We start from the raw sequence: 54,224 nt of genomic DNA, 5'->3' as shown, positions 1-54,224 counted from the left end.
CGGCGACACCAAGGACAACGGCTACTACCAGAGCTTCGTCGACGAGGCCAGGGCGTTCGCCGAGGCGAACGGCTGGTCCGTCGTCATCCTGGACAAGATCAACCCTTCGGACAGCATCACCCAGGCCAAGAACCTGTGCCGCCAGTCCGTCGACCTCATCGCCATCGGCGCCAGCGAGCTCAAGGACGCACTCAGCGCGGCGCCGGAGCCGGTGTGCAAGGGCGTCCACTGGTACATCAACGGCGGGGTCGGCGTCGAGCAGACCGAGTACTTCGCCCAGTCACAGCAGAACGTCAAGGAGATCCTCTTCGCCGGCGGCATGGCGGCGGGCCTGCTGCTCAAGGAGAGCGGCTCCACGAAGGCGGGCTATATCAGCGGCCCCGAGATCGACTTCTCCAAGCAGGCGGCCGCGGGCTTCCTCGCCGGTCTGCGGGCCATCGTCCCCGAGGCCACGCTGGTCGAGACCTACACCGGCGACCTCAACGACTCCGGCAAGGCACGCGAAGCAGCCCAGGCGCAGGTCGCCCTCGGCGTCAAGGTCATCTACCCCTATCTCGGTGGCGCGACCGACGCGGTCGCCACCCTCGCTCGTGACACCCAGGTCCACACGCTCACCCCGGGTACCAACCGGTGCACCGATGACGCCGGCTTCGACATCTCCGTGGTGTTCAGCCCGGGGGCGTACCTCGCGGCCGCCTTCAAGGAGTTCCAGAAGGACGCCCTCACGATGGGTCAGGCCCGAATGTGGCGAATCGGAGTGGACGACGTCCCGACCATCGCGATGTGCGGCGAGCACACGCGCCTGCAGCCTCAGGTGGACCAGTTCATGACCGATATCGCGGCGGGCAAGGTCAACGTCCAGGCGCTGGCCGGCGCCCCCGTGAGGTAGCGCCGCCATGCGTCCGGAACTCCTCGGGGCGTCCCCGGTGCATGGGGAGGCCGCACCGGCGGTCGAACTGCAGGGGATCACCAAACGCTACGGCACGACGATCGCCTGCGACGACGTCCATCTGTCGGTCGCCTCCGGCGAGATCCATGGGCTGCTCGGTCAGAACGGCGCGGGCAAGAGCACGCTGGTGAAGATCCTGCTCGGGCTGGTCAGCCGAGACGCAGGGCAGATCTTGCTGCACGGTCGGCCCACCGAGATCCCCGACCCGTTCGCGGCCGCGGAGCTCGGGCTGGCGATGGTCCATCAGCACTTCAGCCTGGTGAACGAATTGACGGTGTGGGAGAACGTCACACTCGGCGACACCGGCAGGCCCGATGCCGATGCGACGTGCGAACTCGTCCGCTCCATCGGTGAGCGTTACGGTCTGGTCGTCGACCCGCTCGCCAGGGTCGAGGATCTCTCGACCGGTCAGCGTCAACGCGTCGAGATCATCAAGTGCCTGCGGCGTGACCCCGGCATCCTCATCCTCGACGAACCGACCTCCGTTCTCACGCTGAGCGACTCGCGGGAGTTGTTCTCGGTTCTGCGCAGGGTCGCCCAGGACGAGCAGCGCACCGTCATCCTGATCAGTCACAAGCTCGACGAGATCCTCAACGCCACCGACCGGGTCACGATCATGCGGTCCGGCCGGGTGGTCGCGCAGCGGCGTACTTCCGAGGTCGACGAACGCGAGCTCGCCCGCGAGATGGTGGGCCGTGAGCTGTCCAAGTGGGTGGCCGCATCGGCTCTCGGTAATCTGGACGCTCTCGTCGACCCCGCCCTGTCGAAGGACCCGGCGATGTTCACCGCGGTCCGGCCGGTCGAGGACCGGCCGGCGGTCCGCATGCGGATCGACTCCGCGGTCGCGAGCAGGGACGGCCGGCCGCTGCTGCAGGGGCTGACGCTGGAACTGCGCGCGGGAGAGATCCTCGGGCTCGCCGGAATCGAGGGCAACGGCCAGCACGCGATAGGCGACCTGCTCTCAAGCCTTCTCCCGCTCGACTCCGGCGAGGTCAGGGTCGACGGAGTCCCCGTCCCGGCCGGACGGCCCGGCGCGATGCACCACGCGGGAATCGGGGTGATCCCCGAGGACCGCCATCAGTCCGGGTGCGTGCTGGACATGTCCGTGGCCGAGAACCTCGTCCTGTCCGCTGTGCCGTCGGTCAGCCGCCGCGGGTTCGTCAGCAGGAGGCGGATGCGCGAGCGGGCGGAGGAGCTCATCGAGCGCTTCGAGATCGCCACCCCCTCTCCCGATACGCCGATGCGCGACCTCTCCGGCGGCAACCAGCAGAAGGTCGTCCTGGCCAGGGAGCTGTCCCAGCAGCCGAAGATCCTCGTCGCCGCCTACCCGACCCGCGGGCTGGACGTCGGCGCGATCGAATACATGACCGAACAACTGCACGAGGCGTCCCGGGCGGGCATCGGGGTGCTGCTGATCTCCACCGAGCTGGAGGAGATCCTCACCCTCTCGCATCGGATAGCGGTCATCCACCGCGGCGCCGTGGTCGGGGAGATGCCACGCATGGACGTCGACATCGAACGCCTCGGCATGCTCATGGGAGGGCAGCAAGCGTGAGCGACACCACCGTCCTGGCGGAGGAACGGATCGCCGCCCCCCGAGGTCGCGCCTCCTCCCGCATCCGCTCATGGCTCAGCGGTTATCCGACCCTGCTCACGTACCTCATCTCGATCTCCGTCGCGCTGGGCATCTCCGCCCTGCTGGTGATGATGACCGGGACCTCACCCTGGACCGCGGTCGTCGCCCTCTACGAGGGCAGCCTCAGCACCCCCGCCTCCGTCGGCCTCGCCCTGGACAAGGCCGCACCGCTGCTGATCGTCGCGGCCGGCACGGTGATCGCCGCACGCGCCGGGCTGTTCAACATCGGCCAGGAGGGACAGCTCACCGTCGGCGCCACCGTCGCATGCGCCGTAGCGATCTTCGTGCCCGGTCCGGGGCCGCTGGTGCTGGTGCTGTCCCTGCTCGGGGGAGCGCTGGCCGGCGCGGCATGGGCGGGCATCGCGGCGGTGCTGTTCTACAAGACCGGAGTCCCCATCGTCATCGGCACCCTGCTGCTGGTGTTCATCGCCGTTCAGGTGTTGTTCTTCGCCGTCACCCAGCCCTGGCTGCTGCAGGAAGCCGGTCCCGAGGGCGATGTGATGCCCCCGCAGTCCGAACTGCTGCGCACAGAGGTCTGGCTGCCCCATATCGGGGAGTATCCCGGGCTGAACTTCACCAGCGGTGTGCTCATCGCGCTGGCCCTCGCCGTGATCGTCGCCGTGCTGCTGCGGCACAGCGTGTGGGGCTTCAAGATGACGATGCTCGGGATGAACAAGCTGGCCGCCCGCCGGGCGGGCATCAACGCGGCCGTCCTGGGGGGTACGGCGCTGCTGTGGTCCGGCGCCTTCGCCGGGCTCGGCGGGGCGGTGATGCTCGTCGGCGGCAACCACCGGCTGCAGCCGGGCATCTCCGAGAACAGCGGCTGGGACGGCCTGCTCGTCGCGCTCGTCGCCAAGGAGAATCCCGTCTTCGCCATACCGGTGGCGCTCTTCTTCGGCGTCCTCCGCGCCGGCGGCGGCTTCCTCGCCTCCACCGGCGTACCGCGCTACCTCGTCGATGTGGTGACGGCCGTCCTCGTCCTGGCGGTCGCCTTCCCCCCGGCGTTCCGGATCCTGCGCCGGACCTGGCAGGCCAGGGCAGCCGCGCGTGCGCTGGCCCAGAGCGGGAAAGGGGCGGCGGCATGATCGAGGCGCTCACGCTCGTCCTGGCCAGCTCCGTCCGGCTGGCGCTCCCGCTGGCGTTCGCCGCCTGCGGCGAGTACATCGCCGAGCGCTCCGGGACGATCAACATCTCGATCGAGGCGATGATGCTCGGCGGCGCGTTCTCGGCCGTCTTCGGCGCCTCGATCACCGGTTCTGCGGCCACCGGGCTGATCTGCGGTGTGCTCGCCGGGCTCCTGGTCGGCTTCGTGCACGCCAACTTCAGCCACCGCCTCACGGTCAACACCTACGTCGTCGGTCTGACGCTGAACCTTCTCGTGCTCGGCCTGACCAGCTTCCTGCTCGACCTCGTCGTCCTGAGGCCTTCCCAGGTGGCGGTGTTCGCCGTTCCCCTGCTGTCCGACCTCCCGGTGATCGGCCCGGCGCTGTTCGCCCAGCGGTGGCCCGCCTACCTGCTGTGGCCGCTGCTCCCGGCCATCTGGTACGCGATGTACCGCACGCGGTGGGGCCTGCAGATGCGCGCCTCCGGGGAGAACCCCTCCGCGGTCGACGCCAGCGGGATCGACGTCAACCGGCGGCGTCGGGAGGGACTGCTGCTCTGCGGTCTGCTCTCCGGGCTCGGTGGCGCCTACCTCGCGGTCGGTGAAGTCGGGATGTTCAACCAGAACATGACCTCGGGCCGCGGCTACGTCGTCATCGCCGCGGTCATCTTCGGCGCGTGGACGCTGCGCGGCGCGATGGCGGGTTGCCTGGTCTTCGGAGCGGCCGACGCGATGCGGCTCGCGCTGCCCGCGCTCGGTGTGCAGCTCAACCCGCAGTTGCTGGTCGCCTCGCCGTACATCCTCGCGCTGCTCGCGATGGTCCTGTTCGCCAGGAGCAACCGCAGCCCGTCCGCACTCGGCAAGCCGTTCGCCCGCGGTCTGCCCTGATCACTCTTCTGGAGGAACATCATGAAGGCCGTCGTCCAGAAGGCACTCGGCGGGGTCGAGGTCCTGGAGCACTCCGACATCGCCGATCCCGTCCCCGAAGCGGGGGAGGTCCTCGTCCAGGTCGACGCGGTGGCCCTGAACAGGCTCGACGTCCTGCAACGCCAGGGCGCCACCGCCATGGCGGGGTTCGCGCTGCCGCACATCCCGGGCATGGACGTCGCCGGGGTCGTCGTCGATGTCGGACCGGGCGTCGATCGGGCCCGGATCGGGCAGCGGATCGTGGTCAACCCGGCGATCCCGTGCGGACACTGCCGGTTCTGCCGCCGCGGGGACGACGGCCTGTGCGAGGCCAAGGCCGTCGTCGGCGGCAACAGGCCGGGCGGGTACGGCGCGCTGTGCGCGGTGCCCGCCACGCACGCCCATCCCGTTCCCGGCCACGTCGACCTCGCCGAGGCCGCCGCCATGCCGACCGTCTACTCGCTGGCCTGGTACGCGCTGTTCACGACCGGCGGACTCACCGTCGGCGAGACCTTGCTCGTGCATGCCGCCGCCAGCGGCGTGACCACCGCGGCGATCCAGCTCGCCACCCGGGCCGGCGCTCGGGTGATCGTCACCGGCCGCTCGGAGGACGAACTGGAGCACGGCCTGCGCTTCGGGGCACACGCCACGATCGACACCGGAGACCAGGACCTCGTCGCGGCCGTGCGGGACCTGACCGGCGGCGTGGGCGCCGACATGGTGCTCGACCATCTCGGCCCGGCGCTGTTCGACGAGTCGATCCAGGCCCTGCGACCGCGGGGCCGGCTGGTGTTCTGCGGGACCACCACCGGCAACAGCACCGAACTGCGGCTGGCCCCGGCCTACCGGCGCGGGATCCGGCTGCTGGGTTCGGAGAGCTACGGGTCGGCCGACTTCGCGGCCATGCTGCGCTTCTGCTGGTCGGCCGGCCTGCGCTCGATCGTCGACCGGCAGATGTCGATCACCGATGCACCCCGTGCCCATCAGCTCATGGAGGACGGCGCGCTGCGCGGCAAGCTGATCCTCCGCCACTGATTCCCAGGCTCGAGCCGACTCCTCAGAAAGGATCCGAGATGACCACCCGAAACTCCGTCCTCACCCACATCGCCCTGCCCGTCCGCGACCTGGACGCGCAACTGGAGTTCTACGCCAAGTACACGAGCATGAAGGTCATCCACCAGCGGGTGGACGAGCAGACGAAGCTGCGCACCGCCTGGATCGCCAACGAGCGCGACCTCACCGAGGAGGCCGCCCGGTTCGTCATCGTGCTCATCGAGGGATCCCTTCCCCGGCAGATCGTCGGCGAGGAGATGGAGGAGCAGTACACCTTCCTCACCTCCATCAGCCACCTCGGAATCTCCGTCGACTCCCGCGACGACGTCGACCGCATCGCCGACATGGCACGTGAGGACGGCATCCTGCTGCTCGGCCCGCTGTACCGCAACGAGGTCGTCGGCTACATCTGCTTCGTCCGCGACCCCGATGGCAACAACATCGAGTTCTCGGTCGAGCAGGTCCTGGGGTGACCCACGCGGCGGAGCCGTGCGCGGTCCGGGTCGTCCGAGGCTTTCTCGACGCCCTCAACACCGGCGATCCCGACCGGATCGCGGCGTGGGTGACCGAGGACTTCCACAACGAGAAGGCCGCGGTGCTCGGGACCGAGCTACACGGACGGGAGGCCTACCGCGCTCGGCTCCCCGAGTTCCTGGCACGTTTCGCCGGGCTGCACTACGAGATCGAAGATCTGCTGGCGCAGGAGGACCGGGCCGCCGTCGCCTACCGGATGCGGTGCACCTACCGGACCCCGCGGGGCGGGAACGTCCCCGTATCGATCCGCGGGATGTTCCGCTTCGTCGTGCGGGACGGTCTCGTCGCGCACCGCGTCGACTACTGGGACGGGGAGGACTTCCGGCGCCAGCTGCGTGAGGCCCGATGACCTGGGCGGACCTGATCGTGTGCGGCTCCGCCGTGGTCACGATGAACGCCGAGCGGGAGATCTTCCTCGACGGCGGCGTCGCCGTACGGAAAGACCTGATCATCGCCGTCGGCCCGGCACGTGACCTGCGGGCACGGTGGCCGCACGCGCCGGTGCTCGAACGCCCCGACTCCATCGTCACGCCCGGCCTGATCAACGTCCATCAGCACCTGACCGGGGACCCGCTGTTGCGAAGCCGCATCCCCGACCGGCTTCCCCCCGGCGCGTCGATCCGGGACTGGTCCCTGCCGCTGCATGCCGCGCACACCCCCGAGCACGACGAGGTCGCGGCCACCGTGGGGGCTCTGGACTGCCTGCGCAACGGGGTCACCACCGTGATCGAGGCCGGCACCGTAGCCCACCCCGCCCGCGCGGCGGCGGGCATGCACGCCGCGGGTATCCGCGGATCCGTCGGTACCTGGGGCTGGGACGTGCCGGGCGTCCCGTTCACCGCGGACGTCCCAGAGGTTCTGGCCCGCCAGCGTGACGTGCTGGAGCGTTTCCCCGCAGGGGGACGGGTGGAGGGGTGGGTGACCCTCGTGGGCCATGACCTCGCTTCCGATGCCCTGCTCACGGCCGCGGCCGACCTCGCCCGCGACAGCGGCGCGCGTATGACCATGCATCTATCGCCCAGCGCGGCCGATCCCGCCGCCTATCTGCGTCGCGTCGGCCGCCGCCCGGCCGTCCATCTCGACCGGCTCGGCGTGCTGGGCCCACATCTGCTGCTGGGCCACGCCGTCTGGCTCGACGACGAGGAACTCGACGTCCTCGCCGGATCCGGTACGTCGGTCGCCTACTGTCCGTGGGCGTACCTGCGCCTGGGCCAGGGGGTGACCGGCGCGGGCAGGCATGCCGAGATGAGCGCGCGGGGCATACCGGTCGGCCTGGGCGGGGACTCCGCCAACGCCGGCGATCACTGCGACATGCTGAAGGCGGCCGCCCTCGCCGCCGGCCTGGTCCGGGACACCCGGACCGATCCGCAGGCCTTCGGCGCGCACGACGCGTTCGAGTGGGCGACCGTCACGGGCGCGATCGCGGCGGGCATGGGCGGTCGTGTCGGTTCGCTGGAGCCGGGCAAGCTCGCCGACCTCGTCGTGCACGACGCCGGCGGGTCCGGGTGGCCGCCGGCGGTCGATCCGGTGCTCGCCCTGGTGTGGGGCGGCGACGGGCGCACCGTCCGCGATGTCGTCGTCGGCGGTGAGCTGGTGCTCAGCGGGGGCCGCTCGACCCGCGTCGACGAGCCGGAATTGCGGAAGCGGGCCCGGCGTATCGCCGCCGACACGCTCGCCGCTGCGGGAATCACGGTCCCCTCCCGCTGGCCGCTGCGACGCTGACCCGGCACCGCTCGGCGGCGTCGTCGCCGTCGCGTGGGTCGGTTCGGCCGCCGCCGTTACCTTGAGGAATTCGACGCGCATTCGTGCATCACCGCCGCGCTGACCTCGTGCGCTCTCTGCGGCGGGACGGCCCCTCATGAGATCGCGGTCGACCGCACCGAGCCTGTCACGGACCGGACCGGGCGCCGATGTGGTTCGGGGGCAGTGCGTGCCCCGGATCTTTGGGCTGCGGGCACATGGAGGCCGCGGACGGCCCGGACATACCGTTCGGACATCGGCACCAGAGCTGATTGAGCAGGACAGGAGGCACCCCTTGCTCGCAGACCAGGCGGCAGAGCACGCCCTGCATGAACGGGTCGTACGGCGACAGAGCGAATGGGCGCGCGAGTCCCGCGGACTCGTGGACCCTCCGCTGCCGAGCGACATGCTGCAACCGTGGGAGGTCTGGGACAGAGACCTCTTCGACCTCGAGATGATCCGCGTCTTCGGACGGTCGTGGGTCTGGCTCGGCGACACCGAGGACCTGGAGAAGCCCGGTGACTACATCACCGGCCGCATCGGCGCTCAGCCGGTCGTCGCGATCCGGCAGGAGGACGGCTCGGTCAAGGGCTTCCTCAACAACTGCCGGCACCGCGCGGCCGGACTGGCCTTCCAGCCGGCCGGGCACTGCAACGCCTTGGCGTGCCCGTACCACGCGTGGACCTACGGGATCGACGGCAGGCTGCTGAGCATCCCCGACATGGATCGCATGTACGGCCCGGACTTCCCGAAGGAGGAGTACGGCCTGGTCCCGATCCGGATCAAGGTCGCTTTCGGGAAGTTGGTCTTCGGCTGCCTGTCACGCAAGGCTCCGTCCTTCGACGAGTGGATCGCGCCGCTGCTTCCCCGCTACGAGCAGTACAAGATCGGCGCCTACCGGCGGTACCACCGGGAGCTCGACGACACCCATCCGATCAACTGGAAGGCTTTCGTCGAGAACTCCAACGACGACTACCACGTCCGGTTCGTGCACCGGCGGCTGAACAAGGTGCGCAAGCAGATGGACACGGTCGTGCGCTTCGAGGGCCGGACGACCAGCGGGTACAAGCCCCATTCCGACGGCTTCGACATGTCGGCCGGCCGTACGGACCTGAGCGAGCAGGACCTGCGCGGCAGCTACGCGGAGTTCATCTACCCGAACCTCACGCCGCTGCCGTACGCCTCCCAGCTGATCATGGTCAGGGTCGACCCGCTCGCGCCGGACCGCTCGCGGCTGTTCTCCCGGGTCTACGGGCTCACCGACGACATCGAGCTGCAGAACCGGGAGCTGGACAACCTCGCGCAGACCAACAAGGAGGACACCGACATGGTGACCCAGCTGATGGAGAACCTGCGCTCGCCCTTCTACCGAGTGGGCCCGCCCAGCGCCTGGGAGGGACGGGCGCATCACATGATGCGGATGATCCGGCGGGACGTCGCGACCCCGCTGGACCCCGACGAGTTCGACGGCCCCGTGGACAAGGACTGAACGAGGAACGACCCGCTCAGCGAGAACCTCACCGAGGCGCGCTGGACGCACATCGCACCGCCCGGCTGTGACCTGGTCTCCGGTGCGAGATCGAGGGCCTGATCGTGGACGTTCGCGCGCCGGACCTCCCGCACGCGCCGATCCTCCCGGGCGCGCGAACCCCCTCCGGAGAAAGGAAACCCAGCCTTGCCGACCACCTCCGCCATCGGCGCGGGCAGGCTCCGCCGCGTGCGCCGCCTGTACGGCGCCGACGGCCGCAGCGTCTTCGTCGCGATCAGGGCCTGACGGCGATGAAACAGGTCCAGCAGCTCGACCGGGTGATCGTCCGGTTCGCGGGCGACTCCGGGGACGGAATGCAGCTCACCGGCGGCCGGTTCGCCTCCGAGACCGCACGCTTCGGCAACGACCTGGCGACGTTCCCCGACTTCCCGGCGGAGATCCGCGCCCCCGCCGGGACCCTCCCCGGCGTCTCCAGCTTCCAGCTCCACTTCGCCGACCACGACATCCTCACTCCGGGCGACGCGCCCGACGTGCTGGTGGCGATGAACCCGGCCGCGCTCAGGGCCAATCTCGCCGACCTGGCCCGCGGCGGCCGGATCATCGTCGACACGTTCGAATTCACCCCGCGGAATCTGGCCAAGGCCGGATACGCGGCGAATCCGCTGGGGGACGGGTCGCTGGACGGCTACGCCGTGCACGCGATCGATCTGACCTCGTTGACGGTGGAGGCGGTGCGGCCCTATGGGCTGTCCCGGAAGGACGCCGCCCGAGCGAAGAACATGTTCGCGCTGGGCCTGCTGTCCTGGCTCTTCGGCCGGCCGGTCGCCGCCACGGTCGAGTTCCTGGAGCGAAGGTTCGCGGACCGGCCCGGCGTGCGGGACGCCAACATCACGGCGTTCCGGACGGGCTGGAACTTCGGGGAGACGACCGAGGACTTCGCGGTCTCCTACCAGGTCAGGCCGGCACCACTGCCCGCAGGCCGTTATCGCAACATTTCCGGGAATCTCGCCCTGGCTTACGGCCTGATCGCCGCGTCACGCCAGAGCGGGCTGCCGCTCTTCCTCGGCGCCTACCCGATCACCCCGGCCTCCGACATCCTGCACGAGCTGTCCAGGCACAAGAGCTTCGGCGTGCGCACCTTCCAGGCCGAGGACGAGATCGCCGGGGTCGGTGCGGCCCTCGGAGCGTCGTACGGCGGAGCCCTCGGGGTCACCGTGACCTCGGGGCCGGGCGTGGCGCTGAAATCCGAGACGATCGGCCTGGGCGTGGCCGTGGAGCTGCCGCTCGTCGTCGTGGACGTGCAGCGGGCCGGGCCCTCGACCGGCATGCCGACCAAGACCGAGCAGGCCGACCTGCTGATGGCCCTGTTCGGCCGGAACGGCGAGTCGCCGGTCCCTGTGGTCGCCGCGAAATCGCCCGGCGACTGCTTCGATGCGGCGCTGGAGGCGGCCAGGATCGCGTTGAAGTACCGCACGCCGGTGATGCTGCTGTCGGACGGCTACCTGGCCAACGGCTCCGAGCCCTGGCGCATCCCCCGAATCGACGACCTGCCGGATATCTCCGTCGAGTTCGCGGCGCCGCAGGACGATGACTTCCTGCCGTTCTCCCGCGACCCCGGCACCCTGGCCCGGCCCTGGGCGATCCCCGGAACCCCCGGCCTCGAGCACCGGATCGGCGGCATCGAGAAGGCCGACGGAACCGGGGTCATCTCCTACGACCCCGACAACCACCACCGGATGGTACGGCTCCGCCAGGCCAAGATCGACGGCATCGACGTGCCCGACCTCGGCGTGGACGACCCGACCGGCGACGCCCGGGTGCTCGTGCTGGGCTGGGGCTCGACCTACGGCCCGATCGCGGCGGCCGTCCGGCGGGTCAGGAAAGCCGGGGGGAGGGTCGCGCAGGCTCACCTGCGGCACCTCAACCCCTTTCCCGCCAACACCGGCGAGGTGCTGCGGGCCTACGACCGGGTGCTGGTCCCCGAGCTCAACCTCGGCCAGCTCGCACTGCTGCTCAGAGGCCGGTACCTGGTGGACACGATCTCCTACGGCCGCGTGCGCGGCCTGCCGTTCAAGGCCGAGGAACTGGCCGGGGTCATCGAGGAGGTGTTCGCGTCGTGACCCTCACGGCGAAGGACTTCAAATCCGACCAGGAGGTGCGGTGGTGCCCCGGCTGCGGGGACTACGCGATCCTCGCCGCGGTGCAGGGCTTCCTGCCCGAGCTGGGCGTCCCCCGGGAGCGCATCGTGTTCGTCTCGGGCATCGGGTGCTCCTCGCGGTTCCCGTACTACCTGAACACCTACGGCTTCCACTCCATCCACGGCCGGGCCCCGGCGATCGCCACCGGGCTGGCCGCCTCCAGGCCTGACCTCTCCGTGTGGGTGATCACCGGTGACGGTGACGCGCTGTCGATCGGCGGCAACCACCTGATCCACGCGCTGCGCCGCAACGTCAACCTCAACATCCTGCTGTTCAACAACCGGATCTACGGGCTGACCAAGGGCCAGTACTCACCGACCTCAGAAATCGGGAAAATCACGAAATCGACGCCGATGGGGTCGCTCGACCGGCCCCTCAACCCGATCTCCCTCGCCCTCGGCGCCGAGGCCACCTTCGCCGCCCGCACGATCGACTCCGACCGCAGGCATCTGCAGAGCGTGCTGCGCCAGGCCGCCGCGCATCGCGGCACCTCGCTGGTGGAGATCTACCAGAACTGCCCCATCTTCAACGACGGCGCCTTCGACGCGCTCAAGCCGAACGGCCTGTTCCGGCACATCGAGCCCACCGACGACCTCGCCGAGGCGTTCGCGCTGTCCCGCATGAGCGACCCCACCCCGATCGGCGTCTTCCGCGACGTCGATCGGCCTTCCTACGACGAGCTCATGGCCGAGCAGCTCGGCCGGGCCGTACAGACCCACGGCGAGGGTGACCTCATCGCCCTGCTCACCGGTCCCGACACCTGGACCATCAACGAGGGGAACGCAAGGAGTGACTGACTGGAGACTCGCCGTCGACATCGGCGGCACCTTCACCGACATCGTCCTGCTGGACGCCGATTCTGGCCGGGTGGTCGTGGAGAAGACCCTGACCACGCCCTCGGCCCCGCTCGGCGGCGTGCGCGACGGCGTGACCTCGGCGCTCGCCAAGGCCGGAATCGAGCCGCGCGACATCACCCGGCCCATCGTCCACGCGACCACACTGATCACCAACGCGCTCATCGAGGGCAAGACCGGCCGCGCGGCGCTCGTCACCACCACGGGCTTCGGCGACACGCTGGAGATCCGCACCGAGCACCGCTACGACATGTACGACCTGCAGATCGAGTTCCCCGCCCCGCCCATCCCGCGCGAGCTGGTCTTCGAGATCGACGAGCGCACGACCGCCACCGGGGAGGTACGACTCGCGCCGGGCGAGGCCGAACTCGACGAGCTGGCGCGGCGGATGAGCGGCGTCGAGGCCGTCGCGGTCTGTCTGCTCAACTCCTACGCCAATGCCGACAACGAGCGGCTGGTGGCCGAGGGCCTGGCCAAACGGCTCGGCGTACCGGTCTGCGCCTCCTATGAGGTGAGCCCGCAGATCCGCGAGTACCCCCGGATGATCACCACGGCCTGCAACGCGGCGACCATGCCCGTGATCGGCCCCTACCTGGAGGAACTGGAGCGCTGGCTGCGCGACAGCGGGTTCGGCGCCTCGGTGCTGATGATGCTCTCCAACGGCGGCGTGATCTCCGCGGCCGACGCGCGCAAAGTGCCGATCCGGCTGGTGGAGTCGGGCCCGGCGGCGGGCGCGCTGGCCGGGGTCTGGTATGCCCGGCGACTCGGCGAGGACCGGCTGTTCTGCTTCGACCTGGGCGGCACCACGGCCAAATCCTGCCTGATCGAGGACTACCGGCCCGAGCTGACCAACGAATTCGAGGTCGCCCGCGTCTACCGGTTCAAGAAGGGCTCGGGCTATCCCTGCTCGGTGCCGTCGGTGGACCTGGTGGAGATCGGTGCGGGCGGCGGCAGCCTGGCCCGCATCGACGACCTCGGCCTGCTCAAGGTCGGCCCCGACTCGGCCGGCGCGGACCCGGGCCCGGTCAGCTACGCCCGGGGCGGCACGATCCCCGCCACCACCGACGCCGATCTGGTCATGGGACTGCTCGACCCGGCCTACTTCCTCGGCGGCGAGATGCCACTCGACCTGGAGCAGGCGCGCCGGGCGTTCCAGCCGCTCGCCGACGGCCTGGAGACCGGCGTCGACGAGGCCACGGTGGGCGTCTACGAGGTCATCAACCAGAACATGGCCGCCGCGGCGCGCATGCACGCCGTCGAGCGCGGCATCGACCTGCGCGGCGTCTCGCTGATCGCGTTCGGCGGCGCCGGTCCGGTGCACGCCTGCGGCGTCGCCGCCCTGCTGGAGGCTCCCCGGGTGATCTTCCCGGTGAACGCGAGCGTGCTGTCGGCGTTCGGCACGCTCGTCAGCCCGGTCCGCATCGACCTGGCCCGCAGCATGGTCCGGGTGCTGAACTCCGCCGTGGAAAAAGACCGTGACGCACTGCTCGACGAGATGCGCGAGGAGGGCCGCCGCGTCCTCGCCGCCGCGGGGGCCGACGTCGAGAACGTGCAGTTCCGCTACGGACTCGACGCCCGCTACGCCGGCCAGGGCAACGAGATCACGGTCTGGGTCGGCGAGGGCGACGCGTGGCCGGTGACACCGGAGGAGACCGCCGAGCACTTCCACCAGGCCTACGAGCGGGTGTACGGGCTGCGCATCCCGGACGTGGCGGTGGAGGTCGTGACCTGGCGCGTCGCCGCCTGGTCGGACGCGCCGCCGTTCGAGGTGTCCGCGCTGCCGCCCGGCGCGGGCACGGCGACGCCGTACGGCACCCGCAGGGCCCGCTTCCGCCGCGGCGAACGATCCCGTGAGGTCCCCGTCTACCGCCGGACCTCTCTCGGGGCCGGCCACCGTTTCAGCGGCCCCGCGCTCATCGAGGAGCGCGAGACCACCTCCGTCGTGCCCGACGGCTGGACCTGCGAGGTGTCCGCCGACGGCTCCATCATCGCCACCCGGGAGGTCTGAATGGCCAGGACCTTTGACGCGATCGAGCTCGAAGTGCTCTGGGGCTCGCTCATCTCGACCGTGAACGAGCAGGCCAGAGCACTGCAGCGGGCGGCGTTCAGCCCGATCGTGCGTGAGGCCGGCGACCTGGCCAACGCGCTGTTCGACCGGCGCGGCCGGATGGTCGCCCAGGCCGTGACCGGCACACCCGGCCACATCAACTCCCTGGCCATCGCCACGCGCAACATTCTCGACAGGCACCCGGTGGACTCGCTCGAACCAGGCGACGTGCTGATCACCAACGACCCGTACAAGACCGCCGGGCAGTTGCTCGACGTGACCGTGCTGGTCCCGGTCTTCCGCCACGGCCGTGTAATCGCGTTCTTCGGCTCGACGATCCACCACACCGACGTCGGCGGCTACGGCATCGGCGCGGGCGCCAGGGACGTCTTCGAGGAGGGCCTCTGGATCCCGATCACCAAACTGATGGCGAAGGGCGAGCGCAACACCCCGGTGTGGGACTTCATCCTGGCCAACGTGCGCCAGCCCACGCATATGGCGGGCGACCTGCACGCGCAGATGGCCTCGGGGGAGGTCGGCGCCCAGCGGCTGCACGCGCTACTCGACGGCTACGACCTCGACGACATCGAGGACCTCGCCGACGTCGTCATCGAGCGCTCCGAGGACGCCACCCGGCGGGCCATCAGAGCCCTGCCCGGCGGCCGTTACGAGGCGACCTCTGTGCTCGACCTGGCCGACGGCTCGGAGATCACGATCCAGGTCGCGGTGACGATCGACACCGACCTCGGCGAGATCCTCGTGGATTACGCCGGCTCGTCGGGCGCCAGTCCGTACGGCATCAACGTGGTGAAGAACTACACCCACGCCTACACCACGTTCACGCTGCGCAGCCTGCTCAACCCGGAGATCCCCAACAACGCGGGCTCGCTCGCCCCGATCCGCGTGGAGGCGCCGGAGGGCAGCATCGTGAACGCCGTGCCGCCCAGTCCGTGTACGGCACGGCACGTCGTCGGCATGTTCCTGCCGATGCCGCTGCTTCAGGCCATGTCGAAGGTGCTGCCCGACGCGGTGATGGCGGAGGGCTCGGCGGCGGTGTGGACGATGCAGGTCAGCGGGCAGCACGACGACGGCCGGCCGTTCATCACCGCGATGTTCACGTACGCCGGCGGCGTCGGGGCGCGTGCGGCCAAGCCGGGCCTGTCGGCGACCTCCTACCCCACGGGGGTCGCCGCGGTGCCCATCGAAGTCGTCGAAGGGTCGGCCCCGATCCGGTTCCTCCGCAAGGAACTGCGCCGCGACTCCGGCGGCCGGGGCCGGCACTCGGGCGGGCTGGGCCAGACCATCGAGTTCACCGTCGACACCAAGGCACCCTGGACGCTCAACGCGGTGACCAGCCGCCTGGCCCGCGGCCCGCTCGGCGTCTTCGGCGGCGGGCCCGGCGCCACCGGACGGTTCCTGGTCAACGGCGAGCCGATCCGCACGCAGGCCCGCATCACGCTGCAGCCGGGCGACGTGGTCCGCCTCGAGCTGCCGGGCGGCGGCGGATACGGCGTGGCCGAGGAGGGCGCGGCGGTATGACCGAACGGAGCGAGGCCATCGGAAAGCACGGCACCTCGGTCACGCGGCCGACGAAGGACGACGTGTGACCGCCACGTTCGCCGCCCGCTGGCGGGAGGCGGTCGCGGCCCGTCCGGAGCACCCCTTCCTGATTTGGGAGGGCCCGGACGGGTCCGTGACCCGGTGGACGTACGCGGAGTTCGACGCCCTGGTCGACCGGGTGGCGGGCGGGCTCCGGGCCCGCGGGGTGTCGTACGGCTCCCGCCTGAGCCTCGCGCTGCGCAACTCCCCGGCGTTCGTCGCGATCTGGCTGGCCTGCGCCAAGCTCGGCGCGGCCATGGTTCCCTCCGATCCGTCCTCGACGGCGCCCGAACTCGCCGCCCACATGCGGCGCACGGCCGCCGTCCTGGGCGTCTGCGCGCCGGAGCGCGCGGGGGCCTTCCGGGAGGCGGCCTCCCCGGGCGGGGTCCCGGTCGTGGAGGTGTCCGAGGCGGACGTGACGCTCGACACGCTCTCCGCTGATCCGCCGATATGGCGGGAGCCGCCGTCCCCGCGGGCGCCGCTCGGCCTGATGTTCACCTCGGGCACGACCTCGGCCCCCAAGTGCGTGGTCGTCACACAGGCCAACTACGCCTTCGCCGGAGACGTCATGGCCGCCGCCTCCGCCCTCCGGCCGGATGACCGCCAGCTCGTCGTGCTGCCGATGTTCCACGCCAACGCGCAGTACTACTCGTTCGCGCCGGCCATCGCGGTGGGCGCGAGCGTGGCACTGATGCACACCTTCTCGGCCAGTGGTTTCCTGGCCCAGGCGGCGCGGCACAAGGCGACCCATGCCAGCCTGTTCGCGGCACCGATCCGGATGATCCTGGCCAGGGGCGGCAGCCCTCTCGAGGGACTCGGACTGGTCAACTGCTGGTACGCCCAGAACCTCACCGACGACCAGTACGACCAGATCTCCGCCCTGCTCGGCTGTCGTCCGCGCCAGCTGTACGGCATGACCGAGACGATCCCCGCCGTGCTCACCAACCGGGCCGTCGCCCCCGTGCCGCACGCCATGGGCCGGCCCACGCTCGGCTGCGCCGTCACCGTCGTCTCTGAGACGACCGGCCTCCCCGTGACGCCCGGAGAGGTCGGTGAGATCCTCGTCGGAGGTGAACCCGGAACGACGCTGTTCGCCGGTTACCTGGACGATCCCGAGACGACGGCCGCCTGCTTCCGCGACGGATGGTTCGTCACCGGCGATCGCGGCGGAGTCGACGCCGACGGCAACGTGTACTTCGCCGGGCGCGGCGGCGACGTACTGAAGGTCGCCGGGGAGAACGTCTCGGTCGTCGAGATCGAGGCCGTGCTCGCCGGGCATCCCGGCGTGTTCGAGGCGGCGGTCGTGGGGGAGCCCGACCCGATCAGGGATGAGGTGCCGGTCGCGTATGTGGTGCCCCGGGGCGGCGCCCGTCTCGATGATCTCGATGGCTGGTGCGCCGAGCGGCTCGCCAAGTCCAAGCGGCCGGTGCGGTTCGAGGTGGTGGACGCGCTACCCCGGACCTCCGTCGGCAAGGTACGGAAATTCCTGTTGAAGAGGTGAATCAGTGGTGACCCCACCGACCAGCGCCATCGCGGACGTGCTTCAGCTACGTGGGTTGACGGGGTGGCTGAGCCCACCCCTGGTTCCCATCCGCCGGGCTCCCGGCGTGCAGGGCAGCGCCCGCACCGTGCGGCTGGCCTCGGGGCCCGGCCCGGCCGGCCTCAAGCCGTTGCACCGGCTGCTCGACGAGGACCTGCACGGACGCGTGATCGTGATCGCCGGGGCGGAGGCGGCGGCGGGAGCGGTGTGGGGGGAGATCCTCACGCTGTCGGCGCTACGCGCAGGCGCGGCGGGCGCCGTGATCGAGGGCGGGGTCCGCGACGTGGAGGCCGCGCGCAGGCTCGGGTTGCCGCTGTGGGCGCTGAACGAGGCCACGGCGGGCCCCGGGCCCCTGGTGCACGTGGCATCCGTGGGCACGCCGGTGGAGATCGCGGGTGTGCCCGTCGCCGATGGCGACACGATCGTCATGGACCAGGGCGGCGTGGTCGTGGCGACCGATCCGGAGATCCTGGCCGACGCGGCCGCATACGCCAAGGCGGAGGAGAAGGTCGTGGCCGCGCTGCGAGAGGGCGCCACACTGGCCGAGGCGTACCGGCATAAGGCGGATTTCGTAGCGGAACTGCGGAGATAACGCCCGCTCTCTCAAATCACGCCAAGTCCGACGACACCCTCCGGGGCCGCGGCACCGGACCGGTGCGGCTCCACCGGCCCGGTGCCGCTTCCCGGCCAAAGCTCCGGAGGTCCTACTTCGCCTCTTGTCACGACCACCTCGCTCGCGTATATTCGCGTACGAATAAACGTGAGCGAGGTGGTCGGGATGGCGAAGCGGCGCAAGGTCGCGAACCTGTTGGCACTGGCAGTCCTGTCCGCGGTCACGACCCGTCCCATGCATCCCTATGAGATGGCCGCCACCCTGCGCGGCTGGAACAAAGAACGGGACATGGAGATCAAGTGGGGATCGCTCTACACCGTCGTGAGAAACCTCGCCAAGCATGAGCTGATCGAAGAGGTCGAAAGCACGCGCCACGGACGCCGTCCGGAGCGGACCGTCTACCGGATCACCGAGGCGGGCCGGCAGGAGTTGGTCGACTGGACGCGGGAACTGCTCAGCGTCCCCCACACCGAGTTCCCACGGTTCCGCGCCGGACTCTCGGTGATGGCGGCGCTGGACCCGGACGAGGTGATCGGACTCCTCGAGAACCGGCTCGCGGCCCTCGACGAAGAGATCGCCACGCTGGGGGAGCGGCACGCACGGGAGATCGCCGAGATCCCTCGCCTGTTCCTCATCGAGACGGAATACGACCTGGCCATCCTGCGGGCGGAGGCCACGTGGGTCCGCGCCCTGCTCGGAGAACTGACCGAGGGGACCTTCCCCGGCCTGCGCGAATGGCGGGCCTTCCACGAGACGGGAGAGATCCCGGACAACCTGCGAGAACTCGCCGAAAAGGACATCACCGACGTATAGCCCTGGTGGCGGTGTTGCAGCACCGCCACCAGGGACCTTCGAACCGGAACTACGGATGGCCCGAAGATGACGAACACGAGGATAACGCTCTCCTTCCGTTCCGGTTCACACACATCAACCGATCAGGAGGAGACATGAGACACGTCGCAATCATCGGAGGCGGCATCGCCGGCCCGGCGACCGCGCTGGCGCTACGCAAGGCGGGCATCGACGCCACCGTCTACGAGGCGTACCCGACACCCGCCGACGGCATCGGCGGCACCCTCGCCCTCGCGCCCAACGGCATGGCGGCACTGGAGATCATCGGTACGGCCGACGCGGTGAAGTCGGTCGCACAGCCCAGTTCGCGGATGGTGATGACGGTCGCAAGCCGCAAACGCATGGAACTGCCCGTCCTGTCCGACACCGGCCCCCTCTTCGTGGTGCGCCGCGCCGACCTCTACCGCACACTCCACGACGAGGCCGTACGGCAGGGCATCACGATCGAGTACGGCAAGCGTCTCGTCGGCGTCGAGCACACCACCGCGGTCTTCGACGACGGAAGCCGGGCGGGGTTCGACGTCCTCGTCGGCGCCGACGGCATCCATTCCACCGTTCGCCGGCTGATCGACCCGAACGCACCCGGCCCGAAATGGACCGGCATGCTCGGCCTGGAAGGGCTATCGCCTCACGCGGTGCCGGAAGACCCGCAGACGATGGTCTTCGCCTACGGCAGGCGCGGCTACTACCTCTACTGGCCGGCGGCGGGCGGCGGCACCACCTGGGGCGCGAACCTGCCCTACCACCGGCCCCTGACCCTTCTCCAGGCCCGTGAGATCTCGACCGAGGAGTGGATGCGCAAACTGGGCGACACCTACGGCGACGACGTACCCGGCGCCGACCTGATCCGGCACACGCCGCCGGAGTCACTGCAGGTGATGGGCGCCCTCTACATCATGCCGAGCGTCCCGCACTGGCACAGGGATCGGATGGTGCTGGTCGGCGACGCCGCGCACGCGCCGTCCAACAGCTCAGGACAGGGCGCGTCGCTCTCGATCGAGAGCGCCATCCAGCTGGCCCGCTGCCTGCGAGACATCGAGGACGTGCAGCAGGCCTTCGCGACGTACGAGCGGCTCCGCCGGGCCCGGGTGGAGAAGATCGCGGCACGCGCATCCAAGATCAACCACAGCAAGACACCGGGCCCCGTCGCGCAGACCCTGATGCCGATCCTCATGCCGCTGATGGTGAAGACGGTCATGAACCCGGAGAGGACCATGGGCCCCGAGCAGAGGTACCGCATCCAATGGGACGCGCCGGCGACCCGCGACCCTCTGCTGGTCGAGGTCTAGGCGGGCCGTCACCCGCCGACAGCGGCGGCCGCGGAGCTGTCGCGAGGTTGGCGAGGAAAGGGGCGGGCGTGCGGCAGAGCGGTCGCCGGACGATCTGTCGGCAGCCGGACGCCTGCGCCTCGGCTACGCCTCCTCCGCCGTGAGCCGGGCCCGCCATTTCGCCGCGATCTCCGCCTCGCTCGCCCCGCCCTCGTACGCGGGCGAGATCAGCCGGCTCGTCTCCAGGACCCGGACCAGCACCGCGGACCGCACCCGGTCCGGGCGAGTGCCCCGCCGCTGTCGGAAGCGCTCCACGATCCGCTCGTACAGCTCTCCCTCGGTGTGGACCTCGCCGAGGCCGCGGAAGCGGTATCCCTTGCGGCGGACCGGATCGACGACGTTGATCTCCACCGCCGGGTTGTGGGCCAGGTTGGCCACCGTCCCGGGGGAGTGCAGGTCCAGGAAGACGAGGTGGTCGTCGTCCCAGATCTCGGTCGTGCCCTTGGGGGAGAGGCTGGGTGTCCCGTCGGGGCGGACGGTGGCCACGAAGCCCAGGCCCTGTGAGGTCACCATGCGACGAACCTCATCGTCGAACGTCACTTTCACGCACCTCCACGGCGACGGCACCGATCCGGTCCCGATGTCATCCAGCTGACGCCGCATGCCAAGGATCAGGCGGGCATAGGTGCCTATATACCACCATCAGCGCGTGGGGCGCTTCCGGTGGACGACGACCCTGTGCCCGCTTCCCAGGGATAAAAGGGACGGTGTCGCCGAAAACCGACCTTCCACATCGCTCCGGGCGGAAACCTGCCGATGGTCACCGGCGGGGGAGTAGGACCAGGCGATGCCACCACCTCGAGACGGCACCGCCGCGTAAGGCCGACGAGGAACCCGCCTCGACATACTGATTCGCGTCTCGACGGAGACCGGGGGAGTGGAGCGGAGTTTCTTCCTCGGCCGGATCGAGTCATGAGACCGGAAGCACGACCGCTCGGCCGGGCCTGCCCGCAGATCCACCGACGATTCGACCCGTTCACCCTAATCGGGGAGGATCCCGGGAATTTGCCGGAGCAGCGCCGGTAAACGGTTGCCCCGAGCCAAGAGTCCTCTCAACGGCAATGTTCCCTCAACCCTCGGAGAGCAGATGCTCCGTCGTCTTCTCGTGTCGGGCGCGCTCGTCGCGTCCACCCTCGTCCCCCTCACCGCCTCGGTCACGCCGGCCAGTGCCGCCGTCCTGCCGACCGGCGTCTCGTCGGTGTCGGCGAGTTGCTACAAGCGGGTGGGGAAGCACTGGGTGTGCATCACGCCGGGCGCGTTCTGCCCGAAGGCCGCGCACAACCGGTACGGCTACGCCAAGGTCACGAAGAAGCGGTACAAGTGCACGTACAAGCGCAGCGACCCCTACTGGCGCTGGCGGCGCGCCTGATGACCACCGAATGACGCCGCCCAGGCCGACGGTGCGATCGACGCCTCGGCCTGGCGGCCCATCTGGCATCTCGGCCCGTCCCCGTGCATGAGCGGCCTCATAGGTGGGCCAGCAGTCCGTCCAGCGGTCGCGGCACGCGATCGAGGTCCAGTGCCGCGACCCGCCCCCATGAACCGGCGCAGTTGGTCGTGGGTGCTGCGCCCGCGCCATGCGGGCTGCTTCTGGAGTGAGCGGAATGAGCGTAGCTCGCCCTCGGCGTCGACGACGCGTTCCACCATGGCGGTGCCGAGGGCGCGGATCAGCTCGTCTTCCAGGTCGGCCACGCACACGAAGAATCCGAGCGCCTCCAGATCGCTTCTGCCGAGATCGGACCCAAGGCCGGCCCGCTCGAGACCCCTCCGGAAGGCTCCTTCTTCGCCGGCGTCGACCAGGCCCGCCAGCCGGAGATCGTGACCGGGTGGGCCGAACTTGCCGATGTAGGTCCCGATGTTCGTGGCCCCGCCCATCGCCACAAGGGAGATGCCCTCGGCCGCGAGGTCCCGGCCCCGGCGCTCGGCCAGTGCATTGACGGCCGACATGTCGCTGACTCCCTCGACCAAGACCACGGTATGCGTGTGGTTCACCCGCCCAGCCTCGCACCCAATCCGGCGAGATCCACACCCCTTTTTCCGCGTCGGAGGTATTGCGGACCCACAAGAGCGGTGGTCACCGAATACGGCAGGGGACGATCGACTCTTCGAAGAGACCGGCCTGACCGATGTCGACTGGGGCCCATGCCTGTGGATCCGCTGGATCCGCGATCTGGACGTTCAATGGTCAGGCGAGCCCGTCCACGCGCATGAGAGGTACTTTGGCGCCGAGCATCGCGGTGGGGGCGAGGTGTTATACCGGACAGAATTCACCTTCTGTCCGGTATCGCACTCATAGTGCGTTTACGAATGCCTCTGCCTCGGATTGTCCCATTCCGGTCTCACCGCGTACCAGGAACACGGCCTGTTCCGTACGACCGGCGGCCTTGAGATCGCGTACGCGTGTGGCGAGATCCGGTACGGCGCCGCCGGCGGGGTCGGAGGGGACGGCGTGGCCGGCTCCCAGGGTCTCGGTGAGCAGCTTCGCCTCCTTGAGGCCGAGTCCGGTGCGTTCCCGGACGAGCTTGATCGCCGCCACCTTCTTGCCGGCCGCCCAGAGTTCCCGGACCTCCTGCTGTACGTGGGCCGGGACGGGCGGCAGCAGGCCCGGTGTCCGCCAGGCGAGCTGACCGCCGGGTCTCGCCCCCGCGCGGACGGCTGCGAAGATCACGAAGATCGCCGCCCCGATCACGAGGACGCCGAATAAGAGGAAGAGAACTTCGGCGGGTCCGAATGCCGGCATGTACAGATCGTACGGGGCTTCGCATCACGTAGCGAGAGAGCACGGTCTGTTCGTGAACCAGGTGCCGGAGCGGCTGTGCAACCCCTCTCTTCGCGAGGTTCGCTCAAGCTCGATAATGTACATTATGTCAAGTAGGCACTTGTGGCCGCCTCTCCCGCTCGAGTCCCCCGGTGCGTACCGGGTCAGATGCCCAGTTCTTCCCACGGGAGGCTGACGAGGATCGGCCCGCGCACGGGCTCAGCTGCGGACGCAGGACCTGAGTCGATCGGTAACCGCCTGTCCCGTGGTGGTCCAGAGCCAGGACCTCGATGCTGTCCACGCCTGAATCGTCCAGGCGGACGATTCAGTTTCCGTCAGGTACGGCTGGCCACGCGCCAAGATCCTGCGGGCGGCGGAGGCGGTCTTCGCGACGCAGGGCTTTGCGACGTGTACGCAAACTCGCCGACAAGGCGGCCTCGCTGCCCGAGCGGGACGCGGATGTGGCGTTCTTCGGCTTCTTCGCCTACGCGGTGGGCGAGGCGGCCGCGCGGCACGCCTACGCGGAGGTGCCGGCGGAGGCGACCATGTGGGAAGACGGGCGAGAGCCCTCCCCTGTCGGCCGGGAGTCGGCCGCCGCCCTGGACGCGCTGCTGGTACGCGCGCAGCGGGCCCGAGCCGTACGGCAGGACATCGACACGCGAGCGCTGATCGCTCTGATGGTGGGTACGGCACGGGCGGCCGAGCACGTGGATCCGGCTACTCGTGGCCGGCTTCTCGACATCGTTTTCGATGGTTTGCGGGCCTCCCCCGCCGGGGCGTATGCGCGGGCGGAAGAAACCCATTCCGAGGAGAAATACAGTTAACAGCCCGGGAAGAAAATACCGTCCAATCCAGTCAACCGGGTCACCTTGGTCGGGTCGATGGCGGATTATCGAAGCCATGCGATTTCCGCCGCTTGCCGCTCGGGCCGCCTGCGGCCGGGCCGTCCGGACGCCGCCCCGAGCATGCTGACATCTCCTTTTCCCGTGGAGGACGACGGCGGCGGGATGGCGCACAAGGTGCTCGGTGCGGGGTGGACCGCGCCAAGCCGCGCCCGGGCGTTCGTCCGCCTTCAGGTCGGGCGGTGGGGGTTGCCGCATCTGGCTGATACGGCCGAGTTGCTGGTGTCGGAGCTGGTGACGAACGCGGTCCGGGCGATGCAATCCGTGTCCAGTCCGCTGATCGTGTCGTCGATGTTCCCGGTGACGCTGCGCAGCGTCGCCGTACGGCTGCGCCTGCCGTCCGCGTCGCGCAGCCTGTTCATCGAGGTGTGGGACGCGAGCGTGAGTGTGCCGGTCCCCCGCAGCGGTGCCGAGCCGGACGACGGTGAGCTCGATGAGGGCGGCCGCGGGCTCACGCTCGTGGAGAGCCTGGCCATGCGCTGGGGGTGTCAGACCGCACCCGACCGGGGCAAGATCGTGTGGTGTGAGCTGGCGACCTCCCCGGTGGCCGCGCCCGATCCCGTTTCGGCTCCCGTGACGTCTCCCCCGGTCGTTCCCGTCCCGGTCGGCACTCCCCCGGCTCCGGCATTGGCCGTACCCGCCCACACGCTGCCCCGGCGGATGCGGCGTCATCCTCGGGCGGATCGGGCCGAGGGGCCCGATCGGGACACTCTGCTGCGGGTCCTGCGGGGGCTGCGCGATCTGGATTGAGCCGGGGTCTCCGGTCGAGCTTCTCGTGTCCGGGCGTCATCGGAGGACCTTGTCGAGGAAGTCCTGCAGGTTCGTCCTGGTGCGGGCGATCTGCTCCTCGGTGGTGAGCGTCTCCTCCAGGCGGCCGCCGAGGTCGGGGAGCTTCTTCCCGCGTACGTAGAGGGAGCAGTCGAGGTCGGCGCACATGTAGACGCCGACCGAGTTGTTCTGCCTGCCCGCCTCCCCCGCTCGGCGGGCGGTCATCAGGGCGACGCCGCTTCCGGGGTGTGTCGTCAGGCAGACGGAGCACATCCCGCGGTGGAGCCGGGTACGCGGCTGGGCGGCCAGGCGGAGTGCAACGCCGACGAGCCGCTCGCCGAGATCGGTCACCAGGTAGCAGCGGTCGGGGGCGGCGGGGTCGCGCCACCCCAGAAAGTCGAGGTCCGCCCAGGGTCTTCCGCTCAGGTTCCTGGGCAGTGTCAGCCGTTTGGCCTCTCCCTTGGAGCAGTTGACGAATGAGATGCGGATTTCCTGTTCGCTCAGGGGCTTCACGGCAGTGGACGCTAACATGCCTAGACCATCTAGGCTACTACCTAGAGGGTCTAGTTTTGAGAGGTGGCACATGGCACGTGCCGGGTTGACGGCCGATCTGCTGACGGAGGCGGCGGCGGATCTGGCCGACGAGGTCGGGTTCGGCGACATCACCATCTCGGCGCTGGCACGGCGTTTCGGGGTCAGGGACGCGAGCCTCTACTCCCATGTCAGAAACGTCCAGGACCTGCGTACGCGGGTTGCCGTACTGGCCGCGCGCGACTTCGCCGCGCGCATCGGCGCCGCGATCGCGGGCCGGGCCGGCAGGGAGGCGTTGACGGCGTTCGCGCACGCCTACCGGGAGTTCGCGCTGGAGCATCCCGGTCGCTACGCGGCGACGCAGATGGAGGTCTCCCCCGAGGTGCTCGCCGGGTCACCGGGACACCGGAGTCTCGTCGAGGCGCCGCTCGCGATGCTGCGCGCGTACGGCCTGGCCGAGCCCGATCTCACCGACGCCGTGCGTCTGCTGCGCAGCGCGTTTCACGGTTATGTCGCCTTGGAGGCGGCCGGGGGGTTCCGGCATCCCCGTCCGGTGCGGTCGTCCTGGGAGCGGGGGCTGGACGCTCTCCATGTGGCCCTGGAGAACTGGCCGTCCTCCTCGGCTTCGCCGTAAGGAACATCGGGAAAAGGGATGGCACGGAAAACCTGTTGCGGAACTGTCGGTGGCGTTGGTTAGGGTCGGCAAACGTGGCAGATCAACCATTGATTTTCGCTCGTGACCTGGTGAAACGTTTCGGCGATTTCACCGCGGTCAACGGGATCGACCTGGAGGTGGCGCCGGGCGAGGCGTTCGGCTTCCTGGGTCCCAACGGCGCCGGCAAGTCCTCGACCATGCGCATGATCGGGTGCGTGTCGGTGCCGACGTCCGGGCAACTGCGCATCCTGGGGATGGACCCGGCCCGGGAGGGCACCGCGATCCGGGCGCGGCTGGGGGTCTGCCCGCAGTTGGACAACCTCGACCCCGATCTGACCGTGCGGGAGAACCTGACGACGTACGCGCGGTATTTCGGGCTGTCACGGGCGGAGAGCGGCAGACGGGCCGATGAGCTGCTGGAGTTCGTGCGGTTGTCGGACCGGGCGAAGGGCAAGGTGGAGCCGCTGTCGGGCGGTATGAAGCGGCGCCTGACGATCGCCCGCGCGCTGGTCAACGAGCCCGATCTGGTGCTGCTGGACGAGCCCACGACGGGACTCGACCCGCAGGCCCGCCACCTTCTGTGGGAGCGGCTGTTCCGGCTGAAGCAGCGCGGCACCACGCTGGTGCTGACCACGCATTACATGGACGAGGCAGAGCAGTTGTGCGACCGGCTGGTGGTGATGGACGGCGGGAAGATCATCGCTTCGGGTTCGCCGCGTTCGCTGATCGAGACCTACTCGACGGCGGAGGTGCTCGAGCTGCGTTTCCCCGACGGGCTCGATCTCAACGGCGATTACGCGGCCAAGCTGGAGGGCGTCGGCGAACGCATCGATCCGCTGCCCGACCGGGTGCTGGTCTACGCCGACGACGGGGACGCCGCGCTGGCCGAGGTGCACCGGCGGGGGTTGACGCCGTCCAGCGTGCTGGTGCGGCGCTCCACGCTGGAGGATGTGTTCCTCCAGCTGACCGGCCGAACGTTGGTGGACTGACATGACGGCCGGAACCTTGCATCCCACCCTGGCCGTCTTCGGGCGGCAGCTGGCGCTGTATCGGCGGTTGTGGCAGGCGTCGGTGTTCTCGTCCTTCGTGCTGCCGGTGCTGTTCCTGGTCAGCATCGGCATCGGGGTGGGCCGCTATGTCGGCACCCTCGAAGGGGTCGACTATCTGGCGTGGATCGTGCCCGGGGTGCTCGCCTCGACGGTGTTGCAGATTTCCATGGGCGAGTCGACGTACGCGGTGCTGGGCGACTTCAAGTGGAGCCGGGCCTATCACGCGATGCGGGCGACGCCGGTGCGGCCCGTCGACATCGTCTGCGGGCACCTGCTCTACCTGGTGCTGCGGGCCGAGGTGGCGGTCGTGGCCTTCTTGCTGGTCGTCGTGTTCTTCGGCGGGCTGCACTCGCCGTGGTCGCTGGTCGCTCCGCTGGTGTGCGCCGTGCTCACGGTGGCGACGGCGGCGCCGGTGACCGCGTTCGCCGCGGCGATCGACCATGACAGCTACTTCGCGCTGCTGTATCGCTTCGTGGTGATTCCGTCGACGCTGTTCGCCGGGGTGTTCTTCCCGGTGGAGCAGCTGCCCGCGGTGGTGCGGCCGTTGGCGTACGCGTCGCCGCTGTGGCACGGAGTGGAGTTGTGCCGTGCGGCGACGCTCGGCCGGGTGACTGCCTGGCCGCCGGTCGTCCATGTGGGTTATCTGCTGCTGTGGGCGGTCGGCGGGGTGACCCTGGCGGTGCTGGCGTTCAAGCGGAGGCTGGAGGACTGATGCTGACCACGTTCGTCGCCTCGCCTGCGCGGGTCACCCGGGTCTCTTCGGGTCGTGTGGGCGCGGTCATCAACCGCAATGTGGGCGCGCTGCGGTCCGGGCCGTCGTACTGGATCGTCCTGCTGTCGGGTTTCTTCGAGCCGCTGCTGTATCTGCTGTCGATCGGTGTCGGGGTCGGGGCGCTGGTCGGGGCGCTCACCGTCGATGGGCGGAGCATGTCGTATGCGGCGTTCGTCGCTCCGGCGATGCTGGCGGTGTCGGCCATGACGGGGGTCTTGGCGGAGACCACGTTCAACTTCTTCCACAAGTTCAAGTACGCCAAGACGTTCGAGGCGGTGCTGGCGACGCCGGTGCGGCCGATCGAGATCGCGCTGGGTGAGCTGGTGTGGGCGGTGACCCGCGGCTCGTTCTATACGGCGATCTTCCTGGTCGTGATGGCGGTGATGGGGCTGACCACGCCTGGCCTGGCGCTGGCGGCGTTCCCGGCGACCGTGCTGGTGGGGTTGGCGTTCGGGGCGGTCGGCATGGCCGTCAGCACGCTGATGCGCGGCTGGCAGGACTTCGACCTGTTGAACATCGGTCAGTTCGCGCTGTTCCTGTTCTCGGGGACCTTCTCCCCCGTGCGGGACTATCCGCTGGTCATGGAGATCCTGATCCAGGTCACTCCGCTGTATCACGCGGTGGAGTTGGTGCGTGCTCTGTGTCTCGGGGCGATCGGCCTGGGGTCGCTGGTGCACGTGGCCTACCTGGCCGTGATGATCGCGGGTGGGCTGTGGTTCGCCTCCCGCCGCCTGACCAGGATGCTCTGTGTCTAGTGCCCCTCCCGCCAACCTTTGCCCCGTCGCGTCGCCCAGGGCGGCACCTCGCCGCGTTGTCGTCGTCGCTCGTAGCTCCGCTACTCAGCTCCTCCTCCGCCTTGCGATGCACCACCCTGGACACCGCGCCGTCCGGGCAAACCTTGGCAGTCGCGGCACTAGTCGTAGTCGTCTGGCCGGTCATCGGTTTCGGGGGTGGGCGGCAGGCCCTGATATCGGGCGGGGGTGGGGAATCCGCCGGGGGTGGCGTGCAGGTGGTCGGTGAGCCGCCGGCCGGTGGTCAGGCATCCGGCCAGCAGGGCGCCGAGCATGATCAGTTCGCCGAGGTGGTGGTTGCGCAGCAGCTCGCCCAGCACGATCACGGTGGCGAGTACGACGAGGGTCAGGGCGATGCCGCGGTGGAAGCGTCCCGCCTCCGAGTGCGGCCAGGGGTCGACCGGCCGGGTGATCTCCCGGCCGTCGGCGGAGTCGGTGCACAGCTCCCTGACCGGGCAGGCGGTGCAGGCGGCGGCGGGGGCGCGGTAGCGGATCAGCCGCCGCCGGTGGTCGTAGCCGTACGGCCGCAGCAGCTGGTCTTCCGGGCAGGTCCAGTGGTCGTGGTCGGGGTCGTAGCGGAATCCGCCGGTGCGGAATCGCTCGGTCTGGCCGTGGGTGTGCCGGGCCAGCAGGTCGAGGCCGCGGGCGATGAGGATGAGCAGTGCGGCGTAGCCTCCGGCGAGCAGGACCTCAGTGCTGATCGCGGTCATCGTCGCCTCACCGGTCGACCGGGCCGGTGATCTCGGTGAAGAGGCGGTCCTCCGTCTCTCCGGGGGTGGCGGGTCTGGCTTTGGCGGCGTGGCGCAGGCCGAGCCAGGCGATGTAGAGGAACGGTAGTGCCCCGCCGATGATGAACACCGCGTCGCCGGGCAGGCGCAGCCATTCGATCAGGCTGTTGGTGGGGTTGGTGAGGTATTTCAGGCTGCGTGCGTGCCAGTAGCCGGTGCTGACCGAGTGGTAGAGCTGGAGGATGCCGACGGGCAGCAGTGTGGCGAAGCACATCCAGGCCAGGCCGATGTTCAGCGACCAGAAGGAGATCTTGGCCAGGCGGTCCGGCCACAGGCGGGGCGGGATCATGTAGCGCAGGCAGAACAGCGCCATCGCGATGGCGAGCATGCCGTACACGCCCATCATCGAGCCGTGGGCGTGGTTGGCGGTGAGACCGGTGCCGATCTCGTAGTAGGACACGATGGGCAGGTTGATCAGGAAGCCGAACACGCCGGCGCCGAGGAAGTTCCAGAAGCCGACGGCGACGAGGAACATCACGGCCCAGCGGTGCGGGAACGGGGTGGGTGAGGCGGCCTCCTGGCGGGCGCCGAGCTGCAGGAAGGCCCATGCCTCGACGGTGAGGAAGGTGAGCGGGATGACCTCGGCCGCGGAGAAGAACGCGCCGAGGGCCATGTGCTGGGCCGGTGCGCCGCTGAAGTAGAGGTGGTGCATGGTGCCGATGACGCCGCCGACGGAGTACAGCACGATGTCGAAATAGACGACGATGAGGGCGACCTTCTCGCGGATGACGCCGAGCAGCACGAAGATGTAGGCGACCATCACGGTGGTGAACAGTTCCAGGAAGTCCTCCACCCACAGGTGCACGACCCAGAAGCGCCAGAAGTCGGCGGTGGTGAAGGTGTCTGTGGTGCGGCTGAGCAGGCCGATGGCGTAGATGACCGGGATGGCCAGGGCGGCCCAGAAGAACATCCAGGGCAGGTTGCCGCGGTGTTCGCCGCGCAGGCGTCCGCGTAGGCCGCGCCAGAGGATGAAGGCCCACAGGCCCATGCCGGCGGTGAGCAGGATCTGCCACAGGCGGGCCAGGTCGAGGTATTCGTACTGGTTGGCGCCGATGAACCGGGCGGAGGCGGGCACCATGCCGCGGATGCTGAAGAACTCCCCCAGCAGGCTGCCGGCGACCACGACGATCAGCGCGCCGAGCAGGATCATCGACAGGCGGTCCTGGCCGCGTGGTTCCCTTCTGGCGATGATGGGCGCCAGGAAGATCCCGGCGGCCAGGAACGCGGCGGCGACCCAGAACAGTGCCATCTGCAGGTGCCAGGTGCGGGTGAGGTTGTACGGCAGGAGCCGGGCCAGGTCGAGCCCGAAGAAGCTGCCGAGGTCGGCGCGGTAGTGCTCGGACGCGCCGCCGAGGAGTGACTGCGCCACGAACAGTGCGGCGACCACGAAGAAGAAGGGGGCGGTGACGCGCTGGCCTGGGGTGAGGGCGACCTCGCCGGGTTGGCGGAACGACAGGGTGTCGGCCTGGCGGCCGCGCCAGCCGAGCCGGTCGCCGTAGCGGCCGTAGACGCCGAACAGTGCGCCGATGCCGCCCAGCAGCGCGATGAGGGACAGCACGCTCCAGACGATGTTGTCGGCGGTGGGTCTGTTGCCCACGAGTGGTTCGGGCGGCCAGGAGTTGGTGTAGGAGTGGTCGGCGCCGGGTCGATGGGCGGCGGCCGCCCATGCCGACCAGGCGAAGTAGGAGGTGAGCTGGTGGATCTCGGCGGGGTCGGTGATGGCGTGGGGCAGCAGGCCCTTGCCGGTCGTGGGGTCGCCGAAGAAGTCGGCGTAGTGCCGTTCGTTGGCGAGGTAGGCGGTGGTCTGGGGGCCGCTGAAGCGCAGGGTGCGGGTGGCGGGGTCGTAGCGGTTGGCCTGGAAGTCGGCGATGAGGGCGGCGTCGCCGCCGGGTTCGTTCGACCGTGCGATGGTCGCCGCGCGGTGCAGGTAGTCGGCGGTGAAGTCGGGGCCGAGGTAGGCGCCGTGGCCGAAGATCGAGCCGTACTGCATCAGGCCGGAGCGCAGGAACACCTGCTGGCCTGAGGTGATGTCGTCGCCGGTGAACAGTACCTGTCCCCTGTCACCGACGACCTGCCGCGGGACGGGGGGTTCGTCTCGGTAGACGAGGTAGGCCAGGACGCCCAGGACGAGGAAGCCGAACAGGACGACGAGGACGGCCACCTGTACCCAGGCTTTGCTGATCAGTAGCCGGCCGTGGGGTACGGCGTCCGCTGACGGCGGCGCGGTCATCCGTCTCACCTCGTTCCTGTGTGGCGAGAGGGGTTTACCCCAGCCTTGACCGGCGAGGTTTATGGGAATAAGGGGATTTAAGTCATAAATCGGTCATCTTGTGCTTTCTTTGGCGAGCGAGGGCCGGGCCGGCGTCGGCTCGATGGAGATCCGCCGGAGGTCCGATGGAGGCCGGCCGAGGACTGGTGGATACTGCGGGGATGTACCGCGAGAGGGCCTCGCGGGTGCCGGGGGCGATGCTGTGGTGGCGGACCCCGCCGGCCCCGCACGCCGTGCAACGTGTGCTCCCGGACGGATGCACCGACGTGATCTGGGCCGATGGCGAGCTGCTGGTCGCCGGGCCGGATACGACGGCGCATCTGGCGCATGACCGGGTGGACCGCTATGTCGGGCTGCGCTTCGCCCCCGGCACGGGCCCCGCCGTTTTCGGGGTGCCGGCGGGCGAACTGCGCGATCAGCGGATCGACCTGGCCGAGCTGTGGCCGGCCGGGGAGGTGCGGCGGCTGATCGACCTCATGAACGACCGGCGGGAGACGGCGGCCGGGCAGGCGGCTTTGGGCGCGGCGCTGGAAGAGGCGGCGCTGCGCCGTCTCCGCCGGTCCGACGGCCCGGATCCGATGGCGGTTTGGATCGTCGCCCGGGTGCGTGCGGGTGCGCCGGTCGCCGAGATCGCGGCCGGCGTCGGTCTCAGCGAGCGGCAGTTGCACCGGCGGTGCCTGAACGCCTTCGGCTACGGTCCCAGGATGCTGGGCCGCATCCTGCGGATGAACCGGGCGCTGGACCTGGCGCGCACCGGTGCCGCCTTCGCGGACGTGGCGGCGGTCTCCGGCTACGCCGACCAGGCCCACCTCTCCCGCGAAGTGCGCTCCCTGGCCGGCGCGCCGCTCGGCGTGCTGCTCCGTACTGCTTAGGGGGTGGGCGGCAGCGGCGCGAAAAGGTCGACGCCGTTGCCGTCCGGGTCGTGCACGACCGCGTAGCGCTGCCCCCAGAAGGCGTCCCACGGCGGGCGATGCCCTTCGTACCCGGCGGCGACCAGCTCGGCGTAGGTCCGGTCGACCTCCTCGGGGTCGGCGCAGCGGAAGGCGAGGCTGATGCGGCCATCACCGGTCGGCGGCGACCAGGTGTCGAAGGAGCGGATCGTCTCGATGGTGTCCCAGGCCAGGCGCAGCCCGCCGGGCAGGGTGACCTCGACATGCGGCTCGGTGTCGGCCGATTCGGGGAGATCGAGGCCGAGTCGGCGGTAGAACGCAAGGGATTTCCCCATATCGGCCACGACGAGGCCGATCAGGTCGAAAACAGGTGCCATGCGGCCACGCTAGGTCACCCGCCGGCCGTGCGTCTTGAACGATTCGGACATCCGCCGGTCGGAAACGTCGCGTCCGTGCTGGGCGCGCTGTCGCCGACCAGATGAGGGAGGTCGCCGATCATCGACCTGGGACGGGGCGTCTCCACCCGATCGGGTTTCACCCGATCGCGTCGAGCGCGCGTACGACCACGTCGCGGGCGCGTTCCCGGGACTGCGGCCGGGCCTCGACGATGTCCTCCAGCCACAGCCCGGACAGCACGGTCGTGACGAAGCGGACTTGCGCGCGACCGCAGGGGCGCCCCGCCCGGCGCAGCACGGACGCGACGATCTCGTCGCATCCGTCGGTCCAGGCGCGGGCGACGCTCTGCAGCGCGGGGTCCCGGCCGGCCTGCAGGTACAGCTCCCACAGGCCGAGCTGCCTGGGCCGGTCGAGGGCGTAGACGGTGGCGAGGATCTCCGCGAGCCGCTCCGGCGGGTCGGCGGGCATGGCGTCCAGGTAGGCGCGCATCTGGTCGAGCTCGCGCTCCACCAGCAGGGCGAACGCCTCGGTCAGGAGCCGGTCGCGGCAGGAGAAGTAGTAGGAGGTGGCCGCGAGCGGCAGGCCCGCACGCTGGGCGACCGCGCGGTGGGTCACGGCGGTGAAGCCGCCCTCGCCCAGCAGGTCGACGGCCGCCTCCAGCAGCGCCTCACGGCGGCGCACCGCTCGCTCCTGCGGCCGCCGGCGGCCGGTCGCCGTCCGGGTCGCGGGGCGGGCCGCCCCGTCGCCGCGGCCGACGGACTGATCCGGGTCCGGCGCCATCTCCTGCACTGCCTCTCTCTGATCGGGGACCACCGTCGACAACTCTCGCGGCCGATGCCCGCCGGGTCAAACGATCAGATTGCGGCGCTGTACGTCAGGGGGTCAGTGGCTGCCTGCGAGGTTGAGGACGATGACGCCGCAGATGATCAGAGCGAGTCCGGCGACCTTGGTGAGGTTCATGGCCTCGCCGAGGAACATCGCCCCGATCACCGCGATCGCGGCCGTGCCGATGCCCGACCAGATCGCGTACGCGAAGCCGACGGGCATCTGGAGCTTGAGCGCCTGGGCCAGCAGCACGAACGAGGCGATGTATCCGGAGGCGACGACGATGGTCCAGCCGGGCCGGGTCAGCCCGTCGCTGAGTTTGAGCGCGGAGGTGGCCACGACCTCGGAGACGATCGCGCCGGAGAGCAGAAGCCAGGCCATCAAGACCCTCCCGTTAAACAGAACGCTTGTCCCACTTTAAATGGCGATCGTCCCCGTGGCGAGAGCCTTACGGCCAGGGACTCCAGCTATCCCGGCCATCGGGGCGGGCCGCCGCCCGCGCCGGAGACGGCGGAGTCGGGCGCGGTCGTACGGCATGGGCGCTTGGCGGGAGGGTCGAATGCGTGTTCTACTGATCTCTATGCGTGGCGACGCCTCTCCCACACCGGCTCCGGCGGCCCGGCATCCCGTCCAACAGCCGCTGCTCGAAGTCTCCGCCTCGGGTGCGGCGCGGCCGATCGAGCGGCGGGCGGTCGCCCGCGTCGTCGGCGGCGTCACCTGCCTGGAGGTGCCGGCCCGGGCCGCCATCGACCGCGTCCCCGAGAGCGCCGGGCTGCCCTACCGGTGGGCGGCGAGCCCCTACCGCGGATGCGAGGCCGGATGCCGGCACTGCGCGGCCCGGCGCGGCCACCGCTATCTCGGGCTGGACCCGGACGCGGACTTCGCCACCCGGATCGTGGTGAAGACCGACCTGGCCGACCGGTTACGCCGCGAGCTCGGCGCACCCCGCTGGGCCGGCGACCCGGTGGCGATCGGCCTCAGCGGAGACTGCTATCAGCCGGTGGAGGAGACCTACCGGCTGATGCCGGCCGTCATCCGGGCCCTGGCCGACGCCGGGAACCCGTTCACCGTGCTGACCAGGAGCCCGCTCGTCCTGCGCGACCTCGATCTGCTGCGCGAGGCCGCCAAGGTGACCCGGGTCGGCGCGGCCGTGTCCGTGGGCTTCGTGGACGACCGGGTGCGCCGGGCCGTCGAGCCGGGGGCGGCCACGCCGCAGCGGCGGCTGGAGATCTGCGCCGCGCTCAACGAGGCCGGCATCCCGTGCGGGGTGCTGATGGCGCCGATCCTGCCGCTCATCACCGACTCCACCGACCATCTGCAGGCGACCGTCCGGAGGGCCGCCGAGGCGGGGGCGGTCAGCGTGACTCCGCTGGTCCTGCGGCTTTCCGCCGGTGTCCGCCAGTGGTACCTGGCGTGGCTGGAGCGCGAGCATCCCGGTCTCGTGCCGCGTTACCAGGCGTTGTACGGCAGGGGCCAGGTCGCCGACGCCGGCTATCGCGACCGGGTGACCGAGCAGGTGCGGGCCCTGGCCGAGATGTACGGCATCGGCGGCTCGGCCCGCCGCTGGCGGCGCCGCCGCTCCCCCGCCCGGCAGCTCGCCCTGGTCTGACCCGGCGCCCGCGTGGTTTTGTCGGTCCCGGATGCGAGTATCGGCCCTCATGAACGGAGAACTCGAGGGCAAGGTCGCCTTGGTCGCCGGGGCGACGCGGGGCGCGGGGCGGGGCATCGCCGTCGCGTTGGGCGCGGCGGGGGCCACGGTGTACGTGACCGGGCGCAGCACGCGGGAGCGCCGGTCGGAGATGAACCGGCCGGAGACGATCGAGGAGACCGCGGAGATGGTCGACGCCGCCGGCGGCCGGGGCATCCCGGTCCAGGTGGATCACCTCGAACCCGCGCAGGTGCAGGCCCTGGTGGAGCGCATCGACCGGGAGCAGGGCCGGCTCGACGTCCTGGTCAACGACATCTGGGGTGGGGAGCTGCTGTTCAGCTGGCGTGACCGGCTGTGGGAGCACTCGCTGGAGGCGGGCCTGCGGATCCTGCGCCTGGCCGTCGACACGCACGTCATCACCAGCCACTATGCGCTTCCGCTGCTGATCAGGCGGCCCGGCGGGCTGGTGGTGGAGGTGACCGACGGAACGACCGACTACAACGCGAACAATTACCGCGTTTCCTTCTTCTATGACCTGGCCAAGACCTCGGTGACGCGCATGGCCTTCGCCCAGGCGCAGGAGCTGGCGCCCTACGGCGCGACGGCGGTGTCGCTGACCCCCGGCTGGATGCGCTCGGAGATCATGCTCGAGCTCTTCGGGGTGACGGAGGCGAACTGGCGTGACGCGCTGGCCGAGCAGCCTCACTTCGCCATCTCCGAGACGCCCGTGTTCGTGGGGCGCGCGGTCGCGGCGCTCGCCGCCGACCCGGAGGTCGGCCGGTGGAACGGTCAGTCGCTGTCGAGCGGGCAGCTCGCCCAGGTGTACGGCTTCACCGATGTGGACGGCAGCCGGCCGGACGCCTGGCGGTACATAGTCGAGGTCCAGGACGCCGGCAAGCCGGCCGACGTGACCGGGTATCGGTGATCCCGCCCGGGCGGATGCCGAAAAAGGGGGCAGTGTCCTGTACAGATAAACTAAAAGCATGTTCTACCGCAAGCCGCTCGAAGAGCGCATTGCCGAACGCGTGGCCAAGCGGCCGCCGCTGAAGCAGGGTAAGCACTTCGAGCACCGCCCGGCGCTGATCGTGTTCTGCGTTGTCGTCGCGATCGCCCTGCTGAAGGTCGTCGGCGCGTTCGTGCTCATGTGGATGGGCGTGTTCTGATCCCCCGGGCCGGGTGCTCCACGCCCCCGGTTCGTCGCCTTGAAGAGCCCGGGTCGGTGGGGCTCAGCCCGGGGGCGGCCCTAGTATGGCCGCCGCTCCGAAGAGGCGGTCGAGGTGGTAGTCGATGATCGCGATGGCGGCCTCGTAGCCGCGCTGTCGGCCCAGGACGCTGGCGGTCAGGCCATTGGCGAGAGCCAGGATGTCGCCGATGTGCCAGTACTGCGCCGCGACAGACGGCCCGGAAGCGGGAGTGCCGCACGACTGGCACTTCTCCCACCTGGCGGCCCGGGCGGTGGGCGGGACCGGGCTGATCCTCACCGAAGCGACATCGGTCTCCCCCGAGGGCCGGATCACCCCCGCTGACCTGGGCCTGTGGAACGAACGCCAGGAGCAGGCGTTCACCCGCATCACCCGGTTCCTCAGCGAGCACGGCACGGTACCCGGCATCCAGCTTGGGCACGCCGGGCGCAAGGCGTCCACCGACCGGCCGTGGCGCGGCGGCGGGCCGATCGCCGTCGCCGACGGCGGCTGGCGGCCGGTCGGGCCGAGCCCGGTCCCGTTCGCCGAGGGACATCCGGTGCCGCGGGAGCTGACGGTGGAGGAGATCCAGCGCGTCGTGGACGACTTCACCCAGGCGGCGCAGCGCGCTCTGCGCGCGGGTTTCCAGGTGGTGGAGGTGCACGGCGCGCACGGTTACCTGATCGGCGAGTTCCTCTCTCCGCACAGCAACCACCGCACCGACGCCTACGGCGGCCCGTTCGAGAACCGCATCCGTCTCGCGCTGGAGATCGTCGACGCCGTACGCGCCGTCTGGCCCGAGGAACTTCCGGTGTTCTTCCGTGTTTCGGCCACCGACTGGCTCACCGAGAACCCCGAGGACGAGCGCGAAGGCTGGACCGTGGACGACACCGTACACCTGGCCAAAGAGCTGGCCTCCCACGGCGTCGACCTGCTTGACACCTCCAGCGGAGGGAACGCGCCCGGCGCGCGGATCGCCACCGGCCCTGGTTACCAGGTGCCGTTCGCGGCCCGGGTCCGCGCCGAGACCGGCATGCCGGTGGCCGCCGTCGGCCTGATCACCGAACCACACCAGGCCGAGGAGATCCTCACCTCGGGCCGGGCCGACGCCGTCCTGCTCGGCCGCGAGCTCCTGCGCGACCCCCACTGGCCGCACCGGGCCGCCCGCGAGCTGGGCGCCGCGCGCCTACCCTGGCCCGACCAGTACGACTACGCCCTCTGACCACAGAGGATGCTCGACGGGGGGCGCGAACGCCTGGACGCCGCACTTGCGGGCCTGCGGCGGGCGTGCACCGCCGATCCCCAGGAGACCCTGGCCGACATCCGGGCCGCGGCCGCACGGGAGCCGCCCGGTGTCCGGATCCGGCGTCGCCCCCAAGGAACGCGGCGGAGCGTGACGCCCCGCCGCATAGCGGCCCCTGACATCAGCGGTTCGTCCCTCCCTCAAGCGAGAGAGGGGAGGTTCGGCCTGTGCTTCGCCGCCTGTCGCGGAGAAGCGGTGGGGCGGCTCAGGCGTCGGAGCTCGCGCCCTCGAGGGCGCTGCCCTTCTTCCACTGGCTGAACGGCATCTGCCAGAAGCCCCAGCCGTTGTTCCACTCCAGCGGCCGGTCGGTTCCGACGATCTTCACGATGTCACCGCGGTGAAAGTTGTCGTAGTACCACTTGGCCTGGGTCGGGTGAGCGTTGATGCACCCGTGGCTGACGTTGGCGCGGCCCTGGGAGCCGACCGACCAGGGGGCGCCATGGACGTACTCCCCGCTGCTGGAGATGCGGACGGCGTGGTTGACGACCTCCTTGTAGTACCCGGGGTCGCCCGGCTTCCGGCCCGGCGAGATCATCGTGACCGGATTGCCGCGTTCCATGGTCAGATGGATGCCGCTGGTGGTGGTGTATTCGCGCGTGGTCCCGTTGCCCGCGCTGATCTTCATGTGCTGCAGGGTCTTGCCGTCGCGCTTGACGACCATCGTGTGGGTCTTGACGTTGACCGTGCTGATCCACGCCGCGCCGATCTTGATGGTCGTGGTGTGGTCCTTCACCCCGTACATGTCGCGGCCGCCGCGCACGCCGGACAGCTCGGCGGTGAACTTCACCTTCTGGTGGGCGGGCCAGTACTTGGCCGGCCGGTAGATGACCAGCCGGTCGTTGATCCACCGCCAGGCGCCCTTGACCGGCTTCTCCGCGTCGACCTTCAGCGCCTTCTCGACGGAGGCCTTGTCGCTCACGGACTGGTTGAAGGTGACCATGATCGGCATGCCGACGCCGACCGTCTCGCCCTTGATACCGGGGGTGACGTCGGCGACGGCCAGTTCGTACTTCGGCTTGAGCGTGGTGAACTGGCTGGTCAGCGTGGCGGGGCCGCCCTCGCCGCTGGCCGTGGCCGACACCGTGTACTTGCTCGCGGGCTTGAGCGGCTGCTTGGAGATCCACCGGGTGCGGGCGGAGTTGAACTTGCCCTCGATGGGCTCGCCGCCGGCGGTCTGGACGGTGACCTCGTCGAGGGCGCCGTTGGCGGCGGTGACGATCACGGTCTTGTCCGGGCGCACGGTGGCGCTGCCCTTGACTGGGCTGATCTTGATGGTGGGCGCAGGTATGGCCGGGGTGGCCTCAGTGGCGTCCCCGCCCGCCGATCCCGGCGCGCCCGACCCGCCGGAGCATGCCGACAACGCGGCGGCCATGGCCACGGCGACTCCGGCGATCGACAACTTCGAACGAGTGCGAGTGCTCGGCACGATCTCTCCCCCATAGTGCAAAGGGCACCCTAAAGACTCTATTGGGGGTTGCCAGTTATATGCACACTTTTGCGGCCGATTCGGTCACGATCCGGTCACTGACGGGCAGGTTTCCACCTGCTCAGGGTAAGGTCCGCGTCAAAATTCTCCAAGCCTCCAGTAAGCGTAGACAGCTTAGACGAGGTGGAGGCCGGGCACGAGCGGCGGCGCGACGCCGCCCCGTGTCTTGACCGCATAGTGACTTGGGTCTTCTCGCGAACCGTCACGAGAGCTATCAAGAGCGCAGAAGACAGCGCAGACGCTGCATCCAGATGCTCCACCTTTGTCAGACATCGTCGGATGGATGGAGATTCACGTGCGCCACCTGAAGGCACTACTCGTGCGGTCACTCCTCGTCATCGCAATGATCGTGGCCGGTCTGGGCGCCGGAGCCGCGGGGGTCCAAGCCGCGGTGCCCAACCTGTGGGGGTTCGCGCTCGTCGACACCACGTCGGGCGTCCCCACCACCGCGCACCAGGCCGGCAGCTGGCCGCCCGGGTTCACCGTCCAGGTCTCCCCCGGCGGCACCGGCCAAGTGTATGTGAAGTTCCCGCAGATCGGCGTGCCCAATGGCGGTGTCGTCCATGTGACGGCGGTCTCCCCGTACGCCGAATGGTGCCAGATCCAGAAATGGGGGCAGTCCGGGCCCGACGAGATCGTGGCGGTGCAGTGCTACAAGTACGGCGGCGGCCCGGTCTGGGCGCGGTTCTCCATCGTCTTCTCCCACAGCACCGGGACGCTGCCGCCGCCGCAGGCGTTCGGCTACGTGTTCTGGGACGGCGGCGCCATTGTCAGCCACCACAACTCGGCGGGCGCGACGAACACGGTCACGCCGACCGGGACCGGGGAGTGGCTGGTCGACCTGCCCGGCCTCGGCTCCTCCGGATACGCGGGCAACATCCAGGTCACCGCGGTCGACGCCCAGCAGCCCGCCCGGTGCAAGGTGGCCAAGTGGGGGGCGGGCCCCGGCGTGCAGCAGATCGTGGTGCGCTGCCATGACAAGGCCGACAAGCCGCTGAAGACCGGATGGACCCTCACCTACCATCGGGAACGCGCGGTCACCGGCGCGGCGATCCCGCCGAAGAACTTCGCCTACACCTTCGACAACCAGCCGACCGTCGCCGGTCCGTACGCCCCGATCCCGTCCGGGGTCAACTACAACTCCCAGGGCGCGGTCAACACGATCCAGAGCGCCGGCCCCGGCCTGCGTCTGGTGCGCTTCCCCAAGGTGGGCGTGCTGCCCGACCACGTGCAGGTGACCGCCTACGGGCCCGGCCCCGAATACTGCAACCTGCTGGCGCCGTGGGGCACCGGCGGCGGGGACGCGATCGTGCGCGACGTGGCCTGCTACAAGGGCACCGGCCGGGTCGACCAGCCCTCCATGGTGACCTACCTGTCCGCCCGCTGATGCAGCCGATGGGTCAGGCCGGTGTGGCGGCGGCCGGCACCCCTGGTGCGTACGGCCTGGCCCAGCGCGCGTCGCGATCCCACGATGACCACGAGCCGCTTGGCCCGGGTGATCGCGGTGTAGAGCAGGTTGCGCTGCAGCATCATCCACGCGCTGGTCGCCAGGGGGATCACCACGGCGGGATACTCGCTGCCCTGGGAGCGGTGGATGCTGACCGCGTAGGCGTGGGCGAGCTCGTCGAGCTCGTCGAAGGAGTAGTCGACGTGCTCGTCCTCGTCGGTGCGTACGGTCAGCCTGCTCTCCTCGGGGGTGATGGCGGTGACGACGCCGACCGTGCCGTTGAACACCCCGGCCGCGCCCTTGTCGTAGTTGTTGCGCAGCTGGGTCACCTTGTCGCCCACCCGGAAGACGCGGCCGCCGTAGCGGCGTTCCGGCATGCCCTCCCTGGCCGGCGTGAGCGCCTCCTGCAGCGCGATGTTCAGCGCGCCGGCCCCGGCGGCGCCGCGGTGCATGGGCGCCAGGACCTGGACGTCGCGCCGGGGGTCGATGCCGAACTTGGCGGGGATGCGCCGGGCGACCACGTCGACGGTCAGCGCGGCGATCTCCTCCGGTTCCTCGCAGGGGAACAGGAAGAAGTCGGGGAACTCCCGCACCAGGGGCTGCTGCCCGGTGTTGACCCGGTGGGCGTTGACGACCACGCCGGACTCCTGGGCCTGGCGGAAGATCTGCGTCAGCCGTACGCGTGGGATGTCGGGCGCGGCCAGCAGGTCGCGCAGGACCTCCCCGGCGCCGACCGACGGGAGCTGGTCGACGTCGCCGACGAACAGCAGGTGGGCGCCGGGTGGCACGGCCTTGGCGAGCTTGTTGGCGAGCAGCAGGTCCAGCATGGACGCCTCGTCGACCACGACCAGGTCGGCGTCGAGGGGGTTGTCGCGGTCGAAGGAGGCGTCCCCGCCGGGGCGCAGCTGCAGCAGCCGGTGCACGGTGGTGGCCTCGTGGCCGGTCAGCTCCGACAGCCGCTTGGCCGCCCGTCCGGTGGGCGCGGCCAGGATGACCTTGGCCCGTTTCGCCCGGGCGAGGGTGACGACCGAGCGGACGGTGAAGCTCTTGCCGCAGCCCGGGCCGCCGGTCAAGACGGCGACCTTCTCGGTCAGCGCGAGCCGTACGGCCTGGGCCTGCTCGGGGGCGAGGTCGGCGCCGGTCCGGTCGCGCAGCCAGTCGAAGGCGGCGCTCCAGTCGACGGACCGGAACGCCTCCAGCCGGTCGTGGCCGAAGGTCAGCAGGCCGCGCAGGGTGCCGGCCAGGGACTGCTCGGCCCGGTGGAAGGGCACGAGGTAGATCGCCGGGACGGTGGTGTCCCCGCCCTCGCCCACGGGGACGTCCTCGCGGACGACGCCCTCCTCGGCGACGAGCTCCTCCAGGCAGGCGGCGGTCGGCTCGGCGGGCACGTCGAGGATCTTGACGGCGTCGGCGACGAGGTTGGGCGCCGGCAGGTAGCAGTGGCCGTCGTCGGCGGCCTGGGACAGCGTGTAGCGCAGCCCGGCCTTGACCCGCTCGGGGCTGTCGTGGGGGATGCCCACGGCCTGGGCGATGGTGTCGGCGGTCTTGAACCCGATGCCCCACACGTCGTCGGCCAGGCGGTAGGGCTCTTTCCTGACCACGCCGATGGAGGCCTCGCCGTACTGTTTGAAGATCCGTACGGCGATCGAGGTGGACACCCCGACGCCCTGCAGGAAGACCATCACCTCTTTGATGATCTTCTGTTCCTCCCAGGCGTCGGCGATCATGCGGGTCCGTTTCGGGCCGAGCCCGGGGACCTCGACCAGCCGGCCCGGCTCCTCCTCGATCACGCGCAGGGTGTCGGTGCCGAAGTGGTCCACGATCCGCTCGGCCATCTTGGGGCCGATGCCCTTGATCAGACCGGAGCCCAGATAGCGCCGGATGCCCTGGATGGTGGCCGGCAGGATCGTCGTGTAGGACCACACCTCGAACTGCCTGCCGTACCGGGGATGTGACCCCCACCGGCCGGTGAGCCGCAGCGACTCGCCGACCTGCGCTCCGAGCAGTGGCCCGACGACCGTCAGCAGCTCGCTGCCCGAGCGCTCGGCGGCGACCCGGGCGATCGTGTAGCCGGTCTCCTCGTTGGCGTAGGTGATCCGTTCGAGGACGCAGTTGAGCTCGGTGCCGGGCGGCCTGCCGGCGGGCGCGCCGGAGGGGTTGGTCATGGCTGGCATTGTCCCCCAGGCCGCGCCGCGCCGCGTACGATCTGCCCCGTGCTGTGCTCCCCCGGCCGATAGCCTGATGCGATCGACGATGGTGTCGTGATTGCGGAGGTCGGTGGGATGGTTCTGGAGGGTACGGCTCGCGCGATGCTGCGCAGGCTGGCGATCGAGCAGGCGCAGTCGCGGGTGCCCTCGATGGTGGCGGCGGTGGTGCGGAACGGGCAGATCGCCTGGTTCGGGGCCCGGGGGCGGGTCGACGGGCAGCGGCCGGAGCGGGACACGCAGTATCGCATCGGGTCGATCACCAAGACGCTGGTGGCGGTCGCGGTGATGCGGCTGCGCGACGAGGGGCGGCTGAATCTGCTCGATCCGTTGGACAAGCACGTGCCGGGCACGCCGGTGGGCGAGGCGACGATCGCCCAGCTGCTGTCGCACACCAGCGGGCTGACGGCCGAGCCGCCCGGCGCGTGGTGGGAGCGCACGCCGGGGGTGGCGGTGGCCGAGCTGATCGGCGCGATGGGGCCGGAGTCGGCGCGGCATCGTGCGGGGCGGCGCTACCACTACTCCAACGTGGGGTTCGGGCTGCTGGGCGAGCTGGTGGCGCGCAAGCGGTCGGCGCCGTGGGAGCAGGTCGTGCGCGAGGAGATCCTGCGGCCGCTCGGCATGCGTGACACGACCCCGCGCCCGCGACCCCCGCACGCGACCGGGTACGCCGTGCATCCGTGGGCCGATGTGCTGCTGCCGGAGCCGGAGAACGACCATGTCGCGATGGCCCCGGCCGGGCAGATGTGGTCGACGGCGGCCGACCTGGCGCGCTGGGCGGCGTTCGTCGCGGGTGACACGGCGGAGGTGCTGCGGCCGGAGACGCTCGCGGAGATGCGCGAGCCGGCCATCGTGGAGGACGGCGACTCCTGGACCCGGGGCTATGGCCTGGGTTTCCAGCTCGTACGGCACACCGGCCCGCGCGGCCCCCGGCGGCTGGCCGGTCACACCGGGTCGATGCCCGGGTTCCTGGCCACCGTGTGGGCCGACCCCGCCGAGGGCGTCGGCGTGCTGTGGCTGGCCAACACCACCTCGGGGGTGCGCGGGCCGCTCGACGTCGACCTGCTGGACATCCTGGCCGAGCATGAGCCGCAGCTGCCGGCCGAGTGGGAGCCCGCCGAGGTCGACGACGATCTGCTGGAGCTGACCGGGCCGTGGTATTGGGGGCCGGCGCCGTACGTGCTGCGGGTCCTGCCGCGGCGGGGGCTGTCGCTCACGCCGGTCAGCGGTCAGGGCCGGGCGTCGCGGTTCGCCGCCAGGGACGACGGCACCTGGGTCGGGCTGGACGGTTACTACGCCGGTGAGACGCTGCGGGTGGTCCGCTCCGGCGACGGCGGCGTGCACCTCGATCTCAACACGTTCGTGTTCACCCGCGAGCCGTACGATCCGCAGGTCCCGGTGCCCGGCGGCGTCGACCCCCGGGGGTGGCGCTGAGCGCGCCGCGGTGACGTGTGCGCGCGGGGCGGGCCTGCGCGCGACGCCCCTTGGTTCCCACTGATCCGTCCAGTAAAACCCCAGTTGTCTTTACTTGACCGGCGTCGTGGTATCTATTACCTTTTATGCATCCAAGGGCGCATATGTCCGTTTTTCAGGTCAAGTGTGCCCACCTCTGACCGACGCGGTGTCCCGGCCGGGACACCGCCCGGCCGCCGAGTCCGCGTCCGCGCGGAGCCGGGGACCCACCTCTCCTTGGGGTGAATCGGCGCGCTGTGCCGTGCCGTAGGGCAACTTCCAGCCCGAACCCGTCAGCTAACCCGGTAGGCGGCATGGAAGCAAGGGAGTAGACCCCGCATGCACGCCCTCAAGTCCTGTGCCCGTGCTGCCCTCGTCACGGGCGTCGCCGCCGGCGCCCTCGTCTCGGCCGTGGTCGCCGGGCCGCAGGCGGCGCAGGCCGGTACCACCCACGCCGCCGCGGTCACGTCCCACATCGTGCAGGCGGGCGGCGAGCAGGCGGGCGGCGACGGCGCCACCAGCGGCAGCCCCGACACCCTCGCCCAGATCGCCGCCACGCTGCCCAAGGTCAGCCCGCAGGACGTGCTGAAGCTGGCCGCCAGCCAGGTCGGAATCACCGAGAACAGCTACGGCGGCGGGACCAAGTTCCACGAGTGGTACATGTCCAGCCCGCGCGCCCAGGAGACCCTGGCCCGTGACGGCGGCACCCTGTCCGGTTACGCCAACGCCCCCTGGTGCGACATGTTCGTCTCCTGGGTGGGCGAGCAGCTCGGCATCGGCCCCGTCATGGGCTCCGACGCCTACACCGTCACGCACGCCACCTGGTTCGCCGAGCACGGCCGGTGGGGCGACACCCCCGTGCCCGGAGCGGTGGTCTTCTTCGACTGGAGCGGCGGCGACTCCATCGGCGGCATCGACCACGTCGGCTTCGTCGTCCGCGACAACGGCGACGGCACCATCGAGACCATCGAGGGCAACACCGGTGACGGCGGCGCCGTTGAGCAGCGCACCCGCTCCAAGAGCTACGTGGCCGGGTACGGCTACCCGCTGTACACCGCGCCCTGACGCGATCCAGCCCGCGAAGCGCTGAAACGCTGAAACGCTGGTCGGACCCCGACCGGAGGCCGTGACCCGGCTCCCGGTCGGGGTCCCGCCGTCTCAGCTCCACCCCGTGTACGCGGCGGTTCGCCCGGCCTTTTATGTTCTGTAATGCTGTGCCCGTAGGGCCGCCGGAGTCCGCGGCACCAGGAAAAAGGAACAGCTCAGGAGGAGACGTGGATCTCACGCGGACGGGACTGCCGGGTATCGGGCTGCAGCATGTGCTCACCACCGAGCGAGGCCGGCAGGTAGGGGTGATCTCACATCACACCGGCCGCCGCGACCTGGTGATCTACGACAAGGAAGACCCCGACACCTGTGTGGTCACGGTGATGCTGACCGCCGACGAGGCCAACGCGCTGGCCGAGCTGCTGGGCACCGGCCGGATCGTGGAGCGCCTCAGCGAGCTGCATCGCCAGGTAGAGGGTCTCATGACGGAGAAGATTCCGATAGCGGCGGGATCACCGTACGACGGACGCGCGCTCGGTGACAGCCGAGTACGCACCAGGACCGGGGCGTCGATCGTCGCCGTGGTCCGCCAGGGTCAGGTGATAGCCAGCCCGCGTCCCGATCTCGTGTTCTCGTCTGGCGACGTCGTCGTCGTCGTGGGCACCGGGGAGGGAACAGCGGCGGTGGCCGACATCTTCGCCAACGGATGACGCCCGTGCACGGTGCCATCCAACTAATCGAACTCGGTGCGATCATCCTGGCCCTGGGGCTGCTCGGGGCCGTGGCGATCCGTTTCTCCATTTCCGCGATCCCGCTGTACCTGCTGGCCGGTCTGGCCTTCGGCATCGGCGGGATCCTTCCCCTGACCACCAGCGAGGAATTCGTCTCACTGGGCGCCGAGGTCGGCGTGATCCTGCTCCTGTTCACCCTGGGCCTGGAATACACGGCCGATGAACTGGTGGGGACGCTTCGGACCTCGGCCCCGGTGGGCCTGCTCGACCTGGTGCTGAACGCCGCCCCCGGTGTGATCACGGCGCTTGTGCTGGGGTGGGGGCCGGTCGCTGCCGTCGCCCTCGGCGGCATCACCTATGTCACCTCCTCCGGCATCACCGCCAAAGTGGTCGGGGATCTCGGCTGGCTGGGCAACCGCGAGACCCCGGCCGTGCTGTCGGTGCTGGTGTTCGAGGACCTCGCCATGGCCGCCTACCTGCCGATCCTCACCACGCTGCTGGCCGGGGCCGGGCTGGCCGCCGGGGCGATGAGCCTGGCCATCGCGGGCGCCACGATCACCGTCATCCTGGTCATCGCGCTGCGGCACGGTCCCCTGGTGGGGCGATTCGTCTCCAGCCCCAACGAAGAGGTGCTGCTGCTGAAGGTGCTCGGGCTGACCCTGCTGGTCGCCGGGGTCGCCCAGCAGCTGCAGGTGTCGGCTGCGGTGGGGGCGTTCCTGGTCGGCATCGCCCTGTCGGGCCCGCTGGCCCACAACGCCAGGCGCGTGCTGGAGCCGCTGCGCGACCTGTTCGCCGCCGTCTTCTTCGTGTTCTTCGGCCTGCAGACCGATCCGCGTCAGCTGCCGCCGGTCCTCGGGATCGCCACGCTGCTCGCCGTGATCGGCGTGGTCACCAAGGTCGCCACCGGCTGGATCGCCGCCCGGCGGGCCGGGGTCGGCCCGAGCGGCCGGCTGCGGGCGGGAGCCGCCCTCATCTCCCGGGGCGAGTTCAACATCGTCATCGCCGGCCTGGCCGTCAGCGGCGGCGTCGGCGCCAAGCTCGGGCCGCTGGCCGCGGCCTATGTGCTCATCCTCGCGGTCGCCGGGCCGCTGCTGGCCCGCGGGGCCGAGCCGCTGGCCCGCCTGCTGCGCCGCCGGGCCGCAGCGGCCTCCCCTCAGGCGGCCGAGCGCGTACCCGCTCCCAGCGCGACCCGCGTGGTGCGGGACTCCCCCGAGATCGCGGACGAGCCCTCCTGACCCGCCGGCGAGCGGATCGAGCGGTGGTTCACGCCGGGTAGGCGTGGGTCTCGGTGGCCTTGACCGAGGCCCAGACCTGCCGGCCGGGGGCCAGGTCGAGCTCGGCCAGGGCGGCCGGGGTGATGTCGGCGAAGGCGGTGATGGGGCCGTCGAGATGCACGCGTACGTCGTCGCCGTGGCGTTCGATGCCGTCGATGCGGGCCGGCCACAGGTTGCGTGGGCTGCCGTCCGGCCGGGAGCGGTACAGGGCCACGGCCGCCGGCGGGAAGGCCACGAACGCGGCTCCGTCCAGCCGGTCGGACGTGCTGAACAGCAGCTCGCCGACCTCGACCCGGGTGCCGTCGGCCACCCCCCGGTACAGGTTGAGCCCGACCAGGCGGGCGACGTAGTCGGTGCGCGGGTGCCGTGCCACCTCGCTCGGCGTGCCCTGCTGCACGATCGAGCCGTGCTCGATGACGATCAGCCGGTCGGCCAGCACCATCGCGTCGAGCGGGTCGTGGGTGACCAGGACGGTGACGCCGTCGAAGTCGGCCAGGTGGCGGCGCAGCTGGGAGCGGATCTCCAGCCGGGTGTGGGCGTCGAGGGCGGCCAGCGGCTCGTCCAGCAGCAGCAGGCGCGGCCGTACGGCCAGGGCGCGGGCGAGCGCGACCCGCTGCGCCTGTCCGCCGGACAGCCTGCGGGGTTTGGCGGCGGCGTGGTCGGCCAGGCCGACGCGCTCCAGCAGGGCGGCGGCGGCGCGGCGGGCCTCGGCTTTGCCGACGCCTTTGCAGCGCGGGCCGAAGGCGACGTTGTCGAGGGCGGACAGGTGCGGGAAGAGCAGGTAGTCCTGGAAGACCACGCCGATCGGGCGCCGGTCGGCGGGCAGGGTGTGCAGCGGCCGGCCGTCCAGGTCGATCCGCCCGCCGCTCGTCATGGCGGTGAGCCCGGCCAGGGCGCGCAGGGCGGTGGTCTTGCCCGCGCCGTTGGGACCGAGCAGCGCGACGACCTCGCCCGGGGCGACCTCCAGCGTCAGGTCCAGTTCGAAGGCGGGCCGGGTGACCGCCAGGCGGGCCAGCAGGCTCACGGTGTGCTCACCCACCGGTCGCGCAGGCCGGCCAGGATGACGACGGAGACGGCCAGCAGGACCAGGCTGAGCACGATGGCCGCCTCCGGCTCGGTCTCCAGGGCCAGGTAGACCGCCAGCGGCATGGTGCGCGTGGTGCCGGGGAAGTTGCCGGCGAACGTGATCGTCGCGCCGAACTCGCCGAGCGCCCGCGCCCAGCACAGTACGGCTCCCGCCGCCACGCCCGGCATGACCATGGGCAGTGTGACGCGCCGGAACACGGTCCACCGGGAGGCGCCCAGGGTGGCCGCGGCCTCCTCGAAGCGCTGGTCGGCGGCGCGTAGCGCGCCCTCGACGCTGATGACCAGGAACGGCATCGCCACGAACGCCTCGGCCACGATGACGCCGACGGTGGTGAAAGGCAGCGTGATACCGAAGCTCGCCTCGAGGGAGTGGCCGATCAGGCCGCGCCGGCCCAGCACGAGCAGCAGCGCGACGCCGCCGACCACCGGGGGCAGCACCAGCGGCACGGTGACCAGGGCCCGCACCAGGCGGCGGCCGGGGAAATCGACCCGGGCCAGCAGCCAGGCGAGCGGCACCCCGAGCAGCAGGCAGACGGCGGTGGCGATGGTGGCGCAGAGCAGCGACAGCCGCAGGGCCTCCAGCACGTGCGGCTCGGTCAGCCGCTCCAGCAGCGTCGGCCACGGGGCGCGGACGAGCAGCCCGGCCAGCGGCAGCACCAGGAAGGCCAGCCCGAGCAGCGCGGGCAGGACCAGCATCCACGGCAGGCGGCCGGAAGGCCGGCGGCCTGCCGTGGATCCGCCGTGCGGCTCCACCGGCCCGGCGCGGTTGATGGTGACCATGTGGGCTCAGGGCGCCTCGAAGCCGGCCTCGGTCAGCACGTCCCTGCCCTGCTGTGACAGCACCAGGTCGACGAACCGCCGGGCGAGGTCACCGGCGGGCGCCGGGGCCAGGGTGGCGATCGGATAGTCGTTGATGGCCTGGCCGGCCTCGGGGAACGCGATGCCCCGCACCCTGCCGCCGGAGGCGATCACGTCGGTCGTGTAGACCAGCGCCGCGTCCACCTCGCCCAGCTCCACCTTCGTCAGCGTGGCCTTGACGTCCTGCTCGAGGGTGACGGGGGTGACCTCGAGCCCGGCCGCGTCCAGCGCCTTGACCGCCGCCGCGCCGCAGGGCACCTGCTCGGCGCACAGGGCCACCTTCACCTTCGGGTCCGTCAGGTCCTTCAGGTCGTCCACCCCGGCCGGGTCGTCGGCCGGGACGGCGATCTGGAGCCTGTTGCGTGCGAACGTGGTCGGCGTGCTCGCGAGTGACGCGTCCGTCACGGTCTTCATGGTGGCCGGGCTGGCGGCGGCGAACACGTCGGCCGGGGCGCCCTGGACGATCTGCTGGGCCAGCGTGGCGCTGGAGCCGAAGCCGAACCTCACCGTGGTGCCCGGATGTGCGGCTTCGAAGATCTTGCCGAGTTCGGTGAAGGTGCCGGTCAGCGACGCCGCCGCGAACACCGTCACCTCCGTGACGCCCGCGCCGGCCGGTTCGCCGGAGCCGCAGCCCGTCAGCCCCAGCGCGAGCAGGGCGGGAAGGACCACGGCCCATCGGGAAAGACGCCTGAACGCCAAGGGGGCTCCTCAGGGGTGAGCGGCCACGCGTTCGTGGCCGGGGATCTCCACGACGACGTTGGTGGACTTGATCACGGCGATCGCCACCACTCCCGGGGTCAGGCCGAGCTCATCGGCGGCCTGGCGGCTCATCAGCGACACCACTCGGAAGGGCCCCGCGGCGATCTCCACCTGTGCCATCACCGCGTCCTTGATCACCTCGGTCACGATTCCGCGGAAGTGGTTGCGGGCCGAGGATCGGCCGCCGTCGACCGACTCGACCTGGGCGCGGGCGAAGGCGGCCAGATCACCGCCGTTCACCTGCCGGTGGCCGTGGTCGTCCCGCTCCGCCCGCAGCCGGCCCGTGTCCACCCAGCGGCGGACGGTGTCGGAGCTGACCCCGAGCAGCGCGGCGGCCTCGCTGATCCGAAATGTCGTCACAAGCCCTCACCCTATCTCTCGCATATACGAGCCGGAGAGGCTGTATTCCATCGCAGTGGCGATACTTTTAAGTGCTCTTCGGTCGCATCGACGAGATCACGACAGGGTGGCGCCGCCCGGCCGGCCGGTCTTACTACAAGTTCTACAGCCCGGCTGTAGACCGGTACTCTGGCCCCTGTCGCGCTTGGGCCGCCCGTCTGCCCTGCCGACCCAATCCGGAGGAGGGACGGATGCCGAACGAGATCGCAGAGCCGTTGGACGTGGTGGAGATAGGCCGGCGGCTGCGGGAGGCACGCGCGGCCCGGCATCTGTCCCTCGACACCGTGTCCGCCGCGTGCGGGATCAGCCCCAGCCTGCTCAGCCAGGTCGAGCGCGGCAAGGTGACCCCGTCGCTGGCGACCCTGCACAGCATCACCCAGGTGCTCAACATCGCGATGTTCGACCTGTTCGGCTCCCCTGCCGACCGGCCGGCCCTGATCCGGGGAGGCTCCCGCAACGTCATCCGGCCGCCGGACAGCGGTGGGGTGTCCTACGAGTTGCTTTCGTCGGGTCAGCTGCGAAACCTACAGATGATCGAGATGCACCTCGGCGGCGAAACGGGCAGTTTCGACCACATCCTGTCTCATGCGGGCGAGGAGTGCCTGGTCGTGACGAGCGGATCCGCCCGGATCAAGGTCGGCACCGAGGAGCTCACGCTGCACGCCGGTGACTCTCTTTCCTACGTCGCCCGGCTCCCCCACCAGTTCCAGGGGCTGGAGGACGGCACCCGGTTGATCATCTCGATGACTCCCCCGGCGTTCTGACCGGAGAGCGCGTTCCTTCACGTGACGCCCCGGCCATCGGGCGGCACGCTCAGCCGACCAGGGCCTGGACCTCGATCTCCACGTCCATGTCCGGGTAGGCGAGCACGGGCAGGGGCACCGGCACCAGGGCGGGGCGGGAATCGCCGAAGAACTCGCCGACCTCGGACCGGAGGGCGGCCAGCTTGTCCGGGCCGCCGCCGGTGTCGGCGGCCAGGTAGGCGGTCAGCCGCCGCACCGCGGACCGCGGCGCCTCGAGCTCGTCCAGCACCCGGCCGATGTAATCGAGCGACCGGCGCACCTGCGCGGGGAAGTCCCCGATGTCCAGCGAGCGGCCCAGCGCGTCGAGCGGGACCTGCCCGCCGATGAAGACCAGGCCGCCCGAGCGGTTCCCGTGCTTGTACGGCAGGTGGAACGGCCAGTCCCAGTGGCCCTCCGGCCAGGAGTGCCGGCGGGCCGGACGGACGCCCCGGATCGCCAGCACCTGCATGGCGATCAGCGTGTCCGGGTCCTCGAACCGGGGAACCGGGATCCCCGTCGTCGCCGGCCCGGGTTCTGTGAAGTATCCGGCGCGGACCCGCGCGGCGACGGCCCAGTCCTCCTGGGTGCCCTCGCCGCGGTAGTAGATGTTGAACTTCACCACGTCGTCGAGGTTCGCCCCCTGCGAGGCGAGGATGCCGGTGATGTCCCGCAGGATGGCGTGGGACTGCTCGACGATGTCCCCGGCACGCGGGGCCGTGATCAGCCGGGTGGCCGCCGCCGGACCCCCGGTCGCGTACCGTCCGCCCTTCTCGTGGGTCGCGGCGACGCCGGGGGGCAGCGCCGTCGCCTGCACCCGGGTCGGCTCCGGGCCGAGCAGCCCGACGGAGGCGGGGATCGCCGACACCGGGAGGGTGCCGCCGGGATTGAGCCGCCGCACCGACTGCCGGGCCTGCTCGGCGCTCAGCCGCGCCGGGTCGTAGAACACCTCGGCGGCGAGCAGCTCCTCCGGGCGGACGCCCTGTCCGGCGAGGGTCGCCGCCGCGGTGCCGCCGGGACCGGCGTCGAGGAAGCGCAGCGTGGGGCCTGACTGGCCAGAGAGCATGTCGAACTCCCGATCACGGGTGAGGGCCCGGCGTCGCGGGCACACGGGCGGCTAGTTGGCGTGGACCTCGAACAGGTCCCGGGGCGTGCTGTGCAGGATCTCGGCGCCGTCGTCGGTGACGAGGATGTTGAAGCCGAAGATGACGGTCATCCCGCGGTACATCGCGACGGAGGGCTCCAGCGAGAACACCATGCCGGGCTCGAGCGGCGTGTCGACCCCCTCAAGGATGTCCGGCATCCCCAGCCATACCGGTGGATACGCCAGCTCCATGCCGAACCCTGCCCGGGCGGGGATGAACTCCTCGTACCCCTTGCGGGCCTCGCGAGTCGCCCGGTCGATCTCCCCGACCGGCGTGCCGGGGCGGCACAGCTCGAAACCGGCCCAGAACGCGCCCGTGACCACGTCCCACAGCCGGCGCAGCTCGTCGTCGGCCGTTCCGGCCACGAGCGTACGGACGATGTTCGAGTTGTAGCGGGCCTTCGACCCGGTGATCTCGAACATCACCGGGTCGCCCTCCTCGATGACCCGGTCGGAGGGCAGGGCGTGGAACAGGCCGCTGCGCGGCCCCGACCCGATGATCGTGGGCAGTGCGGGGTACTCGCTGCCGGCCTCGGCGAGCGCGTGCTGGATTCGCGCGTGCACGTCGATCTCGCGTACGCCCGGGCGCAGGTTCTCGATCGCCGCCCGCATTCCGCGGTCGGCCAGCGCGGCGGCCTGCCGCATGTAGCGGATCTCCGCCGGCGACTTGCGCATCCGGAGCCGCTGACCGATGTGGGTGACGTCGACGATGCGCACCCCCGGCAGCGCGGCCTCGATGCGCCGCACCGTCGCGGGCTTCAGATACCAGCTGCCCAGCTCGAGTCCGAGGGTCCCGCCCGGCGGCAGGCCGAGCTCCCGGAGCAGGTCGAGGGCACGCTGCTCGGCGTCCTCGCCGTGGGTCCAGATCCGCACGTCGTCCAGGTGGCTGGTCACCCTGGCCAGTTCCCGCTCGCACTTGTGCGTGAGCAGCACCACGCGGTCGGAGGAGGTGGTGATGAACAGTTTCTGGAAGAAGTACAGGCCGGTCGGGTCGAACCCGGTGAGGTAGTTCATGTGCTCGGGCAGCGAGCCCATGTAGACGTCGACGTCCTCGGCACGCAGCCGGTCCCGGAACTTCTCCACGCGGGCGGCGTACTCCTCGATCGGGAAACGCGTCTCCGCGCGGTCGGGCAGCTCCACCAGGTCCTCCTCATTGGATGCGGGTCGGGCGATGTGTGCGCGGGTTCATCTCGCGCCGTCGGCGGTCCACGCGGGGACTCCCCCGACCCAGGTCTGCGTGACGGGTATCCGTCCCAGTTCGTCGGGCGGCACCTCGAACGGATCCGCGGCGAGGACCACGAGGTCGGCGAGGTAGCCGGGGGCGAGCCGGCCCTTGGCCCCCTCCTCCCCGGCCGCGGCCGCGGCCCCGGTGCCGAACAGGGCGAGCGCCTCACCGGTGCTGATCCGCTGTCGCTCGCCGAGCACGCGGCCGCCGCTGGTGCGGCGGGTGACGCAGCTCTGCACGCCGAGCAGCGGTTCGTACGGCCCGCACGGGTAGTCCGACGACCCGGCGACCGTGATGCCGGCGTCCAGCAGCCGCCGGTGGGCGAACATCCGGCCGAGGCGCTCCTCGCCGTAGGCGTCGACGAGCG

53 protein-coding genes and 1 riboswitch (1 of these 54 cut by a window edge) are annotated in these 54,224 nt (G+C 70.5%); of the genes, 35 read left to right on the top strand and 18 right to left on the bottom strand.

Annotated elements, in window-relative coordinates:
- From AP234_RS05940 to AP234_RS05860, 17 genes are all read left to right on the top strand, one after another.
- Positions 1–889 (top strand): BMP family ABC transporter substrate-binding protein (locus AP234_RS05940; protein WP_055478522.1); only part of this gene is annotated, 889 nt, incomplete at its 5' end.
- A 7-nt stretch (positions 890–896) separates the two neighbouring features.
- Entirely contained in the window at positions 897–2,504 is a 1,608-nt protein-coding gene (locus AP234_RS05935) for an ABC transporter ATP-binding protein (protein WP_055478521.1), read from the top strand.
- The gene (locus AP234_RS05930; protein ID WP_063842793.1) at positions 2,501–3,670 is read left to right on the top strand and encodes an ABC transporter permease; all 1,170 of its coding nucleotides are present in this window, start codon (positions 2,501–2,503) and stop codon (positions 3,668–3,670) included. Before AP234_RS05935 ends, AP234_RS05930 begins: the two co-directional genes overlap by 4 nt.
- Positions 3,667–4,575, top strand: coding sequence for an ABC transporter permease (locus tag AP234_RS05925; protein WP_055478520.1), 909 nt, complete (start codon positions 3,667–3,669; stop codon positions 4,573–4,575). Before AP234_RS05930 ends, AP234_RS05925 begins: the two co-directional genes overlap by 4 nt.
- Before the next feature lie 21 nt (positions 4,576–4,596).
- On the top strand, positions 4,597–5,628 hold the full coding sequence (locus tag AP234_RS05920; RefSeq protein ID WP_055478519.1) for a zinc-binding dehydrogenase: 1,032 nt from the start codon (positions 4,597–4,599) through the stop codon (positions 5,626–5,628).
- Between the two features lie 38 nt (positions 5,629–5,666).
- Positions 5,667–6,119 carry a VOC family protein gene (locus AP234_RS05915; RefSeq protein ID WP_055478518.1) on the top strand — a complete coding sequence of 151 codons (453 nt, stop codon included), beginning with the start codon at positions 5,667–5,669 and terminating at the stop codon, positions 6,117–6,119.
- Complete coding sequence (locus tag AP234_RS05910; protein ID WP_055478517.1) at positions 6,116–6,529, top strand: nuclear transport factor 2 family protein; 414 nt, start codon at positions 6,116–6,118, stop codon at positions 6,527–6,529. Before AP234_RS05915 ends, AP234_RS05910 begins: the two co-directional genes overlap by 4 nt.
- Positions 6,526–7,902 carry an amidohydrolase family protein gene (locus tag AP234_RS05905; RefSeq protein ID WP_055478516.1) on the top strand — a complete coding sequence of 459 codons (1,377 nt, stop codon included), beginning with the start codon at positions 6,526–6,528 and terminating at the stop codon, positions 7,900–7,902. The genes AP234_RS05910 and AP234_RS05905 overlap by 4 nt, the downstream gene beginning before the upstream one ends.
- A 313-nt stretch (positions 7,903–8,215) precedes the next feature.
- Positions 8,216–9,409 carry an aromatic ring-hydroxylating oxygenase subunit alpha gene (locus AP234_RS05900; protein WP_055478515.1) on the top strand — a complete coding sequence of 398 codons (1,194 nt, stop codon included), beginning with the start codon at positions 8,216–8,218 and terminating at the stop codon, positions 9,407–9,409.
- 290 nt (positions 9,410–9,699) lie between these two features.
- Positions 9,700–11,529, top strand: coding sequence for a 2-oxoacid:acceptor oxidoreductase subunit alpha (locus tag AP234_RS05895; RefSeq protein WP_083501812.1), 1,830 nt, complete (start codon positions 9,700–9,702; stop codon positions 11,527–11,529).
- Positions 11,526–12,404, top strand: coding sequence for a 2-oxoacid:ferredoxin oxidoreductase subunit beta (locus AP234_RS05890; RefSeq protein WP_055478514.1), 879 nt, complete (start codon positions 11,526–11,528; stop codon positions 12,402–12,404). Before AP234_RS05895 ends, AP234_RS05890 begins: the two co-directional genes overlap by 4 nt.
- Positions 12,397–14,469 carry a hydantoinase/oxoprolinase family protein gene (locus tag AP234_RS05885; RefSeq protein WP_055478513.1) on the top strand — a complete coding sequence of 691 codons (2,073 nt, stop codon included), beginning with the start codon at positions 12,397–12,399 and terminating at the stop codon, positions 14,467–14,469. Before AP234_RS05890 ends, AP234_RS05885 begins: the two co-directional genes overlap by 8 nt.
- The gene (locus tag AP234_RS05880) at positions 14,470–16,047 is read left to right on the top strand and encodes a hydantoinase B/oxoprolinase family protein (RefSeq protein ID WP_055478512.1); all 1,578 of its coding nucleotides are present in this window, start codon (positions 14,470–14,472) and stop codon (positions 16,045–16,047) included.
- A gap of 64 nt (positions 16,048–16,111) precedes the next feature.
- On the top strand, positions 16,112–17,608 hold the full coding sequence (locus tag AP234_RS05875; RefSeq protein WP_055478511.1) for an AMP-binding protein: 1,497 nt from the start codon (positions 16,112–16,114) through the stop codon (positions 17,606–17,608).
- A 7-nt stretch (positions 17,609–17,615) separates the two neighbouring features.
- The gene (locus tag AP234_RS05870; RefSeq protein WP_160330384.1) at positions 17,616–18,239 is read left to right on the top strand and encodes an RraA family protein; all 624 of its coding nucleotides are present in this window, start codon (positions 17,616–17,618) and stop codon (positions 18,237–18,239) included.
- A 168-nt stretch (positions 18,240–18,407) separates the two neighbouring features.
- A complete protein-coding gene (locus AP234_RS05865) occupies positions 18,408–19,073 on the top strand; it encodes a PadR family transcriptional regulator (RefSeq protein WP_235557981.1) in 666 nt (221 codons plus the stop codon).
- 134 nt (positions 19,074–19,207) lie between these two features.
- Positions 19,208–20,401 carry an FAD-dependent oxidoreductase gene (locus AP234_RS05860; RefSeq protein ID WP_055478509.1) on the top strand — a complete coding sequence of 398 codons (1,194 nt, stop codon included), beginning with the start codon at positions 19,208–19,210 and terminating at the stop codon, positions 20,399–20,401.
- A 123-nt stretch (positions 20,402–20,524) separates the two neighbouring features.
- Here AP234_RS05860 and AP234_RS05855 read toward each other — a convergent pair whose 3' ends face one another.
- Positions 20,525–20,980, bottom strand: a complete 456-nt coding sequence (locus AP234_RS05855; RefSeq protein ID WP_160330383.1) for a pyridoxamine 5'-phosphate oxidase family protein — start codon at positions 20,978–20,980, stop codon at positions 20,525–20,527.
- A 547-nt stretch (positions 20,981–21,527) separates the two neighbouring features.
- Here AP234_RS05855 and AP234_RS05850 point away from each other — a divergent pair.
- On the top strand, positions 21,528–21,809 hold the full coding sequence (locus AP234_RS05850; RefSeq protein ID WP_055478507.1) for a hypothetical protein: 282 nt from the start codon (positions 21,528–21,530) through the stop codon (positions 21,807–21,809).
- Here the strand turns inward: AP234_RS05850 and AP234_RS05845 are convergent.
- Both AP234_RS05845 and AP234_RS05840 read right to left on the bottom strand, forming a co-directional pair.
- Complete coding sequence (locus AP234_RS05845; RefSeq protein ID WP_235557980.1) at positions 21,785–22,432, bottom strand: TOPRIM nucleotidyl transferase/hydrolase domain-containing protein; 648 nt, start codon at positions 22,430–22,432, stop codon at positions 21,785–21,787. The genes AP234_RS05850 and AP234_RS05845 overlap by 25 nt on opposite strands.
- A 298-nt stretch (positions 22,433–22,730) precedes the next feature.
- A complete protein-coding gene (locus AP234_RS05840; RefSeq protein ID WP_055478506.1) occupies positions 22,731–23,180 on the bottom strand; it encodes a ribosomal protein L7/L12 in 450 nt (149 codons plus the stop codon).
- Positions 23,181–23,599: 419 nt separating this feature from the next.
- On the opposite strand from AP234_RS05840, the gene AP234_RS05835 reads away from it, so the two are divergent.
- Both AP234_RS05835 and AP234_RS05830 read left to right on the top strand, forming a co-directional pair.
- Positions 23,600–24,022, top strand: a complete 423-nt coding sequence (locus AP234_RS05835; RefSeq protein WP_055478505.1) for a hypothetical protein — start codon at positions 23,600–23,602, stop codon at positions 24,020–24,022.
- A gap of 162 nt (positions 24,023–24,184) precedes the next feature.
- The gene (locus AP234_RS05830) at positions 24,185–24,850 is read left to right on the top strand and encodes an ATP-binding protein (protein WP_055478504.1); all 666 of its coding nucleotides are present in this window, start codon (positions 24,185–24,187) and stop codon (positions 24,848–24,850) included.
- A 36-nt stretch (positions 24,851–24,886) separates the two neighbouring features.
- On the opposite strand, the gene AP234_RS05825 is transcribed toward AP234_RS05830, so the two are convergent.
- Complete coding sequence (locus tag AP234_RS05825; protein ID WP_055478503.1) at positions 24,887–25,381, bottom strand: FBP domain-containing protein; 495 nt, start codon at positions 25,379–25,381, stop codon at positions 24,887–24,889.
- A gap of 70 nt (positions 25,382–25,451) precedes the next feature.
- Here AP234_RS05825 and AP234_RS05820 point away from each other — a divergent pair, with 70 nt between their 5' ends.
- The 4 genes from AP234_RS05820 (at position 25,452) to AP234_RS05805 (ending at position 28,630) form a co-directional block, all read left to right on the top strand.
- Complete coding sequence (locus tag AP234_RS05820; RefSeq protein ID WP_055478502.1) at positions 25,452–26,033, top strand: TetR/AcrR family transcriptional regulator; 582 nt, start codon at positions 25,452–25,454, stop codon at positions 26,031–26,033.
- 110 nt (positions 26,034–26,143) lie between these two features.
- A complete protein-coding gene (locus tag AP234_RS05815) occupies positions 26,144–27,043 on the top strand; it encodes an ABC transporter ATP-binding protein (protein WP_235557979.1) in 900 nt (299 codons plus the stop codon).
- A gap of 1 nt (position 27,044) precedes the next feature.
- The gene (locus AP234_RS05810) at positions 27,045–27,815 is read left to right on the top strand and encodes an ABC transporter permease (RefSeq protein WP_055478500.1); all 771 of its coding nucleotides are present in this window, start codon (positions 27,045–27,047) and stop codon (positions 27,813–27,815) included.
- Positions 27,815–28,630 (top strand): ABC transporter permease, encoded by an 816-nt coding sequence (locus AP234_RS05805; RefSeq protein WP_055478499.1) that lies wholly within the window; start codon positions 27,815–27,817, stop codon positions 28,628–28,630. Before AP234_RS05810 ends, AP234_RS05805 begins: the two co-directional genes overlap by 1 nt.
- A 158-nt stretch (positions 28,631–28,788) precedes the next feature.
- Here AP234_RS05805 and AP234_RS05800 read toward each other — a convergent pair whose 3' ends face one another.
- Both AP234_RS05800 and AP234_RS05795 read right to left on the bottom strand, forming a co-directional pair.
- Positions 28,789–29,376 carry a hypothetical protein gene (locus AP234_RS05800; protein ID WP_055478498.1) on the bottom strand — a complete coding sequence of 196 codons (588 nt, stop codon included), beginning with the start codon at positions 29,374–29,376 and terminating at the stop codon, positions 28,789–28,791.
- Between the two features lie 7 nt (positions 29,377–29,383).
- A complete protein-coding gene (locus tag AP234_RS05795; protein WP_055478497.1) occupies positions 29,384–31,684 on the bottom strand; it encodes a cbb3-type cytochrome c oxidase subunit I in 2,301 nt (766 codons plus the stop codon).
- 200 nt (positions 31,685–31,884) lie between these two features.
- Here AP234_RS05795 and AP234_RS05790 point away from each other — a divergent pair, with 200 nt between their 5' ends.
- On the top strand, positions 31,885–32,595 hold the full coding sequence (locus tag AP234_RS05790; RefSeq protein WP_055478496.1) for a helix-turn-helix domain-containing protein: 711 nt from the start codon (positions 31,885–31,887) through the stop codon (positions 32,593–32,595).
- On the opposite strand, the gene AP234_RS05785 is transcribed toward AP234_RS05790, so the two are convergent.
- The 3 genes from AP234_RS05785 to AP234_RS05775 form a co-directional block, all read right to left on the bottom strand.
- On the bottom strand, positions 32,592–32,990 hold the full coding sequence (locus tag AP234_RS05785; RefSeq protein WP_055478495.1) for a VOC family protein: 399 nt from the start codon (positions 32,988–32,990) through the stop codon (positions 32,592–32,594). The genes AP234_RS05790 and AP234_RS05785 overlap by 4 nt on opposite strands.
- 157 nt (positions 32,991–33,147) lie before the next feature.
- Positions 33,148–33,789 (bottom strand): TetR family transcriptional regulator, encoded by a 642-nt coding sequence (locus tag AP234_RS05780; RefSeq protein WP_152990263.1) that lies wholly within the window; start codon positions 33,787–33,789, stop codon positions 33,148–33,150.
- A 102-nt stretch (positions 33,790–33,891) separates the two neighbouring features.
- Positions 33,892–34,215 carry a DMT family transporter gene (locus tag AP234_RS05775; protein WP_055478493.1) on the bottom strand — a complete coding sequence of 108 codons (324 nt, stop codon included), beginning with the start codon at positions 34,213–34,215 and terminating at the stop codon, positions 33,892–33,894.
- 178 nt (positions 34,216–34,393) lie between these two features.
- On the opposite strand from AP234_RS05775, the gene AP234_RS05770 reads away from it, so the two are divergent.
- From AP234_RS05770 to AP234_RS05755, 4 genes are all read left to right on the top strand, one after another.
- Positions 34,394–35,443 (top strand): radical SAM protein, encoded by a 1,050-nt coding sequence (locus tag AP234_RS05770; protein WP_200926240.1) that lies wholly within the window; start codon positions 34,394–34,396, stop codon positions 35,441–35,443.
- Positions 35,444–35,492: 49 nt separating this feature from the next.
- Positions 35,493–36,407, top strand: a complete 915-nt coding sequence (locus tag AP234_RS05765; protein WP_055478492.1) for an SDR family oxidoreductase — start codon at positions 35,493–35,495, stop codon at positions 36,405–36,407.
- Positions 36,408–36,465: 58 nt separating this feature from the next.
- Entirely contained in the window at positions 36,466–36,645 is a 180-nt protein-coding gene (locus AP234_RS05760; RefSeq protein WP_055478491.1) for a hypothetical protein, read from the top strand.
- A 208-nt stretch (positions 36,646–36,853) separates the two neighbouring features.
- On the top strand, positions 36,854–37,885 hold the full coding sequence (locus AP234_RS05755) for an NADH:flavin oxidoreductase/NADH oxidase (protein WP_431998151.1): 1,032 nt from the start codon (positions 36,854–36,856) through the stop codon (positions 37,883–37,885).
- A 286-nt stretch (positions 37,886–38,171) separates the two neighbouring features.
- Here the strand turns inward: AP234_RS05755 and AP234_RS05750 are convergent, their stop codons facing one another.
- Positions 38,172–39,392 (bottom strand): L,D-transpeptidase family protein, encoded by a 1,221-nt coding sequence (locus AP234_RS05750; RefSeq protein WP_235557978.1) that lies wholly within the window; start codon positions 39,390–39,392, stop codon positions 38,172–38,174.
- 343 nt (positions 39,393–39,735) lie between these two features.
- On the opposite strand from AP234_RS05750, the gene AP234_RS05745 reads away from it, so the two are divergent.
- Positions 39,736–40,839 (top strand): hypothetical protein, encoded by a 1,104-nt coding sequence (locus tag AP234_RS05745; RefSeq protein WP_055478489.1) that lies wholly within the window; start codon positions 39,736–39,738, stop codon positions 40,837–40,839.
- Here the strand turns inward: AP234_RS05745 and recD2 are convergent.
- On the bottom strand, positions 40,821–43,064 hold the full coding sequence (recD2, locus tag AP234_RS05740; protein WP_055478488.1) for an SF1B family DNA helicase RecD2: 2,244 nt from the start codon (positions 43,062–43,064) through the stop codon (positions 40,821–40,823). The two genes, AP234_RS05745 and recD2, sit on opposite strands and share 19 nt — an antisense overlap.
- A 96-nt stretch (positions 43,065–43,160) precedes the next feature.
- On the opposite strand from recD2, the gene AP234_RS05735 reads away from it, so the two are divergent.
- The 4 genes from AP234_RS05735 to AP234_RS37795 all read left to right on the top strand — a co-directional run bounded on the left by AP234_RS05735 (position 43,161) and on the right by AP234_RS37795 (position 47,568).
- Positions 43,161–44,537 (top strand): serine hydrolase domain-containing protein, encoded by a 1,377-nt coding sequence (locus tag AP234_RS05735; protein WP_235557977.1) that lies wholly within the window; start codon positions 43,161–43,163, stop codon positions 44,535–44,537.
- Positions 44,538–44,740: 203 nt separating this feature from the next.
- A riboswitch (cyclic di-AMP (ydaO/yuaA leader) is annotated at positions 44,741–44,881 on the top strand.
- A gap of 13 nt (positions 44,882–44,894) precedes the next feature.
- Positions 44,895–45,620: a CHAP domain-containing protein gene (locus tag AP234_RS05730; protein WP_055478486.1), complete on the top strand. Its 726-nt coding sequence runs from the start codon at positions 44,895–44,897 to the stop codon at positions 45,618–45,620.
- A gap of 209 nt (positions 45,621–45,829) precedes the next feature.
- Positions 45,830–46,312: a cation:proton antiporter regulatory subunit gene (locus AP234_RS05725; RefSeq protein ID WP_055478485.1), complete on the top strand. Its 483-nt coding sequence runs from the start codon at positions 45,830–45,832 to the stop codon at positions 46,310–46,312.
- Positions 46,313–46,317: 5 nt separating this feature from the next.
- A complete protein-coding gene (locus tag AP234_RS37795) occupies positions 46,318–47,568 on the top strand; it encodes a cation:proton antiporter (protein WP_055478831.1) in 1,251 nt (416 codons plus the stop codon).
- A gap of 28 nt (positions 47,569–47,596) precedes the next feature.
- Here the strand turns inward: AP234_RS37795 and AP234_RS05715 are convergent, their stop codons facing one another.
- Genes AP234_RS05715 through AP234_RS05700 form a run of 4 tightly spaced genes read right to left on the bottom strand, consistent with a single transcriptional unit; the run spans position 47,597 to position 50,670 of the window.
- Positions 47,597–48,646: an ABC transporter ATP-binding protein gene (locus AP234_RS05715; RefSeq protein ID WP_235557976.1), complete on the bottom strand. Its 1,050-nt coding sequence runs from the start codon at positions 48,644–48,646 to the stop codon at positions 47,597–47,599.
- Positions 48,628–49,473, bottom strand: a complete 846-nt coding sequence (locus tag AP234_RS05710; RefSeq protein ID WP_055478483.1) for an ABC transporter permease — start codon at positions 49,471–49,473, stop codon at positions 48,628–48,630. The genes AP234_RS05715 and AP234_RS05710 overlap by 19 nt, the downstream gene beginning before the upstream one ends.
- A gap of 6 nt (positions 49,474–49,479) precedes the next feature.
- Positions 49,480–50,250, bottom strand: coding sequence for a molybdate ABC transporter substrate-binding protein (modA, locus tag AP234_RS05705; RefSeq protein WP_055478482.1), 771 nt, complete (start codon positions 50,248–50,250; stop codon positions 49,480–49,482).
- Positions 50,251–50,259: 9 nt separating this feature from the next.
- The gene (locus AP234_RS05700; protein WP_055478481.1) at positions 50,260–50,670 is read right to left on the bottom strand and encodes a TOBE domain-containing protein; all 411 of its coding nucleotides are present in this window, start codon (positions 50,668–50,670) and stop codon (positions 50,260–50,262) included.
- A 230-nt stretch (positions 50,671–50,900) separates the two neighbouring features.
- On the opposite strand from AP234_RS05700, the gene AP234_RS05695 reads away from it, so the two are divergent.
- The gene (locus tag AP234_RS05695) at positions 50,901–51,473 is read left to right on the top strand and encodes a helix-turn-helix domain-containing protein (protein WP_055478480.1); all 573 of its coding nucleotides are present in this window, start codon (positions 50,901–50,903) and stop codon (positions 51,471–51,473) included.
- Positions 51,474–51,522: 49 nt separating this feature from the next.
- Here the strand turns inward: AP234_RS05695 and AP234_RS05690 are convergent, their stop codons facing one another.
- The 3 genes in view from AP234_RS05690 to AP234_RS05680 are tightly spaced (at most 51 nt apart) and all read right to left on the bottom strand, a layout consistent with a single transcriptional unit that may run on beyond the window.
- Complete coding sequence (locus AP234_RS05690; protein WP_055478479.1) at positions 51,523–52,554, bottom strand: RidA family protein; 1,032 nt, start codon at positions 52,552–52,554, stop codon at positions 51,523–51,525.
- A 51-nt stretch (positions 52,555–52,605) separates the two neighbouring features.
- A complete protein-coding gene (locus AP234_RS05685) occupies positions 52,606–53,772 on the bottom strand; it encodes a M24 family metallopeptidase (protein ID WP_055478478.1) in 1,167 nt (388 codons plus the stop codon).
- 45 nt (positions 53,773–53,817) lie between these two features.
- Positions 53,818–54,224: the 3' end of an amidohydrolase gene (locus AP234_RS05680; RefSeq protein WP_200926239.1), read on the bottom strand. Its footprint extends 1,237 nt past the window's final position; only the last 407 of its 1,644 coding nucleotides appear in the window; its start codon lies beyond the right edge, outside the window; the stop codon is at positions 53,818–53,820.

Origin of the sequence: Sphaerimonospora mesophila (genome assembly GCF_001417795.1) — a bacterium.
Lineage (GTDB): Bacteria > Actinomycetota > Actinomycetes > Streptosporangiales > Streptosporangiaceae > Sphaerimonospora > Sphaerimonospora mesophila.
Note: the sequence above shows the minus strand (reverse complement) of the source record. Positions and strands in the feature narration are given on the sequence as shown.

Bases quoted from the DNA above. Each gene is read 5' to 3' on its own strand.
- AP234_RS05935 (WP_055478521.1), top strand. From the start codon at position 897: ATGCGTCCGGAACTCCTCGGGGCGTCCCCGGTGCATGGGGAGGCCGCA.
- AP234_RS05925 (WP_055478520.1), top strand. From the start codon at position 3,667: ATGATCGAGGCGCTCACGCTCGTCCTGGCCAGCTCCGTCCGGCTGGCG.
- AP234_RS05920 (WP_055478519.1), top strand. From the start codon at position 4,597: ATGAAGGCCGTCGTCCAGAAGGCACTCGGCGGGGTCGAGGTCCTGGAG.
- AP234_RS05915 (WP_055478518.1), top strand. From the start codon at position 5,667: ATGACCACCCGAAACTCCGTCCTCACCCACATCGCCCTGCCCGTCCGC.
- AP234_RS05905 (WP_055478516.1), top strand. From the start codon at position 6,526: ATGACCTGGGCGGACCTGATCGTGTGCGGCTCCGCCGTGGTCACGATG.
- AP234_RS05895 (WP_083501812.1), top strand. From the start codon at position 9,700: ATGAAACAGGTCCAGCAGCTCGACCGGGTGATCGTCCGGTTCGCGGGC.
- AP234_RS05880 (WP_055478512.1), top strand. From the start codon at position 14,470: ATGGCCAGGACCTTTGACGCGATCGAGCTCGAAGTGCTCTGGGGCTCG.
- AP234_RS05860 (WP_055478509.1), top strand. From the start codon at position 19,208: ATGAGACACGTCGCAATCATCGGAGGCGGCATCGCCGGCCCGGCGACC.
- AP234_RS05850 (WP_055478507.1), top strand. From the start codon at position 21,528: ATGCTCCGTCGTCTTCTCGTGTCGGGCGCGCTCGTCGCGTCCACCCTC.
- AP234_RS05840 (WP_055478506.1), bottom strand. From the start codon at position 23,180: ATGCCGGCATTCGGACCCGCCGAAGTTCTCTTCCTCTTATTCGGCGTC.
- AP234_RS05820 (WP_055478502.1), top strand. From the start codon at position 25,452: ATGGCACGTGCCGGGTTGACGGCCGATCTGCTGACGGAGGCGGCGGCG.
- AP234_RS05810 (WP_055478500.1), top strand. From the start codon at position 27,045: ATGACGGCCGGAACCTTGCATCCCACCCTGGCCGTCTTCGGGCGGCAG.
- AP234_RS05805 (WP_055478499.1), top strand. From the start codon at position 27,815: ATGCTGACCACGTTCGTCGCCTCGCCTGCGCGGGTCACCCGGGTCTCT.
- AP234_RS05800 (WP_055478498.1), bottom strand. From the start codon at position 29,376: ATGACCGCGATCAGCACTGAGGTCCTGCTCGCCGGAGGCTACGCCGCA.
- AP234_RS05795 (WP_055478497.1), bottom strand. From the start codon at position 31,684: ATGACCGCGCCGCCGTCAGCGGACGCCGTACCCCACGGCCGGCTACTG.
- AP234_RS05790 (WP_055478496.1), top strand. From the start codon at position 31,885: ATGTACCGCGAGAGGGCCTCGCGGGTGCCGGGGGCGATGCTGTGGTGG.
- AP234_RS05785 (WP_055478495.1), bottom strand. From the start codon at position 32,990: ATGGCACCTGTTTTCGACCTGATCGGCCTCGTCGTGGCCGATATGGGG.
- AP234_RS05780 (WP_152990263.1), bottom strand. From the start codon at position 33,789: ATGGCGCCGGACCCGGATCAGTCCGTCGGCCGCGGCGACGGGGCGGCC.
- AP234_RS05775 (WP_055478493.1), bottom strand. From the start codon at position 34,215: ATGGCCTGGCTTCTGCTCTCCGGCGCGATCGTCTCCGAGGTCGTGGCC.
- AP234_RS05770 (WP_200926240.1), top strand. From the start codon at position 34,394: ATGCGTGTTCTACTGATCTCTATGCGTGGCGACGCCTCTCCCACACCG.
- AP234_RS05765 (WP_055478492.1), top strand. From the start codon at position 35,493: ATGAACGGAGAACTCGAGGGCAAGGTCGCCTTGGTCGCCGGGGCGACG.
- AP234_RS05760 (WP_055478491.1), top strand. From the start codon at position 36,466: ATGTTCTACCGCAAGCCGCTCGAAGAGCGCATTGCCGAACGCGTGGCC.
- AP234_RS05755 (WP_431998151.1), top strand. From the start codon at position 36,854: ATGTGCCAGTACTGCGCCGCGACAGACGGCCCGGAAGCGGGAGTGCCG.
- AP234_RS05745 (WP_055478489.1), top strand. From the start codon at position 39,736: ATGGAGATTCACGTGCGCCACCTGAAGGCACTACTCGTGCGGTCACTC.
- recD2 (WP_055478488.1), bottom strand. From the start codon at position 43,064: ATGACCAACCCCTCCGGCGCGCCCGCCGGCAGGCCGCCCGGCACCGAG.
- AP234_RS05730 (WP_055478486.1), top strand. From the start codon at position 44,895: ATGCACGCCCTCAAGTCCTGTGCCCGTGCTGCCCTCGTCACGGGCGTC.
- AP234_RS05710 (WP_055478483.1), bottom strand. From the start codon at position 49,473: ATGGTCACCATCAACCGCGCCGGGCCGGTGGAGCCGCACGGCGGATCC.
- AP234_RS05695 (WP_055478480.1), top strand. From the start codon at position 50,901: ATGCCGAACGAGATCGCAGAGCCGTTGGACGTGGTGGAGATAGGCCGG.
- AP234_RS05690 (WP_055478479.1), bottom strand. From the start codon at position 52,554: ATGCTCTCTGGCCAGTCAGGCCCCACGCTGCGCTTCCTCGACGCCGGT.